The sequence below is a fragment of the Rhodobacter sp. JA431 genome (assembly GCF_900217725.1).
Taxonomy (GTDB): domain Bacteria; phylum Pseudomonadota; class Alphaproteobacteria; order Rhodobacterales; family Rhodobacteraceae; genus Rhodobacter; species Rhodobacter aestuarii.
Genome location: NZ_OBMP01000005.1, coordinates 1 through 54,234, shown reverse-complemented (window position 1 = coordinate 54,234; position 54,234 = coordinate 1). Strand labels below are relative to the sequence as shown.

Annotated in this window: 61 protein-coding genes (1 of these 61 only partly in view); 41 read left to right on the top strand and 20 right to left on the bottom strand. The window is 60.6% G+C overall.

The window, feature by feature from the left end:
* The 4 genes from CRO18_RS11445 to sucC all read right to left on the bottom strand — a co-directional run.
* Positions 1-59, bottom strand: the 5' portion of a protein-coding gene (locus CRO18_RS11445) for a hypothetical protein (RefSeq protein WP_139327788.1). It extends 307 nt beyond the left edge of the window; only the first 59 of its 366 coding nucleotides appear in the window; its start codon is at positions 57-59; the stop codon falls past the left edge of the window.
* Between the two features lie 137 nt (positions 60-196).
* Entirely contained in the window at positions 197-1,084 is an 888-nt protein-coding gene (gene sucD / locus CRO18_RS11440; protein WP_076483672.1) for a succinate--CoA ligase subunit alpha, read from the bottom strand.
* Between the two features lie 75 nt (positions 1,085-1,159).
* Positions 1,160-1,675, bottom strand: coding sequence for a hypothetical protein (locus CRO18_RS11435; protein ID WP_097082217.1), 516 nt, complete (start codon positions 1,673-1,675; stop codon positions 1,160-1,162).
* Between the two features lie 13 nt (positions 1,676-1,688).
* Positions 1,689-2,882 carry an ADP-forming succinate--CoA ligase subunit beta gene (gene sucC, locus CRO18_RS11430; protein ID WP_076483670.1) on the bottom strand — a complete coding sequence of 398 codons (1,194 nt, stop codon included), beginning with the start codon at positions 2,880-2,882 and terminating at the stop codon, positions 1,689-1,691.
* 214 nt (positions 2,883-3,096) lie between these two features.
* Between sucC and CRO18_RS11425 the strand changes: the two genes are divergently transcribed.
* Positions 3,097-4,152 (top strand): glycosyltransferase family 2 protein, encoded by a 1,056-nt coding sequence (locus tag CRO18_RS11425; RefSeq protein ID WP_097082216.1) that lies wholly within the window; start codon positions 3,097-3,099, stop codon positions 4,150-4,152.
* Between the two features lie 49 nt (positions 4,153-4,201).
* On the opposite strand, the gene mdh is transcribed toward CRO18_RS11425, so the two are convergent.
* On the bottom strand, positions 4,202-5,164 hold the full coding sequence (mdh, locus tag CRO18_RS11420) for a malate dehydrogenase (protein ID WP_076483668.1): 963 nt from the start codon (positions 5,162-5,164) through the stop codon (positions 4,202-4,204).
* 239 nt (positions 5,165-5,403) lie between these two features.
* On the opposite strand from mdh, the gene CRO18_RS11415 reads away from it, so the two are divergent.
* From CRO18_RS11415 to CRO18_RS11365, 12 genes are all read left to right on the top strand, one after another.
* Positions 5,404-6,144 (top strand): sulfite exporter TauE/SafE family protein, encoded by a 741-nt coding sequence (locus CRO18_RS11415; protein ID WP_097082215.1) that lies wholly within the window; start codon positions 5,404-5,406, stop codon positions 6,142-6,144.
* Between the two features lie 97 nt (positions 6,145-6,241).
* Positions 6,242-7,114 (top strand): CoA ester lyase, encoded by an 873-nt coding sequence (locus tag CRO18_RS11410; protein ID WP_076483666.1) that lies wholly within the window; start codon positions 6,242-6,244, stop codon positions 7,112-7,114.
* Between the two features lie 10 nt (positions 7,115-7,124).
* On the top strand, positions 7,125-7,676 hold the full coding sequence (locus tag CRO18_RS11405; protein WP_097082214.1) for an NnrU family protein: 552 nt from the start codon (positions 7,125-7,127) through the stop codon (positions 7,674-7,676).
* Entirely contained in the window at positions 7,676-7,879 is a 204-nt protein-coding gene (locus tag CRO18_RS11400) for a DUF1737 domain-containing protein (protein ID WP_170952646.1), read from the top strand. Before CRO18_RS11405 ends, CRO18_RS11400 begins: the two co-directional genes overlap by 1 nt.
* A gap of 2 nt (positions 7,880-7,881) precedes the next feature.
* Positions 7,882-8,919, top strand: a complete 1,038-nt coding sequence (locus CRO18_RS11395) for a MaoC family dehydratase (RefSeq protein ID WP_097082213.1) — start codon at positions 7,882-7,884, stop codon at positions 8,917-8,919.
* 313 nt (positions 8,920-9,232) lie between these two features.
* Positions 9,233-9,631 carry a succinate dehydrogenase, cytochrome b556 subunit gene (gene sdhC / locus CRO18_RS11390; protein WP_076483663.1) on the top strand — a complete coding sequence of 133 codons (399 nt, stop codon included), beginning with the start codon at positions 9,233-9,235 and terminating at the stop codon, positions 9,629-9,631.
* Between the two features lie 10 nt (positions 9,632-9,641).
* Positions 9,642-10,043, top strand: a complete 402-nt coding sequence (sdhD, locus tag CRO18_RS11385; protein WP_076483662.1) for a succinate dehydrogenase, hydrophobic membrane anchor protein — start codon at positions 9,642-9,644, stop codon at positions 10,041-10,043.
* Positions 10,044-10,055: 12 nt separating this feature from the next.
* Positions 10,056-11,861, top strand: a complete 1,806-nt coding sequence (gene sdhA / locus CRO18_RS11380) for a succinate dehydrogenase flavoprotein subunit (RefSeq protein ID WP_097082212.1) — start codon at positions 10,056-10,058, stop codon at positions 11,859-11,861.
* Entirely contained in the window at positions 11,861-12,163 is a 303-nt protein-coding gene (locus CRO18_RS11375; RefSeq protein ID WP_076483660.1) for a hypothetical protein, read from the top strand. The genes sdhA and CRO18_RS11375 overlap by 1 nt, the downstream gene beginning before the upstream one ends.
* Before the next feature lie 3 nt (positions 12,164-12,166).
* Positions 12,167-12,946, top strand: coding sequence for a succinate dehydrogenase iron-sulfur subunit (locus CRO18_RS11370; protein ID WP_097082211.1), 780 nt, complete (start codon positions 12,167-12,169; stop codon positions 12,944-12,946).
* A 188-nt stretch (positions 12,947-13,134) separates the two neighbouring features.
* The gene (locus CRO18_RS18830; protein WP_170952645.1) at positions 13,135-13,299 is read left to right on the top strand and encodes a hypothetical protein; all 165 of its coding nucleotides are present in this window, start codon (positions 13,135-13,137) and stop codon (positions 13,297-13,299) included.
* Positions 13,300-13,358: 59 nt separating this feature from the next.
* Positions 13,359-14,225 (top strand): DUF1989 domain-containing protein, encoded by an 867-nt coding sequence (locus CRO18_RS11365; protein ID WP_097082210.1) that lies wholly within the window; start codon positions 13,359-13,361, stop codon positions 14,223-14,225.
* On the opposite strand, the gene CRO18_RS11360 is transcribed toward CRO18_RS11365, so the two are convergent.
* A complete protein-coding gene (locus CRO18_RS11360) occupies positions 14,210-14,587 on the bottom strand; it encodes a helix-turn-helix transcriptional regulator (protein ID WP_097082209.1) in 378 nt (125 codons plus the stop codon). The two genes, CRO18_RS11365 and CRO18_RS11360, sit on opposite strands and share 16 nt — an antisense overlap.
* Before the next feature lie 213 nt (positions 14,588-14,800).
* On the opposite strand from CRO18_RS11360, the gene CRO18_RS11355 reads away from it, so the two are divergent.
* The 5 genes from CRO18_RS11355 (at position 14,801) to CRO18_RS11335 (ending at position 17,412) form a co-directional block, all read left to right on the top strand.
* Complete coding sequence (locus CRO18_RS11355; protein WP_097082208.1) at positions 14,801-15,145, top strand: AtpZ/AtpI family protein; 345 nt, start codon at positions 14,801-14,803, stop codon at positions 15,143-15,145.
* Positions 15,146-15,147: 2 nt separating this feature from the next.
* Positions 15,148-15,912 carry a F0F1 ATP synthase subunit A gene (locus CRO18_RS11350; protein WP_170952644.1) on the top strand — a complete coding sequence of 255 codons (765 nt, stop codon included), beginning with the start codon at positions 15,148-15,150 and terminating at the stop codon, positions 15,910-15,912.
* A 66-nt stretch (positions 15,913-15,978) separates the two neighbouring features.
* The gene (locus CRO18_RS11345; RefSeq protein WP_013066486.1) at positions 15,979-16,215 is read left to right on the top strand and encodes a F0F1 ATP synthase subunit C; all 237 of its coding nucleotides are present in this window, start codon (positions 15,979-15,981) and stop codon (positions 16,213-16,215) included.
* Between the two features lie 74 nt (positions 16,216-16,289).
* Positions 16,290-16,850: a F0F1 ATP synthase subunit B' gene (locus CRO18_RS11340; RefSeq protein WP_076483655.1), complete on the top strand. Its 561-nt coding sequence runs from the start codon at positions 16,290-16,292 to the stop codon at positions 16,848-16,850.
* A gap of 4 nt (positions 16,851-16,854) precedes the next feature.
* On the top strand, positions 16,855-17,412 hold the full coding sequence (locus CRO18_RS11335) for a F0F1 ATP synthase subunit B (RefSeq protein WP_076483654.1): 558 nt from the start codon (positions 16,855-16,857) through the stop codon (positions 17,410-17,412).
* Positions 17,413-17,481: 69 nt separating this feature from the next.
* Here the strand turns inward: CRO18_RS11335 and CRO18_RS11330 are convergent, their stop codons facing one another.
* The 4 genes from CRO18_RS11330 to CRO18_RS11315 all read right to left on the bottom strand — a co-directional run bounded on the left by CRO18_RS11330 (position 17,482) and on the right by CRO18_RS11315 (position 21,072).
* Positions 17,482-18,267: a FadR/GntR family transcriptional regulator gene (locus tag CRO18_RS11330; RefSeq protein ID WP_097082207.1), complete on the bottom strand. Its 786-nt coding sequence runs from the start codon at positions 18,265-18,267 to the stop codon at positions 17,482-17,484.
* A gap of 108 nt (positions 18,268-18,375) precedes the next feature.
* Positions 18,376-19,044: an OmpA family protein gene (locus tag CRO18_RS11325; RefSeq protein ID WP_097082206.1), complete on the bottom strand. Its 669-nt coding sequence runs from the start codon at positions 19,042-19,044 to the stop codon at positions 18,376-18,378.
* Between the two features lie 104 nt (positions 19,045-19,148).
* Complete coding sequence (locus CRO18_RS11320) at positions 19,149-20,063, bottom strand: methylated-DNA--[protein]-cysteine S-methyltransferase (RefSeq protein ID WP_076483651.1); 915 nt, start codon at positions 20,061-20,063, stop codon at positions 19,149-19,151.
* 73 nt (positions 20,064-20,136) lie between these two features.
* Positions 20,137-21,072 (bottom strand): Hint domain-containing protein, encoded by a 936-nt coding sequence (locus tag CRO18_RS11315; protein ID WP_097082205.1) that lies wholly within the window; start codon positions 21,070-21,072, stop codon positions 20,137-20,139.
* A gap of 162 nt (positions 21,073-21,234) precedes the next feature.
* Between CRO18_RS11315 and nth the strand changes: the two genes are divergently transcribed.
* Positions 21,235-21,879, top strand: a complete 645-nt coding sequence (gene nth / locus CRO18_RS11310) for an endonuclease III (protein ID WP_097082204.1) — start codon at positions 21,235-21,237, stop codon at positions 21,877-21,879.
* Positions 21,876-22,862 (top strand): adenosine kinase, encoded by a 987-nt coding sequence (locus CRO18_RS11305; RefSeq protein WP_097082203.1) that lies wholly within the window; start codon positions 21,876-21,878, stop codon positions 22,860-22,862. Before nth ends, CRO18_RS11305 begins: the two co-directional genes overlap by 4 nt.
* 164 nt (positions 22,863-23,026) lie before the next feature.
* Here CRO18_RS11305 and CRO18_RS11300 read toward each other — a convergent pair whose 3' ends face one another.
* Together CRO18_RS11300 and CRO18_RS11295 are read right to left on the bottom strand one after the other, a co-directional pair.
* On the bottom strand, positions 23,027-23,725 hold the full coding sequence (locus tag CRO18_RS11300) for a hypothetical protein (RefSeq protein WP_143128630.1): 699 nt from the start codon (positions 23,723-23,725) through the stop codon (positions 23,027-23,029).
* Between the two features lie 96 nt (positions 23,726-23,821).
* Entirely contained in the window at positions 23,822-24,640 is an 819-nt protein-coding gene (locus tag CRO18_RS11295; protein WP_097082201.1) for a sulfotransferase family protein, read from the bottom strand.
* Between the two features lie 148 nt (positions 24,641-24,788).
* On the opposite strand from CRO18_RS11295, the gene CRO18_RS11290 reads away from it, so the two are divergent.
* From CRO18_RS11290 to CRO18_RS11280, 3 genes are all read left to right on the top strand, one after another.
* Positions 24,789-26,363 carry a DUF5928 domain-containing protein gene (locus CRO18_RS11290; protein ID WP_097082200.1) on the top strand — a complete coding sequence of 525 codons (1,575 nt, stop codon included), beginning with the start codon at positions 24,789-24,791 and terminating at the stop codon, positions 26,361-26,363.
* Between the two features lie 12 nt (positions 26,364-26,375).
* Positions 26,376-26,759, top strand: a complete 384-nt coding sequence (locus CRO18_RS11285) for an HIT domain-containing protein (protein WP_076483644.1) — start codon at positions 26,376-26,378, stop codon at positions 26,757-26,759.
* Between the two features lie 91 nt (positions 26,760-26,850).
* Positions 26,851-27,027 carry a zinc-finger domain-containing protein gene (locus CRO18_RS11280; RefSeq protein ID WP_076483643.1) on the top strand — a complete coding sequence of 59 codons (177 nt, stop codon included), beginning with the start codon at positions 26,851-26,853 and terminating at the stop codon, positions 27,025-27,027.
* A gap of 29 nt (positions 27,028-27,056) precedes the next feature.
* Here CRO18_RS11280 and CRO18_RS11275 read toward each other — a convergent pair whose 3' ends face one another.
* Positions 27,057-27,575 (bottom strand): hypothetical protein, encoded by a 519-nt coding sequence (locus CRO18_RS11275; protein ID WP_097082199.1) that lies wholly within the window; start codon positions 27,573-27,575, stop codon positions 27,057-27,059.
* Positions 27,576-27,615: 40 nt separating this feature from the next.
* On the opposite strand from CRO18_RS11275, the gene polA reads away from it, so the two are divergent.
* The 4 genes from polA to cydX all read left to right on the top strand — a co-directional run bounded on the left by polA (position 27,616) and on the right by cydX (position 33,727).
* Positions 27,616-30,474, top strand: a complete 2,859-nt coding sequence (gene polA, locus CRO18_RS11270; protein WP_097082198.1) for a DNA polymerase I — start codon at positions 27,616-27,618, stop codon at positions 30,472-30,474.
* Between the two features lie 387 nt (positions 30,475-30,861).
* Positions 30,862-32,445: a cytochrome ubiquinol oxidase subunit I gene (locus CRO18_RS11265; RefSeq protein ID WP_076483640.1), complete on the top strand. Its 1,584-nt coding sequence runs from the start codon at positions 30,862-30,864 to the stop codon at positions 32,443-32,445.
* 4 nt (positions 32,446-32,449) lie between these two features.
* The gene (cydB, locus tag CRO18_RS11260; RefSeq protein ID WP_097082197.1) at positions 32,450-33,607 is read left to right on the top strand and encodes a cytochrome d ubiquinol oxidase subunit II; all 1,158 of its coding nucleotides are present in this window, start codon (positions 32,450-32,452) and stop codon (positions 33,605-33,607) included.
* A 12-nt stretch (positions 33,608-33,619) separates the two neighbouring features.
* On the top strand, positions 33,620-33,727 hold the full coding sequence (gene cydX, locus CRO18_RS11255) for a cytochrome bd-I oxidase subunit CydX (RefSeq protein ID WP_076483638.1): 108 nt from the start codon (positions 33,620-33,622) through the stop codon (positions 33,725-33,727).
* Between the two features lie 379 nt (positions 33,728-34,106).
* Here the strand turns inward: cydX and CRO18_RS11250 are convergent, their stop codons facing one another.
* Positions 34,107-34,457, bottom strand: a complete 351-nt coding sequence (locus CRO18_RS11250) for a DUF6404 family protein (protein WP_249276052.1) — start codon at positions 34,455-34,457, stop codon at positions 34,107-34,109.
* Between the two features lie 439 nt (positions 34,458-34,896).
* Between CRO18_RS11250 and CRO18_RS11245 the strand changes: the two genes are divergently transcribed.
* From CRO18_RS11245 to CRO18_RS11215, 7 genes are all read left to right on the top strand, one after another.
* Complete coding sequence (locus tag CRO18_RS11245; RefSeq protein ID WP_097082195.1) at positions 34,897-35,922, top strand: substrate-binding domain-containing protein; 1,026 nt, start codon at positions 34,897-34,899, stop codon at positions 35,920-35,922.
* A gap of 64 nt (positions 35,923-35,986) precedes the next feature.
* The gene (locus CRO18_RS11240; RefSeq protein WP_097082194.1) at positions 35,987-37,480 is read left to right on the top strand and encodes a sugar ABC transporter ATP-binding protein; all 1,494 of its coding nucleotides are present in this window, start codon (positions 35,987-35,989) and stop codon (positions 37,478-37,480) included.
* Positions 37,481-37,497: 17 nt separating this feature from the next.
* Positions 37,498-38,424, top strand: a complete 927-nt coding sequence (locus CRO18_RS11235; protein ID WP_249276051.1) for an ABC transporter permease — start codon at positions 37,498-37,500, stop codon at positions 38,422-38,424.
* 12 nt (positions 38,425-38,436) lie between these two features.
* Positions 38,437-39,435, top strand: coding sequence for an ABC transporter permease (locus CRO18_RS11230; protein WP_097082192.1), 999 nt, complete (start codon positions 38,437-38,439; stop codon positions 39,433-39,435).
* Position 39,436: 1 nt separating this feature from the next.
* Positions 39,437-40,462 (top strand): LacI family DNA-binding transcriptional regulator, encoded by a 1,026-nt coding sequence (locus tag CRO18_RS11225; protein ID WP_097082191.1) that lies wholly within the window; start codon positions 39,437-39,439, stop codon positions 40,460-40,462.
* Between the two features lie 12 nt (positions 40,463-40,474).
* Entirely contained in the window at positions 40,475-41,527 is a 1,053-nt protein-coding gene (locus CRO18_RS11220) for a sugar phosphate isomerase/epimerase (protein ID WP_097082190.1), read from the top strand.
* Positions 41,528-41,537: 10 nt separating this feature from the next.
* Positions 41,538-42,671 (top strand): Gfo/Idh/MocA family protein, encoded by a 1,134-nt coding sequence (locus CRO18_RS11215; protein ID WP_097082189.1) that lies wholly within the window; start codon positions 41,538-41,540, stop codon positions 42,669-42,671.
* Between the two features lie 41 nt (positions 42,672-42,712).
* Here the strand turns inward: CRO18_RS11215 and CRO18_RS11210 are convergent, their stop codons facing one another.
* On the bottom strand, positions 42,713-43,486 hold the full coding sequence (locus CRO18_RS11210; RefSeq protein WP_097082188.1) for a LuxR family transcriptional regulator: 774 nt from the start codon (positions 43,484-43,486) through the stop codon (positions 42,713-42,715).
* Between the two features lie 184 nt (positions 43,487-43,670).
* On the opposite strand from CRO18_RS11210, the gene CRO18_RS11205 reads away from it, so the two are divergent.
* The gene (locus CRO18_RS11205; protein ID WP_097082187.1) at positions 43,671-44,765 is read left to right on the top strand and encodes a hypothetical protein; all 1,095 of its coding nucleotides are present in this window, start codon (positions 43,671-43,673) and stop codon (positions 44,763-44,765) included.
* Positions 44,766-44,779: 14 nt separating this feature from the next.
* Here CRO18_RS11205 and CRO18_RS11200 read toward each other — a convergent pair whose 3' ends face one another.
* The 4 genes from CRO18_RS11200 to CRO18_RS11185 form a co-directional block, all read right to left on the bottom strand.
* Positions 44,780-45,565, bottom strand: coding sequence for an energy transducer TonB (locus tag CRO18_RS11200; protein ID WP_097082186.1), 786 nt, complete (start codon positions 45,563-45,565; stop codon positions 44,780-44,782).
* Entirely contained in the window at positions 45,562-45,981 is a 420-nt protein-coding gene (exbD, locus tag CRO18_RS11195) for a TonB system transport protein ExbD (RefSeq protein ID WP_076483626.1), read from the bottom strand. Before exbD ends, CRO18_RS11200 begins: the two co-directional genes overlap by 4 nt.
* Positions 45,981-46,751, bottom strand: a complete 771-nt coding sequence (exbB, locus tag CRO18_RS11190; protein WP_097082185.1) for a tonB-system energizer ExbB — start codon at positions 46,749-46,751, stop codon at positions 45,981-45,983. The genes exbD and exbB overlap by 1 nt, the downstream gene beginning before the upstream one ends.
* A 97-nt stretch (positions 46,752-46,848) precedes the next feature.
* Positions 46,849-47,172 carry an antibiotic biosynthesis monooxygenase gene (locus tag CRO18_RS11185; protein ID WP_097082184.1) on the bottom strand — a complete coding sequence of 108 codons (324 nt, stop codon included), beginning with the start codon at positions 47,170-47,172 and terminating at the stop codon, positions 46,849-46,851.
* Positions 47,173-47,330: 158 nt separating this feature from the next.
* Between CRO18_RS11185 and CRO18_RS11180 the strand changes: the two genes are divergently transcribed.
* Genes CRO18_RS11180 through CRO18_RS11160 form a run of 5 tightly spaced genes read left to right on the top strand, consistent with a single transcriptional unit; the run spans position 47,331 to position 53,027 of the window.
* Positions 47,331-49,322 (top strand): TonB-dependent receptor domain-containing protein, encoded by a 1,992-nt coding sequence (locus tag CRO18_RS11180; RefSeq protein ID WP_097082183.1) that lies wholly within the window; start codon positions 47,331-47,333, stop codon positions 49,320-49,322.
* 17 nt (positions 49,323-49,339) lie between these two features.
* Positions 49,340-50,386, top strand: coding sequence for a hemin-degrading factor (locus tag CRO18_RS11175; protein ID WP_097082182.1), 1,047 nt, complete (start codon positions 49,340-49,342; stop codon positions 50,384-50,386).
* Positions 50,383-51,222, top strand: a complete 840-nt coding sequence (locus CRO18_RS11170) for a hemin ABC transporter substrate-binding protein (RefSeq protein WP_097082181.1) — start codon at positions 50,383-50,385, stop codon at positions 51,220-51,222. The genes CRO18_RS11175 and CRO18_RS11170 overlap by 4 nt, the downstream gene beginning before the upstream one ends.
* Position 51,223: 1 nt before the next feature.
* Entirely contained in the window at positions 51,224-52,246 is a 1,023-nt protein-coding gene (locus CRO18_RS11165) for an iron ABC transporter permease (protein ID WP_249276064.1), read from the top strand.
* 1 nt (position 52,247) lies between these two features.
* The gene (locus CRO18_RS11160) at positions 52,248-53,027 is read left to right on the top strand and encodes a heme ABC transporter ATP-binding protein (protein WP_097082179.1); all 780 of its coding nucleotides are present in this window, start codon (positions 52,248-52,250) and stop codon (positions 53,025-53,027) included.
* Here the strand turns inward: CRO18_RS11160 and CRO18_RS11155 are convergent.
* A complete protein-coding gene (locus tag CRO18_RS11155; RefSeq protein ID WP_170952642.1) occupies positions 53,024-53,929 on the bottom strand; it encodes a hydrogen peroxide-inducible genes activator in 906 nt (301 codons plus the stop codon). The genes CRO18_RS11160 and CRO18_RS11155 overlap by 4 nt on opposite strands.
* A gap of 99 nt (positions 53,930-54,028) precedes the next feature.
* On the opposite strand from CRO18_RS11155, the gene CRO18_RS11150 reads away from it, so the two are divergent.
* A partial coding sequence (locus tag CRO18_RS11150; RefSeq protein WP_143128629.1) for a redoxin domain-containing protein occupies positions 54,029-54,234 on the top strand: 206 nt, incomplete at its 3' end.

Below are 54,234 nucleotides of genomic sequence, written 5' to 3'. Positions count from 1 at the left end.
CATCCGGCGAGCGACAGGCTGATCAGAAGGGCGGTGCCCATCATCTTGTGCGATCTCATTCGAACCTCCCGTTTCTGACCGCGTCCGGCCTTTGATCCTCGGTGAACCGAGGCACTCGATACGGCGAAACGGCCTAAGGTCGCTTGGCGGTAACGAGCGGGGTCGCGGTTCCTTGGCAACCGCGACCCCGTGGGCCTTAGCCCTTCTTGATCGCTTCCAGCACCGCTTCGCCCAGCGTTGCGGGGCTATCGGCCACCACGATCCCGGCCTTTTTCATGGCTTCGATCTTGCTTTCCGCATCGCCTTTGCCGCCCGAAACGATGGCGCCGGCATGGCCCATACGGCGGCCCGGAGGGGCGGTGCGCCCGGCAATGAAGCCCGCGGTCGGTTTCCAGCGGCCTTTTTTCTTTTGTTCGATCAGGAATTCGGCGGCTTCTTCTTCCGCCGAGCCACCAATTTCGCCGATCATGATGATCGAGGTGGTTTCCGGGTCATTGAGGAACATCTCAAGCACGTCGATATGCTCGGTGCCTTTGATCGGGTCGCCGCCGATGCCCACCGCCGAGGATTGGCCAAGGCCCACGTCGGTGGTTTGCTTCACGGCTTCATAGGTGAGCGTGCCCGAACGCGACACCACGCCGACCGAGCCACGCTTGAAGATCGAACCGGGCATGATGCCGATCTTGCAGGCGTCGGGCGTCATCACACCGGGGCAGTTCGGGCCGATGAGGCGCGATTTGCTGTCCACCAGCGCGCGTTTCACCCGCATCATGTCGAGCACCGGAATGCCCTCGGTGATGCAAACGATCAGTTCCATCTCGGCGTCGATCGCTTCAAGGATGCTGTCCGCCGCATAGGGCGGGGGCACGTAGATCGCGGTCGCATCGGCGCCGGTGACGTGTTTGGCTTCGTGGACTGAGTTGAAGACCGGCAGGCCGAGGTGCTCAGAGCCGCCTTTGCCCGGCGTCACGCCGCCGACCATTTTGGTGCCATAGGCGATGGCTTGTTCCGAGTGGAAGGTGCCTTGGCTGCCGGTGAACCCTTGGCAGATGACCTTGGTGTTTTCGTTTACGAGGACTGCCATGTGGCGTTCTCCCTATGAAATCGGCGACACATGCGCCTTGATCCTAATTCTCTCGGGCCAGATGTAGCCCGCGGTTTATCTCGTTTGGCCAAGCGCTTGAGACGCGTAGGCATGAAGCTCGTGGGCGAAGTCGTCGACGGTGCCTTCAACGCTGCGGCCTGAGTAGCCCAGACCTTTGTCTTTGTTGTAGGCCGCCAACCAAGCCGAGATGCGGATGCCAGCTTGCGAAAAGGCGGGATGATCAACCTTCAGAAACACGATGCGCCCCATTTTGGCGTGGGTGTCGAAACGTATTTCCTTCAACGCGCTCCACGGAACTTCCCGCTTGGTAACCTGGCGGTCGTGGAAACCCGTCGCGCTCAGGAGCATGCCTGCCGGACGTAGCTTTTGACGCAGTCCCAAAAGCAAAGGGGGCATGGAAATCGCCATGAACACCAAACCGATCACGGTCATGATCTCTGCATCCGAGCGGCTTGCGCCGCGCAGTGCGATGATGTTCAGGGCGAGAAGAAGACCCAAGACAAAGATGGTGAGGCCAAACATCAGTTCGGCTGTCCCCAGTTTCTTTGTCGGTAGAATTTTCGTTTCCATGCGCGCTTTCGCCTTAGCCTTTCACCGCTGCCACGATCTTCTTGGCACCGTCGGCCAGATCATCGGCCGCAATCACGTTAAGGCCGGATTTCGCGATGATCTCTTTGCCAAGTTCGACGTTCGTGCCTTCAAGGCGCACGACCAGCGGCACTTTGAGGCCCACTTCGGTCACCGCCGCAAGCACGCCTTCGGCGATGATGTCACAGCGCATGATGCCGCCAAAGATGTTGACGAGGATGCCTTTCACCTTCGGGTCGGAGGTGATGATTTTGAAGGCCTCGGTCACTTTCTCTTTCGTGGCGCCGCCGCCGACATCAAGGAAGTTGGCCGGTTCCGAGCCATAAAGCTTGATGATGTCCATCGTGGCCATCGCAAGGCCCGCGCCGTTCACCATGCAACCGATCTCGCCATCGAGCGCGATGTAGTTTAGATCGAACCGCGAGGCTTCCAGCTCTTTCGGGTCTTCTTCGGTCACGTCGCGCAGATCGAGAATATCGGGCTGGCGATACAGGGCGTTGTTGTCAAAGCCCAGTTTTGCGTCGAGCACCTTGATGTGATGGTCGGTGGTGACGATCAGCGGGTTGATCTCCAGCATCTCCATGTCCTTCTCAAGGAAGGCTTTGTAGAGCTTTTTGATCAGCGCGACGCAATGTTTGATCAGCACGCCTTCCAGCCCGAGCGCAAAGGCGATGCGGCGGCCGTGGAAATCGCTCAGGCCGGTGGCCGGATCAACGGAGAAGGAGAGGATTTTCTCAGGGGTCGAGGCCGCCACTTCCTCGATGTCCATGCCGCCCTCGGTCGAGCAGACAAAAGACACGCGCGAGGTTTTGCGGTCGATCAGAAGGGCGAGGTAAAGCTCGCGCTCAATGTCCGAGCCTTCTTCGATGTAGACGCGGTTGACTTGTTTGCCTGCCGGGCCGGTTTGGTGCGTGACCAGCGTGCGGCCCAGCATCTTGCGGGCTTCGGTTTCGGCCTCGGCCACCGAACGCGCCAAGCGCACGCCGCCTTTTTCGCCGGCTTCGGGCTCAACGAAATGGCCTTTGCCGCGACCGCCCGCATGGATTTGGGCCTTCACCACCCAAAGCGGGCCGTCCAACTCCCCTGCCGCCGATTTCGCTTCGTCGGCCTTGAGTACGACCCGCCCTTCCGAGACCGGGCAGCCGTAGCTCTTGAGGAGCTGCTTGGCCTGATATTCGTGAATATTCATGGCTTGGTTCCCACGCTGTTTTCTTTGAACTTGGTGTGGCACATTCACCGCATGTAACAAAATGATAAATGCGCAAAAGCTAGGCGAAGTGCGAAGAAATTCGGTTTTGTGATCACGCTTTTTAGAACTGTGATCACAAAAAGCAAAATGCGGTTCGTCTTGCTTGCGGTAACGGAATCGGCTCACATTTCAGTAAGGCATTTCGGGGGTGAAGATGGTGTCTTGGGCGGTTGTCGCGATGGCCGATGAACCGGCGTCGCTTTTGGCGGCTTGGGCCGGGCATCATTTGGAGATGGGTGCGGCAGAGGTGCATCTGTGCCTTGATCGCCCCAATCCAGAAGCGGTGGCGCTTTTATCAGGTGGCAAAGGCGTGCATCTGCATGAGGATGGCGAGGACGCTTGGGCCTTTCGTAGCGTCGGGCGGCGGCCCAAAACCCAAAACGGGCGGCAGAAGTACCATGCGAGCCGCATCTTGGCGAAGACGCGGGCCGATTGGCTGTTGCATTGTGATGCTGATGAATTCCTGTTCCCGACCCCGGTGGGCGAAACGGTTGAGAGGATTCTTGCGCGTATCGAACCCGATAAGACATGGGTGCAGGCCTTGGTGGCGGAGCGGGTGCGGGTGCGCGGTCGCCCGGTGCAAGATATCTTCTCGGGCGTGTTTCGGCTGCCGTGGGAGCGGTTTGAGACGGAGGGCGCGGCGCTCTACGGCGCCGAGGCGGGGGAATTGCTGCATCATGGCCTGAGCGGGCATCATATGGGCAAGGCGATGGTGCGGGCGGGGCGGGGCCTTTTTGTCGGCGTGCATCATGCGCTGACGCGCTATGATCCCCCGGAGCGCGATCCAAATCTTGTGCCCGCAGCGGGGTTGCGGGTGCTGCATTTCGATGGGCTGACCGAATTGCATTATCTGCTGAAGATGCTGCGTTACGGGCTCGATCCGCATTTCGGCAAACCCGACCCGCATGCGGGGCCGCGCTGGCGGCAGATTTCTGCGGTTTTGGACGATGTGCAAGCGCCTGAACGGCTGGAGTTGATCCATATGGCGGCCAAAACCATCACGCCCGCGCAGGCGCAGGGCTTGGCCGAGCGTATCTTGCTGCGCCGCTGGGCGCCCGAGATTGGCGCGCGGGCTGCGACCGTGATCCCCAACCTGCCGGATTTGACGCCTGCAGCCTTTGATGCAGATTTAATGGCGCGGGAGGCGGCGCTCTTGGAGGCTTTGCGGCTTAAGCTGGGCTTCGATCCCGTCCCGCATCTCGGCCAATAAAAAGGGCGGGGAAATCCCCGCCCCTTCAAAACTTTGACAATGGCGCGTCTTAGGCCAGCGTCGGGTCGATGCCTTTGCAGGCGGTGACGAGGCCTTTGACCGCATCAACCGACTTGTCGAACATCGCTTGCTCGTCGGCGTTCAGCTTGATGTCGACGACTTTTTCGATGCCGCCAGCACCGATGATCGTCGGCACGCCGACATACATGCCATCAAGGCCAAAGGCGCCATCCACCCAAGCTGCGCAGGGCAGCAGGCGTTTTTGGTCTTTCAAATAGGCTTCCGCCATTTCGATGGCCGAGGTGGCCGGGGCATAGAAGGCCGAGCCGGTTTTCAACAGGCCAACGATCTCAGCGCCGCCGTCACGGGTGCGCTGGATGATGCCGTCGAGTTTTTCTTGCGTGGTCCAGCCCATCGCCACCAGATCCGGCAGCGGGATGCCCGCAACGGTCGAGTAACGCGCGAGCGGCACCATCGTGTCGCCGTGGCCGCCGAGCACGAAGGCGGTGACATCTTTCATCGACACACCGAATTCAACCGACAGGAAGTGACGGAAACGCGCCGAGTCGAGCACGCCAGCCATGCCCACAACTTTTTCGGCCGGCAGGCCGGAGAATTGTTGCAGCGCCCAAACCATCGCGTCGAGCGGGTTGGTGATGCAGATCACGAAAGCGTTCGGCGCGTGGGCGGCAATGCCTTCGCCAACCGATTTCATGACTTTGAGGTTGATGCCCAGAAGGTCATCACGCGACATGCCCGGCTTGCGCGGCACGCCGGCGGTCACGATGCACACATCGGCACCCGCGATATCGGCATAGTCATTGGTGCCTTTGAAGCAGCCGTCAAAGCCTTCCGACGGGCCGGATTCGGCGATGTCGAGCGCTTTGCCCTGCGGCGTGCCCTCGGCGATGTCGAAAAGGACGACGTCGCCCAGTTCTTTGATCGCGGCGAGATGGGCAAGCGTGCCACCGATTTGACCTGCGCCGATAAGGGCGATCTTGGGTCGGGCCATGGGTTCCTCCAAAGGTCGTTCTGTTATGATGGTTGGCCGAAGGGTTAGCGTTTTGGGGCGCGTCTGTCCATAGTGCTGCGCCGCCGCATCGGCTCTACAGATAAATTGTATGCAACGGCATGCCGAATTTGGGGGATGTTTGCGCTAAACAATTCCTTGCAGCCGAGAAGGCGATGGTCCATCCGAGGTGCTCGCAAGGCGGGGCGCAGCCGGGCCGCCCCTGATTCTCGGAGCGGCGCATGGAACTTGATGCCTTTGGCTGGGCAATGGCAATCGCGGCAGCGATCAGTGTGGGGATTGCCAAGGGCGGTTTGCCGATGGCGTCGTCGCTTTCGGTGCCGCTTCTGGCGGGGGTGATGAACCCTGTTGCGGCAGCGGGCTTGCTGCTGCCTGTCTATATTATTTCTGATGTGTTCGGGCTGATTGCCTATCGACGCGAGTTTGATGCGCGCGTGCTCAAGATCATGGTGCCTGCGACGGCGATTGGTGTCGGCGTGGGCTGGGCGACGGCGAGCGTGGTGCCCGAAGTCGCGGTCACGGCGCTTGTGGGGATCATCGGCGTGGTCTTTGCGCTCAATGCGCTGATCCGCCCACATTTGGGCATGTCGCAGCGGGCACGTGTGGCACCGGGGATCTTTTGGGGCACGCTGACCGGGTTCACGAGCTTTGTGAGCCATTCGGGCGGGCCGCCCTATCAGGCCTACACGATCCCGCTCGGGATGCCGCGCACGGTTTTTGCGGGGACCTCGACGATCTTGTTTGCTTGGGTCAATGCGATCAAGCTCGTGCCCTATGCGGCGCTGGGGCAGTTGAACTTTTCCAGCATTGGCTTGGCGTTGAAGCTCGCGCCTTTTGCGGCGCTGGCCGTTTGGGGCGGGGTGAAACTGGTGCGGATTATTCCGCATGACACCTTCTATAAAATCGTCACTTGGGCGTTGTTGCTGATTTCGCTCAAGCTGCTTTGGGACGTGTTCCTGTAGCGGTTGCCCTTCTAAATTCTGCGCTGCGGCAAATCTCTGCTTGCTGAAAGTGTCTGCGATGTGTTTGTTGGCGCAAGATTGTTGCGAGGAGAGAATCATGACGGACGCCGCTGCCCGCCCCTATCGCTCGGTGCTTTACATCCCCGGCTCGAAAGAGCGCGCGTTGGAAAAAGCCACCACGCTGGCCTGCGACGCGATCATTTTCGACCTCGAAGACGCGGTGGCTGTGGATGAAAAAGTCAACGCCCGCGCCACGCTGATTAAGGCGCTGACCGAGGCAGATTATGGCGCGCGCGCGCGGATTGTGCGGATCAACGGCCTTGACACCGAATGGGGCCGCGATGACGTGCTGGCGATGGCCGAAGCCGTGCACAATGGCGCCAAAATCGACGCGATCTTGATCCCGAAAGTGTCGATGAAAGGGGATCTCGACGCCGTCGCAAACCTGATCAACGGCATGCCGCTTTGGGCGATGATGGAAACCGCGATGGGGATGCTCAACGCCGCCGAGATTGCCGCGCATCCGCGCCTTGAGGGCATGGTGATGGGCACGAATGACTTGGCGAAGGAATTGCAAAGCCGGTTCCGCGCCGATCGTCTGCCGTTGGTGACGGGGTTGGGCCTGTGCCTTTTGGCTGCCAAGACCTATGGCCGGATCATTGTCGATGGCGTCTATAACGCCTTCAAAGACGATGAGGGGCTGAAGGTCGAATGCGATCAGGGGCGCGATATGGGCTTTGATGGCAAGACGCTGATCCACCCGGCGCAGCTTGATGTGGCCAATGCCGCCTTCGCGCCCTCGGAAGCCGAAACGGACCTTGCCCGCCGCCAGATCGCCGCTTTTGACGCGGCGCAAGCCGAGGGGCTTGGCGTTGCGGTTGTGGATGGAAAGATTGTCGAAAACCTGCATATCGTGACCGCGCGGCAGGTCCTTGCGAAAGCGGAGGCGATTGCCGCGCTCGCCAACTAGGGGACCGGCTATGTCAATTCTTATCCTCGGCATCCTGCTTTGGGTGCTGCCGCATCTGTTCAAACGCCTCGCTCCGCGCCGCCATCTGATGATGATGCCGCAGATCAAGGCGATGGTCGCGGGCTTCGTGCTTGTGGGCGTTGTGCTGATGGTGATCGGCTATCGCATGGCGGATGTTGTGCCGATTTACAGCCCGTTGCCGGGTATGGGGCACGCCAATAACACGCTGATGTTGATCTCGATCTACCTGTTTGGCGTCAGCGGCGCGCGCTCGGTTCTGATTGATAAGATCCGCCATCCGATGCTTTGGGGAATGGTGATTTGGTCGGTGTCGCATCTGTTGGTGAACGGCGATCTGTCCTCGATCTTGCTCTTTGGCGCGCTCGGCCTTTGGGCCGTGGGGGAGATGGTGCTGATCAACCGCGCTGGCCCGTGGAAACGCCCGAAACCGGGCAAGCTTTTGGGCGATCTGAAAAACCTGATCGGCACGGCGCTGGTCTATGGTGTGATCACTTGGATCCACAGCCTCTTGGGCCACAATCCGTTCTTGGGAAGCTACTGATGCAACTTTATCGCCTGCTGACCGAGGATGATACTTCCGCCTTTTGCCACAAGGTCTCGCTTGCGCTGTCAAAGGGGTGGTCGCTTTACGGCGACCCGACCTATGCCTTTGATGCGGCGCGTGGGGTGATGCGCTGTGCGCAGGCGGTCGTGAAGGAGGTAGAGGGAGACTACCACCCCGATCTGAAACTGGGAGAGCAGTAAACATGGCGACGAAGACGAATCCGGGCCGTTTTTTTGAAGATTACAAGGTGGGGCAGGTCATTGCCCATGCCGTGCCGCGTACCGTGGCCGAGGGGGAGCGCGCGCTCTATCATGCGCTTTATCCCGCGCGGCATGCGCTTTATTCGAGCGACGCCTTCGCGGCAGACTGCGGGCTGGATGGTTCGCCGCTTGATGATCTGATCGCCTTCCATGTGGTCTTTGGCAAAACGGTCCCGGATGTGTCTTTGAACGCCGTGGCGAACCTTGGCTATGGCGAGGGGCGCTGGCTCTTGCCGGTCTATCCCGGCGACACGTTGCGCTCGGTCTCCGAAGTGATCGGGCTCAAGCAAAACTCCAACGGCAAATCGGGGGTGGTTTATGTCCGTACCCGCGGGCTGAACCAAAACGACGAGGTCGTGCTGGAATATGTGCGCTGGGTGATGGTGCGCAAACGCGATCTGGATGCCCCCGCGCCCGAAACCGTTCTGCCCGAATTGCGCAAAGTGGTGCCCGCCGAGGATCTGGTGATCCCCGAGGGGCTCAGCTTTGAGGACTATGATTTCACGCAAGCGGGCGAGCCGCACCGCTGGGGCGATTACGAGATTGGCGAGAAGATCGACCACGTCGATGGCGTGACGATCGAGGAGGCCGAGCATATGCTGGCCACGCGTTTGTGGCAAAACACCGCCAAAGTGCATTTCGACGCCACCTTCCGCGAAGATGGCAAGCGCCTGATCTACGGTGGCCACGTCATCAGCATGGCGCGCGCGCTTTCCTTCAATGGGTTGGCGAATGCGCAAATGATTGTCGCGCTGAATGGTGGGGCGCATGCGAACCCCTGTTTTGCGGGGGATACCGTCAAGGCATGGTCTGAAGTGCTGGATAAGGCCGAAACCGATGCGCCGGGCATCGGCGCAATCCGGTTGCGGTTGGTTGCCGTGAAGCAAGGGGCCGCGCCTTTCGCGCTCAAGGGCGAAGATGGCAAATATGCCCCCGAAGTGCTGCTTGATCTCGACTATTGGGCGCTGATGCCGCTTTGATCCGACTCAGGCGCCGCTTCAAACCGCTTCGACCCACGATCCTGCCACCCGCCCATGCTTTGGGCGGGTGTCGTCTTGCTAAGGCAAAAGGTCGCGTTTGAATGTTTGCGCGTAACATTGTGTCGCGCCTCTGATTTTGTGATCACAAAGCCGCCTTTCACCGATTTTTTTGCACTTGCGAAAGGATTATTTGATCTGGATGCGTGACTTGAGCGCCGGATCGTCTTAAGGAAAACACATAATTCCGGCCAACCCGCCCGCGCTTCCACTCCCAAGGCTCCGCGCTGGCGGCCCAGCACAGAGGGTTTCTCCAATGGCTGAAACGAAACGGGTCGAGCGACCCCTTTCCCCCTTCATGATCGGCCCCTATTACCGCCCGCAGATGACCTCGATGAGCTCCATCCTGACGCGGATCACGGGCAATGCGCTTATTGCGGGCTTTTTCCTCGGCGCGTGGTGGCTGATTGCCGCCGTGTCGAGCCCTTCCTATTTCGCTGTCGTCGATTGGATCGTGACCTCGTGGATCGGCTGGCTGTTCTTCACCGCCATGCTGTGGTCGATGTGGTACCACTACCTGACCGGCCTGCGGCACCTGCTGTGGGATACGGGCAAAGGCCTCGACATCGAGATCGCCGAGAAACTTGGCTGGGGCGCGCTGATTGGCGCCACCGGGCTGACGTTTGTCTCGCTCATCATTCTTTGGATCATCTAAGGGGATTCCCATGCGCTATCTGACCGATCGCAAACGCGCCGTGGGCAAAGGGGCCTCGGGCTCCGGGACTGAGCATTTCTGGTGGATGACGATGTCCTCGGTTGCGCTCGCCTTCCTCGTGCCGACCTTTATCTTCACCTTCGGTTCCGCCATTGGCGGCACGCAAGAAGAAGTCGTTGCCCATTTTGCGCGCCCGTTCCCGGCTATCTTGACCGCGCTTGTGACGCTGGTGGGGATGCGACACTTCGCCAAAGGCGCGCAGGTGATGCTGGAAGATTACACCGCTGGCAGCCTGCGCAAAGGGCTCGTCATCTTCGTCTATTCGCTGTCCTATCTGTTGACTGCGATTGTGCTCTATGCGCTGGGGAAAATGGTGTTCATGGACACCGCCGCGCAGATGCTGAACCAATAAGAGGCAGGACAGATGGCTTCCTACACTTACGAAACCCACAACTATGACGTGGTGGTGGTCGGTGCCGGTGGCGCGGGCCTGCGCGCCACGCTGGGCATGGCCGAACAAGGTCTGCGCACCGCTTGCGTGACCAAGGTGTTCCCGACCCGCTCGCACACCGTTGCCGCCCAAGGCGGTATCGCCGCTTCGCTTGGCAACATGGGCCCCGATAGTTGGCAGTGGCATATGTATGACACCGTCAAAGGCTCTGACTGGCTCGGCGACACGGATGCGATGGAATATCTGGCCCGTTCCGCCCCGGCGGCGGTCTATGAGCTGGAACATTACGGTGTGCCGTTCTCGCGCACCGAAGAAGGCAAAATCTACCAGCGCCCGTTCGGTGGCCACACCACCGAATTCGGCGAAGGCCCGCCGGTGCAACGCACCTGTGCTGCCGCCGACCGTACCGGCCACGCGATCTTGCACACGCTTTACGGTCAATCGCTCAAGAACAACGCGGAATTCTTCATCGAATATTTCGCGCTTGATCTGATCATGTCCGATGATGGCGTTTGCCAAGGCGTGGTCTGCTGGAAGCTTGATGACGGCACGATGCATGTCTTCAACGCGAAAATGGTCGTGTTGGCGACGGGCGGCTATGGCCGGGCCTATTTCTCGGCGACCTCGGCGCATACCTGCACCGGCGACGGTGGCGGGATGGTGGCGCGCGCAGGCCTGCCGCTGCAAGACATGGAATTCGTGCAGTTCCACCCGACCGGGATCTACGGCTCGGGCTGTCTGATCACCGAAGGCGTGCGCGGCGAGGGTGGTTACCTTACCAACGCCGAAGGCGAGCGCTTCATGGAACGCTACGCCCCGCACTACAAAGACCTTGCGCCGCGCGATTATGTCTCGCGCTGCATGACGCTGGAAATCCGCGAAGGCCGTGGTGTGGGCGAACACAAAGACCACATCTTCCTCAACCTCTCGCACCTTCCCAAAGAAGCGCTGGCCGAACGTCTGCCGGGCATCTCTGAATCGGCAAAAATCTTTGCCGGCGTCGATGTGACCAAGGAACCGATCCCGGTGCTGCCGACCGTGCACTACAACATGGGCGGTATTCCGACGAACTACTGGGGCGAAGCGCTCAACCCGACCGCCGAGAACCCGACCGCGATCGTGCCGGGCCTGATGGCCGTTGGCGAAGCGGGCTGTGCTTCGGTGCACGGGGCGAACCGTTTGGGCTCCAACTCGCTGATTGACCTTGTGGTGTTTGGCCGTGCCGCCGCTATTCGGGCCGGTGAAGTGGTCGACCCGAAAGCGCGTCCGGCGGAATACAACAAAGCCTCGGTCGACAAGTGCTTTGATCGCTTCGACGGGCTGCGTAACGCCAAGGGCGGTATCCCGACGGCGGAACTGCGTCTTGAGATGCAGCGCACCATGCAGGCCGATGCGGCGGTGTTCCGCACCGACAAAACGCTGGCCGAAGGCGTCGAGAACATGACCAAGATCGCAGGCAAGATGGGCGATCTCAAAGTCACCGACCGCTCGCTTGTGTGGAACAGCGACCTGATGGAAACGCTCGAGCTCACCAACCTGATGCCGAACGCGCTTGCCACCATCGTTGCCGCAGAAGCGCGTAAGGAAAGCCGTGGCGCCCATGCCTCGGAAGACCATACCACGCGTGACGATGAAAACTGGCGCAAACACTCGGTTGCCCGGGTCGAAGGGAACAAGGTCGATCTGAGCTATCGCCCTGTGATCACCGATCCGCTGACCACCGAGGCCGAGGGCGGGATCGCGCTTTCCACGATCGCGCCGAAGGCCCGCACGTTCTAATGGCGCGCGGCTGGGCATATGGGTTCACGGTGGCCGGGGTGACCCTTGCCGCCTGTGGCCCCGTGCCCGTCGAGGTGGCCGAACGGCAATGCCTGAACGAGGTGCGCCCCGTTGCCCCGGTTTCGGGGGAAGGGGCGATGGGGGTGACGTCTGAGGGCTTCCGCTCGAAGATGGAACTCACCTTCACCCTCGGCTCGGGCGGCCAAGGTGACCCCTCGGCCCGCTATAACGCCTGTGTCAAACGCAAATCCGGCCGCATGCCGACGCGGCCGCTCTACGCCCGAACCGACTGGAAGGGATAAACCATGGTTCAGTTCACGCTTCCCAAGAATTCGAAGATCCGCGTCGGCAAGACCTGGCCGCGGCCCGAGGGCGCGAAGAACGTCCGCAAGTTCATGATCTACCGCTGGGATCCGGACACCGGGGAAAACCCGCGGGTGGATACCTATTTCCTCGATATGGACCGCTGCGGCCCGATGGTTCTTGATGCGCTTTTGAAGATCAAGAACGAGATCGACCCGACGCTGACCTTCCGCCGCTCTTGCCGCGAAGGGATTTGCGGCTCCTGCGCGATGAACATCGACGGGATCAATACGCTCGCCTGTATCTACGGCTTGGATGAGGTGAAGGGCGATGTGAAGATTTACCCGCTGCCGCACATGCCGGTGGTGAAGGACCTTGTGCCCGATCTGACGCATTTCTACGCCCAGCACGCCTCGATCATGCCGTTCTTGCAAACCGCGACGAACGAGCCCGAGAAAGAATGGCGTCAGACGATTGAAGACCGCAAGAAGCTTGACGGTCTTTATGAATGCGTGATGTGCGCCTCCTGCTCGACCTCGTGCCCGAGCTACTGGTGGAACTCGGATCGTTACCTTGGCCCGGCGGCGCTGTTGCACGCTTATCGCTGGATCGTGGACAGCCGCGATGAAGCCACGGCGGAGCGTCTGGATGCGCTTGAAGACCCGTTCAAGCTTTATCGTTGCCACACGATCATGAACTGCACCAAAACCTGCCCGAAAGGGCTGAACCCGGCGAAAGCGATTGCCGAGATCAAAAAGCTCATGGTCAGCCGCCACGTCTAAGGCTGCTTACATTCCCGAAAGGCCTCGGTTTGCCGGGGCCTTTTGTTTTGGCGCTTAAAGAAGTTATGATATCGATAACGCCGCAGTGCAGAAAATGCATGTCCCAGTTGCAACATTAGCATGACATCTGCGGCGGGTTGTCGCGTATAAGCGCGGCAGGGAGGAACTCGAGTCTATAGGAGAGTTCCATGTCGAAGATCGTCACCTTCCGGAAGAATTCCGAAAGCGAAGCCGCCGCCGAAGCGCTGCGCATCCTCGAAGCCGCTTGGGCCTATTACACTCCCGAGCGTGGCGAGGCCGAAGAGGTCCACGAGACCGAACTCGAACAAATGTTCGATTACTACGCGGCCTGATAAGGCTTTTGTTTGCTAAGGGGCCAAGCCAAAGTGGCGCGACACATAGGAGCCGCGCCATGAAACTTGATCTGCCCGAACACACTGCGCCCGCCGATGCCGAGGCGCGCAAGGCGCTGGCGCCGGTGATCTGCTATCCGGTCGAAACCCTGCCGCGCCCCGATCTTGCCGCCTATCGCGCTGCGCGGGCAGGGTGGGAAACGATCGACGAGGTGATTGTGCCGCCGCGCGAGGCAGGGGCCTTCACCGTGCCTGCCGGATGCTTTTTTCGTATCGTGTCGGTTGAGGGCCCACAGGTGGGCGACCTGAACCTTTGGGCGCAAGGCAATCTGCAAGAGCGGTTCTTTTCAGGCAAAACCCGCGCGCTGCATGGCACGCATGTGAGCACGGGAGACCGGCTTTGGTCTTGCCTACCCTATCTGCGCCCGCTGGCGACGATCACCGACGACACGCTGGACTGGTATGGCTTCGATGCCTTTGGCGGCTCGGTTCATGATGTGATCGGCACGCGTTGCGACCCTTACACCCACAATTTGCTCTCTGGCGGCGATCATTATCACCACTGCTGCCACTCCAATCTGACCCGCGCGGTGATGCAGGCGACGGGGCGCACAAAGCTTGAGGCAGAGATGCAGGTGCATGATGTGCTCAATGTCTTCATGTGCACCGGCTTTACCCGCGACACCGGGCAGTATTTCATGAAGGCAAGCCCGGTGCGCCCCGGCGACTACCTTGAGTTCTTTGCCGAGATTGACCTTTTGGGCGCGCTTTCGGCCTGCCCCGGTGGGGATTGTTCCTCTGAACATAGCTCAGACACGGCCGCCTGTTATCCGCTCAAGGTCGAAATCTACCGCCCGCAAGCCACGCCAGATGGCTGGGTTTCGCCCGCGCCAAATAGTTATGACAGGACTCACGGCTGCGGGTGAAGGGCAGGGGGCTCGTCCCCCTCCAAATCATCGCGCAACTCAACTTCCAAGAACCGCTCGAATGCATCAAGGTCGAGCGGTTCAAATTGGCCGAAGCTTTGGATCCAGGTGATCGCCCCTTCCATCGAAAGCGGCTCCAGCTTACACCATTTCACCCGGCCGCGTTTCTCTTGGCTGATAAGCCCCGCGTCTGCCAAGATCGTCAGATGCTTTGAAATCGCGGCCAGCGACATTTGAAACGGCTCGGCGACATCGGTCACGGCCATATCGTCTTCCAGTAGCATTGTAAGAATGGCGCGCCGGGTCGGGTCGGCAAGCGCGGCAAAAATAGCATCAAGCGAGGCGGTCGGGGCTGTGGTCATGGCGCGACTTTGGAAGCCGCGCGGGAAAACGTCAACCGATCGGTTGAATATCGCGCAGGGGTGGGGCTTGCGCTAACAGTGCCGCCAGTGTGCTCGCTGAAAAAGTGAATGTAAGTAAGAGCAATGGCTTATGGTGTGCCAAGCGCTGCGCCAACAGCGTTGACTCATTGTCTCCGCATGGTTAGACAAACCTCAACCTGCGGGGGGCGTCTCATGTCGGATCCATCATTGGAAGAACCCGATCCCGAGCGTCTCGCGGCGCTCGAAAAACGACTTGCGAAACTGCGCAAGGAGGAAGTGGCGCCCAAACCTGCGGTGGATGGCAATTTGCGTATGGCCGATATGGCGTGGCGCATGGTCATCGAATTGGTTGCGGGGCTGGGGATCGGCTTCGGTATCGGCTACGGACTAGACGCCCTTCTGGGCACGAAGCCTTGGTTGATGCTGATCTTCGTTTTCTTCGGTCTGGCGGCGGGCGTGAAAGTCATGCTCCGGTCCGCCAATGACATGGCAAAGGCACAGGCGGCTGCGCAGGCAGCCGGCAAAGAGGGGAAATAGTCGTGGCAGAAGAAGCTGGCACCGGCCTTGTGTTCCACCCGATGGAACCGTTCAAAATTCACTCGCTGTTTGGCGGCGAAATTCACTGGTACACCCCCACCAACGCGACGCTGTGGATGTTCATTGGCATCCTTGCGATCTCGCTTCTGTTCATCGTCGGCACCCGTGGCCGCGCGATCGTTCCGAGCCGCGTGCAGTCGGTGGCGGAACTCGCCTATGGCTTCGTGCACAAGATGGTGGAAGATGTGGCTGGCAAAGACGGCCTGAAATACTTCCCCTACATCTTCACGCTGTTCCTCTTCATCGTGTTCGCCAACTTCCTTGGTCTGATCCCGATGGCCTTCACGCCCACCTCGCATATCGCGGTGACAGGCCTGATGGCGATGGCGGTGTTTATCTCTGTGACCGTGCTGGGCTTCATGAAGAACGGCGCTGGTTTCTTGGGGCTTTTCTGGGTCTCGTCGGCGCCGCTCGCGCTGCGCCCGCTTCTGGCTGTGATCGAAGTGATTTCCTACTTCGTGCGCCCGGTGAGCCACTCCATCCGGCTTGCGGGCAACATGATGGCTGGTCACGCGGTTATGGAAGTGTTCGCGGCCTTCGCGCCCCTGATCCTCGTGTCGGCGATCGGCGTTGCCGTGACCCCGCTCTCTGTTCTGGCAATCGTTGCGATGTATGCGCTCGAAATGCTGGTGGCCTTCGTTCAGGCCTACGTTTTCACCATCCTGACCTGCGTTTACCTCAAAGACGCGCTGCATCCGGGCCACTAAGGCCCGCAGCGTAAAACGCAAGTCTTCAACTTATCTAGCCAATTCCAACCTCAAGGAGTGTCGATCATGGAAGGCGATATCGTTCAAATGGGTGCCTACATCGGTGCTGGCCTCGCGTGCACCGGCATGGGCGGCGCTGCCGTCGGTGTGGGCCACGTTGTGGGCAACTTCATCTCGGGCGCGCTGCGCAACCCCTCGGCGGCTGCTTCGCAAACCGCCACCATGTTCATCGGTATCGCGTTCGCCGAAGCGCTGGGGATCTTCTCGTTCCTCGTCGCGCTTCTGCTGATGTTCGCCGTCTGATCCCACTACCTCATCCTTGCGGTCGGGTGGGCGCGACGTGCCCACCCGGTAACTGAGGGGTCCAGGGGGACGACATGGCAAACGAAACACACGCGGTCGACGCCGCTGCCGCTGTCGCCGGTCATGCCGCCGAAGCCGCAGAAAAAGGCGGAATGCCGCAGCTCGACTTTTCGACCTTCCCGAACCAGATCTTCTGGTTGCTGGTGACCCTGGTCGTGATCTACTGGCTTCTGACGCGCATTGCGCTTCCGCGCATCGCTTCGGTACTGGCAGATCGTCAAGGCACGATCTCGGGCGATATCGCTGCAGCTGAAGAATACAAGCTGAAGGCGAAAGAAGCCGAGGCCGCCTATGACAAGGCGCTCGCCGATGCTCGCGCGCAAGCGCAAAAGATCATCGCCGAGACCCGGGCCGAGATTCAAAAAGAACTCGACGCCGCGACGGCCAAAGCCGATGCGGAAATCGCCGGGCGTCTGGCGCAATCGGAAGCCGCGATCGGGGAGATCCGGGCCGGTGCTCTGGAAGCCGTGCAAACGGTGGCTTCTGAGACCGCAGCCGAAATCGTTGCGGCGCTGGGTGGCAAAGCCGATGCGGCCGCGCTCTCGGCGGCTGTGGATGCGCGGGTGAAAGGGTAACACGATGAAGAAACTTATGTTCCTGCTCGTGACGCTCTCTGCCTCTCCGGCGTTCGCGTCGGAAGGCCCGTTCTTCTCGCTGCGCAACGCGCATTTCGTGATCTTGGTCGCGTTCTTGATCTTCATCGGCGTGCTGCTGAAGTTCAAGGTTCCGTCGATGCTGATGGGTATGCTTGATAAGCGTGCCGAAGGCATCAAGGCCGAGTTGGAAGAAGCCCGGGCGCTGCGTGAAGAAGCGCAGACGATCCTTGCGTCTTACGAGCGCAAAGCGCGCGAAGTGACGAGCCAGGCCGAAGAGATTGTTGTGGCTGCCAAGCGCGATGCGCAACTGGCTGCTGAGCAAGCGAAAGAAGACCTGAAGGTGGCGATTGAGCGCCGTCTGAAGGCGGCCGAAGATCGCATCACCTCGGCGGAAGCTGCGGCGGTGAAAGAAGTCAAAGACCGTGCCGTGCAAGTGGCTGTTGCCGCTGCGGGCGAGGTTCTGGCGAAGCAAATGTCGGCGGCCGACAAAGCGGGGCTTATCGACTCGGCGATTGCCGAAGTGGAAACCCGTCTTCACTGAGCCAAACGACGGCAGACTTGAAAAACCCGGCCCTTGGCCGGGTTTTTTGTGTTTCGGGGATGGGTTCGCTCACCCCTCGGGCTTCGCGCTTTTCTCGTTTTGGTGTTGCAGGCGTAGACGCGCCAGCGCCTCATGCCGCTCGGTCTTGCGCTGCTCGGCCAAGGCCTTTTCCACGAATTCCATATGCGCGGCCACAGCGGCGCGGGCGGCGGCGCCATCGCGTGCCTGAATGGCGGCGTTGATGCCACGATGCTGTTCCAAAAGCGCGTCGCGGGTGGAGCGATTGCGGAACATGATCTGCCGATTGTAGAAAACGCCCTCCGCCAGCAGGTCGAACATCGAGCGCATCATATGCAGCATGATGATGTTATGCCCGGCCTCCACAATCGCCATATGAAACTGCGCATCAAGGCTGGCTTCATCGGCGGGATTGCGTTTGCTATGCGCGGCTTCCATGCGGGCGAAAAGCGTGTCGATCACCTTCAAATCGGTGTCGGAGCCCAGCTTTGCGGCGCGCTCCGCGGCCATGCCCTCGAGGTCGCGTCGGAAAGTGAGATAGTCGAACACCGCCTGATCGTTGCGGGCAAAAAGCCGGATCAGCGCAGGTGAGAACGCATGGCCGAGCACTTCGGCAACGAAGATGCCCGAACCTGCGCGGGTGGTCAAAAGCCCCGCTTCTTGCAGTTCGGCTACCGCCTCGCGCAGGCTGGGGCGCGATACGGCCAAGCGCTCAGACAATTCGCGCTCTGAGGGCAGGCGTTCGCCGGGGCGCAGCACGCCTTGCAAGATCAGATTTTCTATCTGACGCACAACGGCCGAAGCCAGCTTTTCGGATTCAATCTTCTGAAATGGCATGCTCTCCCCCTCGCGGTCAGAAACTATGACCAATCCAAAGGGCGGGCAAGAAAAGAAAGCCGGGCCAGCGGGGTAGCAGGCCCGGCTTTTGAGTGAAGGTATACGCCCTTATTGGTTCGGGCGGATGATAAATTCGACGCGGCGGTTTTGCGCTTTGCCCTCGGGGGTGTAGTTCGAGGCCACAGGCTGATCTTCGCCCCGGCCATAGGCCACCACGCGCTGACGCGGCACGCCAGCACCCACAAGAATATCGGCAACCGAGCGCGCGCGCGCCTCAGACAGGCGCTGGTTATACGAGGCATCGCCATCGGCATCGGTATGGCCGATCACCTCGACCGTGGTGTCGTGGTAGCGGTTCAGGCTGCCTGCGAGCGTGTAGAGATCGCGTTGCAGGTCAGGCCGCACGCTGGAACTATCGGTTGCGAAAAGCACGTCTTGCGGCATCGTCACAACAAGCTGGTTGCCGGTGTTGACGACAGAGACGCCGTTGGTGTCCAGATCGCGGCGCAGCTCTTGCGCTTGCCGGTCGAGTTGGTTGCCGATGGCGCCACCAATCAGCCCGCCAACAATGGCGCCCGCAGCCGCTTTCGTCAGCCGCTCGTCTCCGCCGCTGCTGGCCCCAATCGCGCCGCCAATCAAGGCTCCGGTGATGGCGCCTCCGCGCGTATTGGCATTCGGGTCGGCGTTCCCATTATAGCCTTGGCTATAAGGATCGGTGCAGGCGCCAAGCGCCAGAAGAGCCACGGCGGAGCCGAGGAGAAGCGGTGATTTCGTCATGATCTGCCCTGTCTTTGCGCAGCCTTTCGGCCATTGCTTTTACCATACGCCAGAAAGCGGATTATGTTCCATGCCTGTGCAGATTTCGGGCAGGTTTCCGCGCATCACTTCTGGGCGAGCGTTTGTGATAGAGGGGCTTGAGCGTCACGCCGCGCCGCCTCACGCGCCAAGATCGCGCGTTTGACCGGTAAGCCCCAATGGTAGCCGCCAAGGCCTCCCGATTGCCGCAAAACCCGGTGGCAGGGGATCAAAAGCGCAATCGGATTGCGGCCAACGGCCGTGCCAACAGCCCGCGCCGCTTTCGGCGCGTTGATTTGGCTTGCCAGCGCCGAATAGGTGGTGACGGCGCCGGGCGGCAGCGCCAAGAGGGCCTCCCAGACCTTGAGTTGGAAAGGCGCGCCAATCAGGGAAAGCGCGACCTCCCCTTGCCCCCCGAGGGCTGCCGTGGCCAAGGGGGCGAGCGTTACAGGGTCTTCGCGCAATTCAGCCCCGGGCCACCGGCGGATCATGTCGATGAAGGCCGCGTCAAAGCCAAGTTCCGCGGTGAAGGCCAACCCGCAAATGCCGCGCTCTGTTGCAAAGATCAGCGCTTCGCCAAATGGGGAGGCAAAACGCCCCCAGCGGATCACTTGCCCCGCCGCCCCAGCGGCAAATTCCCCCGGTGTCATCGCTTCCCATCGCAGGATCAGATCATGCAGCCGCGAGGCGGTGGAAAGCCCTGCAGCGGCGGCCACCTGCTCAAGCGGCAACTGCCCAGCCAAGAGGTCGCGTGCAAGCGAAAGCGACAAATATTGTGTGTAGCGCTTGGGGGAGACGCCTGCCCAAGCGGTGAAGAGCTTTTGGAAATGCGCCGCCGAAAAGCCAAGTCGCGCGGCCAGATCGGTGAGGGAGATTTGTGCCGGCAGCCCTGCCGCCAAAGCCTCGGCCTGTGCGGCATCGATTTCGGCAATCGCGCGGGCTATCACCCGGTAGTGATAGCTGTCTTCAAGCGAGGTGTTGGTGGGGGCTGGCGCGGGCATGGGGGTCTCCTTGCCTGAAGACTAGCCCGCGTGGGACAGCATAGCGACCCGAAAGCTGTGATTTCGAGGCGCTTTAAGCGGCCAAACGGCGCGCCCGCGCAATGCGCTCGCGGCGGAACATGGCCACTTCCCAATCTTCAAGCCAAGCGCGCGCAGCATCTTTATGCCCAGCCACCACACGGGCCGAAAGCGCGCCGCGCATCCGGTCAGGCAGAAGGGATAGGTAGGGCGCATCGGCATGCACGGTCGAGACCCACATCCCATCTGCGAGCACCACCTCCGGCGTTGGGAACAGCATGGAGTAAAGCTGTTGGCGCCCCGGCCCGGCTTCGGCTTTGGGCAGCGCATGTTTGGCCTTTGCGAACATCTCGCTTTCACCAAACCAGAGTTCCAATTCGTGACCTGCCAGCAAAACCCCGGTGCCCGGAGAGAGCAGCACGTCGCGTTCAGGTAGTGCTTCGCCAAAGCAATTGGCGGCCAGAACCAGCGGGCGGGTTTCTTCGGGGGCGCGGCGCGGCATCGTATGCACACCGACCCAAAGAAGCGATTGATAGCCATTGTCGCGCGTTAGCACGCGGTCTCCCGGGCGCAGCCAATCAATGGGGGTGGGGCCTTCGGCGGTCGCAATCATCGCGCCGGTGCCAAGCGAGGGGATCACGGCAATTTCTTCGGGGCTGGCGGCGCGCGCGGGCAGGGCGAAGGGCTCCGCCTCGGGGTATTCGGTGCCCGGCGTCAGATGATCAGAGGGCATGAAAAGGCACAATACGCCATCAATCTCGATCCGGTCGAGCCGCAGTGTGCCACCCTCGGGCTTTTCAAGGATCAGCGGCACATCGGCTGTCATCGTGCCCTGCATCACCGTGGCGCCCAGGGCATCATGCAACTGGGCACCTTCTTCGGTGTGCAAGACGGTCCACATCATCGTGGCGGCATCAAAGTCATAGGCAAGCGACCACAGCTTGCGTTCGGCATCAAAATTGAGAACCGAAACCGGATAGCCGTATTCCATAACACCTCCTGCCGTGCTGCACCCCGACTCGACGTCCAGTTTTCCCCGATCACGGCAAATGAAGCGTTAACAGCAGTGACGAAACGTCTCCATTTCACCAAATCTGGTTAAGAGGCGGCACGCCCTCTTGCCCGTTTTCGATCTGCCGGGCAGAAGAGGTCTATGGTCGCGCAGCTTGATTACACCCGCATGCAAGAGGTTTTCCGTCGATTTTCGGCGGCGGAACCGCATCCCAAAGGCGAATTGGAGCATACCAACGCCTTTACGCTTTTGGTGGCGGTGGCGCTTTCTGCCCAAGCGACCGATGTGGGCGTGAACAAAGCGACCCGCGCGCTGTGGCCGGTGGCCGATACCCCGCAAAAGATGCTGGATTTGGGCGAAGACGGGTTGATCGAGCATATCAAGTCTATCGGGCTTTACCGCAACAAGGCCAAGAATGTGATCAAGCTCAGCCGGATTTTGGTCGAGCAATATGGTGGCGAGGTGCCCTCGTCGCGTGCGGCGCTGATCAGCTTGCCCGGGGTGGGGCGCAAAACCGCCAATGTCGTGCTCAATATGTGGTGGGGGCATCCGGCACAGGCGGTCGATACCCATATTTTCCGCGTCGGCAACCGCAGCGGCATTTGCCCCGGCAAAGATGTCGATGTGGTGGAGCGCGCGATTGAAGACAATGTGCCGGTGGAGTGGCAGCGCCATGCGCATCACTGGCTGATTTTGCATGGGCGCTACATTTGCACCGCCCGCAAACCCCGCTGCGCCGATTGCCTGATCCGCGATCTGTGCGGCTTTGAGGAGAAAACCGAATGAAGAAATATCAGGTTGTCGGGATCGGCAACGCGATTGTCGATGTGATTGCCCAATGTGAAGACGCGTTTTTGGATGTGAACGGCATCGACAAGGGCGTGATGCAACTGATCGAGCAGGATCGGGCCGAAACGCTTTATGATGCAATGTCAGAGCGGACCGAGGCGCCCGGCGGTTCTGTCGGCAACACCATCGCGGGGCTGGGCAACCTTGGTTTGAAAACCGCCTTCATTGGCCGGGTGGCAGACGATGGGCTTGGTCACTTTTATGAGGCCGCACTGAAAGCGGAAGGCACCGATTTTCCGAATCCGCCGGTGAAAGGGGCCGATCTGCCCTCCTCGCGGTCGATGATCTTCGTGACCCCGGATGGCGAGCGCTCGATGAATACCTACTTGGGCATTTCGGCAGAGCTCTCCACCGAGGACGTGCCGCTTGAGGTGGTGGAAAGCACCGAGATCCTGTTCCTCGAGGGGTATCTTTTTGACAAAGACCACGGCAAGGCCGGGTTCCTCAAGGCGGCGCAGGGCTGCCATCGGGGCGGCGGGCGTGCGGGCATTTCGCTTTCCGACCCGTTCTGTGTCGATCGCCACCGCGACAGCTTCCGTCGCTTGGTGAAAGAGGAGATGGATTTCGCGCTCGGGAACGAGCACGAATGGGCCTCGCTCTACCAGACCGATCTCGAGAGCGCGTTGAAACAAGCGGCGACGGAATGCGGCTTGGTGGTTTGCACCCGTTCGGGCGCCGATGTGGTGTTGATCCGTGGTGAAGAGCGGGTCGAAGTGCCGGTGCACCGCGTGGTGCCGGTAGATGCGACCGGTGCGGGCGACCAATTCGCGGCGGGCTTCCTTTATGGCTATGCCACCGGCAAGCCGCTTGACGTTGCGGGCCGTATGGGCTGCGTCGCGGCCGCCGAAGTCATCAGCCATTACGGCGCGCGCCCTGAAGCGGATATCTTGGACATGTTCCGCGCTGAAGGTCTCGTGTAACGGTCCCCCGTGAAAAGTGATCCATGAGAAAGGGCGCCGTTGTGGCGCCCTTCGTCTTTATGCCAAGCGATCATTTGAGCGCAGGGCGAAAAATGGACCGGTGCGATTTTGCGCGGGGCCGCCGGGTAAGCGATCACGGTGAGATGTGCTGTCGGCGTGAAATGTTAGGGTTTGGGCGTGGAGACATTGGAGAAAAGCGCTCCGGCCTTCAGCCACAGTCGCTTTGCCGGGGCCAGCAGGAACTGACGAAGGTCATCTCGAACAACGCTCATGGAACGACAGTAAGCTGTTCTGAGCGGTCGGTCCCATCCCGCATCCGCTTCACCATCGGACAGGCCAACATAAGTCCCGCTAAGTGCGTCAGGCACGTCGGAGCGGGTGATTTCGTGCATCTGCGGTTTTCGCCGGTTCCCGTTGAACAGAATTTGGTATGGGATCGCTCGGCTCTCCAGAATGTCGAAGAGCGTTTGGTACATCGCGTGAATGTTGACGACCTCCAAGATCGGCAACCAAGTGTCTTTTGGATACGCGCCCGTTCGGGGCAAGCTCTTCTCGATCCTCCTGCGCCGTTTCGCCCGAGACAGAAGGTCGCCAATTGGCGCGACGATCACGGTCGCTTCATGGGTAAAGCCATAGCTGAGGCATCTGTCTAAGAAGGGATCCTCAAGAAGATCCCATGACTCAAGCGAAAGCCTGTTCTTTTGCCGGGCGAGCGCAAGAAACAGCAGGTTGTAGTGAAGCACCGAGTCTTGGCTTGGGAAGCCACCATAAACGAATTGAAATGCGTAACACACGTTCGTGGGCGCGGTGCGTTCAATCCAAGTCGATTTTCCGGCGTTCGAAGGGCCGATCAAGAGACGCAATCAGCCCTCGCAAAAATAGTTAGGTTTCATTTTTCGTGTGTGTCGCTTTGGGGTTTCCGCTCAAAGTTGTAACGGGCGCCCTAGGGCGCCCGTTACTTAATCTCCAAGCTTCGCGTGAACCTCGGCGAGATCAACCTCGCCGATTGGCATCTTATTGTCTGGGTCGTCGAAGTCATATTTGAACAGCTGGAAATCCTTCTTGTAGATTTCCCACACCAGATGGCGCGACAGGTCGTCGAAATAGTCGCTCACCTTATGCGCGCGTTTCGGCCCGTGGCCTTCGCTTTCGTTGAAGCGCGGGATCGTGGCGAGGTCGATCGGATGCGCGGTCTCGATATTGTCGAGCACGACTTGCATCCCCTCGTTGAACTTCTCGGTGAAGAAGATGTGGTCGTATTGGCCACCGTTGACGATGAAGGTCGAGATATGCCCCGACATGGCGGACCAGTGGATGTCGGGTTCCATCGGGCGACGCCAGCGGATGGTATCGCGCGCGAATAGCAAGAAGCGGCGGAACGACTTCACCTGATCGAAATCGAAATTGTCTTCCGGGCTGCCGACCTCGATGCCGTATTTCTGGATCAGTTGCGGCACAAGGTTGCCCCGGTAGCGTTTGCCGTTCCTTTGAATGCCCGCGATCTTGTCAAAGAACGAGCTCAGAATCCGCGCATAGGGGTTGCGCACGCAGGTGAAGGCGTAGCTTTGGTGCCCCTTCACATTGCGCTCAATCGCCTTTTGGCTCTCGTCTTGGCTCCATTTATGCAGCCCCGAGGTGCTGTCGTGGATGTCGCCATCAAAGAAGCGGCCATGGTCGGAGTAGAACATGATCTGCCCGATCGACGAGCAGGCGCATTTGGGAACGACGCGATAGACGACGCTTTCGCTTTCGGTCATCCAGGTTCCGGGAAACCCCATAAACTCAGCCTCCAACTTCGATGCGATGACCTTTCGCACCGATCTTTTGAGAATTCCTTCCCATGAAGCAAAGAAGCTCTGTTTTTTCAATGCCCTTTGGCGCTATTACCACAGATAAACCCAAAACCGCGGACGAGCTGTTTCCCAAATGGCAAAAATCGCCTTCATCCTGCTCACTCACAAAGATCCCGAAGGGATCATTGCTCAGGCCGAGCGGCTGACCTCGGCGGGTGACTATGTCTCCATCCACTTTGATGCACGCGCCAAGCCAGAAGACTTTGAGCGCATCAAATCGGCGCTGGAAACCAACCCGTCGGTGACTTTCGCGCGCAAGCGGCGCAAATGCGGTTGGGGCGAATGGAGCCTTGTGGGGGCAACGCTTGAAGCGGTGCGGGCAGCGGTTGAAGCCTTCCCCAAAGCCACGCATTTCTACATGCTTTCAGGCGATTGCATGCAGATCAAAAGTGCGGAATTCGCGCATCGTTTCCTGGATGCCGAGGATGTGGATTATATCGAGAGCTTCGATTTCTTCGCCTCAGACTGGATCAAGACCGGCTTCAAGGAAGAGCGGCTAGTCTATCGGCACTGGTTCAATGAACGCACCCAGCCGAAGCGGTTCTATGCTGCGTTTGATCTGCAAAAGAAGTTCAATCTGACCCGCAAGATCCCCGATGACATCCAGATGATGATCGGCTCGCAATGGTGGTGCCTGCGGCGGCGCACGATTGAATGGGTGCTCGATTTCTGCCGCGAACGCCCCGATGTGATGCGGTTTTTCCGCACCACATGGATCCCGGACGAGACCTTTTTCCAGACCATCGTGCGCCATGTCGTGCCGGAAAAGGAAATCCGCAATCGGACGCTCACCTTCTTGATGTTCACCGATTACGGTATGCCGGTGACGTTTTACAACGACCACTACGATCTTCTTTTGGGGCAAGACTATCTGTTTGCCCGCAAAATCAGCCCCGATGCGGTTGAACTGAAGGAACGGCTTGGCGCGTTGTGGCAGGCCGAAGGGGTGAGTTTCGACATTTCAAACGAAGGCCGGGCGCTTTTTGCCTTTCTAACCGGTCGCGGGCGGATCGGGCGGCGGTTTGCGCCGCGCTTTTGGGAGCGCGAATCCACCCTTGGGCGTGAACGCACGCTGATGATGGTCGTGTGCAAGAAGTGGCATGTCGCCAAACGGCTCGTAGAGCAGGTGCACCATCATGCCGGGCTTCCGGTGATCGAATATCTGTTCAACGAAGAGGGCGGTCTGCCTGATTTGGGCGGGATCGAGCGCACGGTCGATAAGCGCAACCGACACCGCCGCGCGTTGCTGCGGATGTTGTTTGACTATTATGAAAGCGACCGGCTGGTGATTTGCCTCGATCCGGCGGGGCTCGAACTGATGCAGGATTTCACCTCGGACAAATGCACCACGCGGGTGCTAGAGGTCGAATGCTACTTCTCGGATGAGTATCTCATTGGTCACGCCCGGCGGGTGGGCTTGGCCGGGGAACATACCTCACGCGAGGTGCTGGATCGGCTCTTGCCGACGATCCGCTATGACCTTCAGCACGAAAGCGATCAGATGCGCGACGCGCAATTCCCGAACTTTTCGCGCATGCGCGAGGCGGCTAGCCCCGAGGAAAACGCCCATGCCTTGGCGCAATTCCTTGGCATCAAGACAGAGCTTGCGCAGCAGATCGCGGCCACCGATTATCTGTTCGTCGATTAAGGAGACACGACTTTGGCCTATGTCTATGACGATACGAATATCTTTGCCCGCATCCTGCGCGGCGAGATCCCCAATAAAACGGTCTATGAAACCGAGCATACGCTGGCCTTCGCCGATATCGCGCCCAAAGCACCCGCGCATGTGCTGGTGATCCCGAAGGGGCCCTATGTCACCTATGACCACTTCTGTGCCGCAGCGAGCGCGGAAGAGATCGTCGATTTCTCGCGTGCTGTGGCTGAGGTGGTGAAACTGGTGGGTGCCGAGGCACATTCGGGCGGCAAAGGCTTCCGCGCGATCACCAATGCGGGGGAGCATGGCGTGCAAGAAGTGCCGCATTTCCACCTGCACATTCTGGCCGGGCGCAACATTGGCCCGATGATCCTTTCCGAAGACTGAGGCAGAGCGCCGCAGGAGTGCTTGCTCGGCGGCGGTCTTTTCGCGTAAATCACGGACAACCAATTTCGGCCCAGCATGCAGGGAGCTTGCCATGACCAACACCCCCGAGACCCAGACCGTGACCAGCTGGAAAGTGGCCTGTGATGGGGGCGAAGGTGGGCACCCGCGCGTTTGGCTGACGATCCCGCAAGACGAAGGCCAAACGGTTTGCCCCTATTGCGGCAAAACCTTCGTGATTGACCGCGAACACGCGCACGACGACCACTGAGATCAAGCGGCCATCCCGTCCACATGGCCTTAGCTGATCGGGATGGCGGCCTCTCCGCAGGGAAGGGCTGGTTGGCCGGTGGTGTTTTGCAGGAATTCTGGAACGCGATTGCCCGACCAGATTTCAATCCGGTTTCCCCCGCTCATGCTACCATTGCCCGTTGCGGTCCCGGTCCAGCGATCTTGATAGGTAAAATAGACGCGCCCGGTTTCGCCGTTTGAACAGGTGACATCGGCTTGTCCCGCACCAAACCAATTGCTTTCGGTCCAAGTTCCGCCGCAGGTCACCCCATTTGATAAGGCGCCGCGCAACACGCCTGTGCCGCGCCCGATCGCGCGCCCAGCAAACCACAGGCCGCTTTCTCCAACGCAAGCCAGAACGCGGGAGCAGCTTTCGCTATCCTCGGTCATTTCGCAGGGGGCGTGGAGTTCTGTGGCGGCCGTGCGATCATCGGCGGGTTTGGGCTGGACCGGGCGCAACTCTTGCGCGGGAACCGAGGTTGCGAACAGGCCAAGGGCGGCGAGCGCTGGAATGAGGGGCCGTAACATGGCAATACCTGCTATAAATGGACTGAGGGGAGATAAGCATATGGGCGGCGGTTTCGGCAAGGGATGCCATCTGCATTTGATCGACGGCTCGGCTTTCATCTTCCGTGCCTATCACGCGCTGCCGCCGCTGACGCGCAAGTCTGACGGGCTGCCGGTGGGGGCCGTCGCGGGCTTCACCAATATGATCTACCGCTACATTGAGGAAGCGAAGGGCGATGATGCGCCCACCCATGCGGCGGTGATCTTTGACTATAGCTCCAAGACCTTCCGCAACGAGATTTACCCCGCCTACAAAGAAAACCGCCCGCCCGCGCCCGAGGATTTGCGCCCGCAATTTCCGCTCACGCGGGAGGCCACGAGGGCGTTCAACCTCGCCTGCCTTGAGATCGAAGGGTTCGAGGCCGATGACATCATTGCCACTTTGGCGCGCCAAGCGCGCGAGGCGGGGGGGCGTGTGACCATCATCTCGTCTGACAAAGACCTGATGCAATTGGTCGGCAATGGCGTTGGCATGCTCGACGCGATGAAAAACCTTGTGATCGGCCCCGATGAGGTGGAGGCCAAATTCGGCGTTCGACCTGAGAAGGTGGTGGATGTGCAGGCATTGGCGGGGGATTCGGTCGATAACGTGCCCGGCGCGCCGGGGATCGGCATCAAAACTGCCGCGCAACTGATTGCGGATTATGGCGACCTTGAAACGCTTTTGGAGCGCGCAAGCGAGATCAAACAGCCCAAGCGCCGCGAAACGCTGATCAACTTCGCCGATCAAATTCGCATCTCGAAGCAGTTGGTGACTTTATGCGATACCGTGCCGCTTGAGTTTGGACTTGATACGCTGGAGGTCAAAGATCCCGACCCGGATAAGCTGCTGAGCTTCCTCAATGAGATGGAATTCCGCACGCTGACGAAGCGGGTGGCGGATAAGTTCGGGCGCGAAGCACCTGTTCCCGCCCCAAGCTCCAGTGATAAAGCCGCCTCCGTTTGGGCCGATGGCGCGGCCCCGCAACCGCGGCTTGACCCGCAAGCCGTGCCCGATGCGCCGATTGATCCGGCCAGCTACGTGATGATCAGCGATGCCGAAACGCTGGAGGCTTGGCTTGCCGAGGCGCGCGCGACGGGCGTTGTGGCGGTAGATACGGAAACGACCGGCCTTGATGAAATGCAGGCAGATTTGGTGGGCGTGTCGCTGGCCACCGCGCCGGGCAAGGCCTGCTATATTCCGCTGGCCCATAGTTCGGGGGGAGATGATCTTTTTGGCGGAGCCGAAAAGGTCGCCGGGCAGATGGACTTTGACACGGCGCTCGCGCTCCTAAAGCCCGTGCTCGAAGATGATGCGATCCTGAAAATCGGCCAGAACATGAAATATGACTGGAAGATTTTTGCCCGCTACGGCATCCGCGTCGCGCCTTTTGATGACACGATGCTGATGTCTTACGCGATGTTTTCGGGCCTGCATGGCCACGGGATGGATGCGCTGTCGGAGGAATATCTTGGCCATCGCCCGATCCCGATCAAAGATCTGATCGGCTCTGGCAAATCGCAAATCACCTTTGACAAGGTCGCGCTCGATAAAGCCACGCCTTACGCTGCCGAAGATGCCGATATCACCTTGCGGCTTTGGCGCGCCTTCAAGCCGCAACTGTCGCGCGCGCAGGTGACCACGGTTTACGAAACGCTGGAACGCCCGCTGGTGCCGGTTTTGGCGGAAATGGAAATGGCGGGCGTGAAGGTCGATACTTCAGTTCTGTCGCGCATGTCGAACGTGTTTGCGCAGCGCATGGTGGGGCTGGAGGAAGAGATTCACAGCCTCGCGGGTCAGCCTTTTAACGTGGGGTCCCCCAAGCAATTGGGGGAGGTGCTCTTTGATGTGCTCGGCGTGCCAGGCGGCAAAAAGGGCAAAACCGGCGCCTATGCCACCGGGGCGGATGTGCTGGAAGACATCACCACGATGGAAGATCACAAGCAGGCGGCGGAACTGGCGTCTAAGGTTTTGGATTGGCGGCAAATTTCGAAGCTGAAATCGACCTATACCGACGCCTTGCAAACCCATGTGAACCCCGATACGGGCCGCGTGCATACCTCTTATAGCATTGCGGGGGCCAACACCGGGCGGCTTGCCTCCACCGATCCGAACTTGCAAAACATTCCCGTCCGGTCGGATGAAGGCCGTCGTATCCGCGAAGCGTTCATCGCGCCCGAGGGGCAAAAGATCGTGTCGCTCGATTATAGTCAGATCGAGTTGCGCATCTTGGCGCATGTGGCCGACCTGCCCGAGATGAAGGAAGCCTTCCGCCAAGGGATCGACATTCACGCGATGACGGCGTCGGAAATGTTTGGCGTGCCGGTGGAGGGGATGGACCCGATGATCCGCCGCCAAGCCAAGGCGATCAACTTTGGCGTCATCTACGGCATTTCCGGCTTTGGGCTTGCGCGCAATCTGCGCATTCCGCGCGCCGAGGCGCAGGGCTTCATTGACCGCTACTTTGAGCGTTTCCCCGGCATTCGCACTTATATGGATGAGACGGTTGCCTTCGCGAAAGAGCATGGCTTTGTGCAAACGCTCTTTGGCCGCAAAATCCACACACCCGAGATCAATGCCAAAGGCCCCGGCGCGGGCTTTGCCAAACGCGCCGCGATCAACGCACCAATCCAAGGGGCGGCGGCCGATATCATTCGCCGCGCGATGATCCGTATGCCGCAAGCGATTGCGGATCTGCCCGCGCGGATGCTGCTGCAGGTGCATGACGAATTGATCTTTGAGGTCGAAGAGGGCGCCGTTGAGACGCTGATCGGGGCCGCCCGTAGCGTGATGGAGGGCGCGGCAGAGCCCGCCGTGAAGCTCTCGCTGCCGCTGGTCGTGGATGCCGGACAGGGCGCAAGCTGGGCCGAGGCGCACTAATCAAGCACCCAAAACGAGAGACTCACCTCGCCTAGCGCCGCGGCCCCGTGCCGCGGCGCAGTCGTTTGACGCGCGAGAAACCGCGCAGGCGCCTGCGACAAATTTGCGGAGTTAAAAAATATTTTTTGGCGCGATGGTGCGGTTTTGGCGCGAAACGCATGCGAAAACCCGAATAAAATAACTACCTTTCAGGGGGTTCGTCCGCCAAAGTGACACAGTCACATGCGTGAGTCGCAAACTAAGCAATTGATCTGCGTCACTTTTTGAAGTGGGACACTTTGCCCAAGTGCGACAGCCCGCGCAGGCGCGACAGCCCGCCGCAGGGTCCATAGGTCAAAAGACCGCCTGTACGGGACAGGGCGGACGAACCAGTTGGAGAGGACGACAATGGAGTTCGGACTTGTGGAGCTGTCGCGGCTCCAGTTTGCAGCGACAGCAATGTATCACTTCTTATTCGTGCCCCTAACGCTTGGGCTTTCGATCATGCTCGCGACGATGGAGACGGTCTATGTCATGACCCGTCGTCCGATCTGGCGGCAAATGACGAAGTTCTGGGGCACGCTTTTTGGCATTAACTTTGTGCTGGGCGTGTCGACGGGGATCACGATGGAATTCCAGTTCGGCATGAACTGGAGCTATTACAGCAACTACGTGGGCGACATTTTCGGGGCGCCGCTCGCGATTGAGGGCCTGATGGCCTTCTTCTTGGAAGCCACCTTCGTGGGGCTTTGGTTCTTTGGCTGGGAAAAGCTGCGCCCGCGCGCGCATATGTTTGTCGGCTGGTGTGTGGCTATCGGCTCGAACTTCTCCGCGCTGTGGATTTTGATCGCCAATGGCTGGATGCAGAACCCGGTGGGGGCTGAGTTCAATCCGATGACCATGCGCATGGAACTCGTTGATTTCTATGCGGTGCTCTTCAATCCGGTGGCGCAGGCCAAATTTGTGCACACCGTGTCGGCGGGCTATGTGACGGCGGCGATCTTCGTGGTTGGTGTGTCGTCTTGGTATTTGCTGCGTGGCCGCCATATCGAGCTTGCGCGCCGCTCCATCGCCGTGGCTTCGGCCTTTGGTCTGGCCGCCTCTCTCTCGGTGATCGTGCTGGGCGACGAGTCGGGCTATGAAGCGACCCACAACCAAAAAATGAAGCTCGCCGCGATCGAGGGCATGTGGGAAACCGAAGAGGCTCCGGCTTCCTTCAACCTGTTCGGCATCCCCGATCAAGAAGCGCGTGAAACCAAATATGCGATCAAGATCCCTTACGTGATGGGTCTGATCGGCACGCGTTCGTTGACCGAAGAAATGCCCGGCATCAAAGAGTTGGTCGAAGGTGCCGAGGTGCGCATTCGTGATGGTCTCATTGCCTATGACGCGCTGATGCAGATCCGCGCCAATAAAGGCGATGTCGCCCCCGAGGTGACGGCAGCCTTTGAAGCGCATTCGGATGACCTTGGCTATGCGATGCTTCTGTCGTCGATGGTCGAAGATCCGATGACTGCCACCGATGAACAAATCGAGGCGGCGGCGTGGAAAACGGTGCCCGGCGTGGCGCCGATGTTCTGGACCTTCCGTTTGATGGTGGGCTTTGGCTTCTTCATGTTGGCGCTGCTGACCTACATGTTCTACGTCACCAACTTCCGGGGCGGGAACTATCCGCAGCTTGCGCTGAAAACGGCGGTCTTCATCATTCCGATGCCGTGGCTGGCCGCTGAAATGGGCTGGTTTGTGGCCGAGTTCGGTCGCCAACCTTGGACCGTGGACGGGCTTTTGCCCACCGCGCTGTCGGCCTCGCATCTTTCGGTGTGGGATCTGGCGGTGACGCTTGGTGGTTTCGTGGCGCTTTATACCACGCTTTTAATCATCGAGATGAAGCTGATGCTGGCCGCGATCCGCAAGGGCCCGGTGCAAGACGTCGAGGTCGTTGCGGCCTGGAACGCCAAGCACGCCCCTGTAGCCGCCCAACCTGCGGAGTAAGACCATGATCTTGCATGAACTTCTAAACTACGAAATCCTGCGCGTGATCTGGTGGGGCTTGCTGGGCGTGTTGCTCATTGGCCTTGCCGCCACCGATGGCTTTGACATGGGCGTGGCGGCGCTTTTGCCCTTCGTCGGCACCAGCGACGCCGAGCGCCGGGTGGTGATCAACACCGTTGGCCCTGTGTGGGAAGGTAACCAAGTCTGGCTGATTTTGGGCGGTGGGGCGATCTTCGCCGCTTGGCCGCCGCTTTATGCGGTCAGCTTCTCGGGCTTTTACCTTGCCATGTTCTTGGTGCTGGCAGCGCTGATCTTGCGGCCCGTGGGCTTCAAGTATCGCAACAAGCGCGACAGCTTCACGTGGCGCACGCGCTGGGACTGGGCGCTCTTTATCGGTGGGGCTGTGCCTGCGCTGATCTTTGGTGTCGCGGTCGGCAACGTGTTGCAAGGTGTGCCTTTCACGCTCGAAGATAACCTGCTTTCGGTCTATCCGGGCAACTTTATCATGAAGCTTCTGGGCCTTCTGAACCCGTTCGCGCTGTTTGTGGGTGTGGTGTCTTTGACGATGCACCTCAGCCATGGCGCATCTTGGCTCGTGCTCAAGACCGAGGGCGCTGTGCAAGCGCGGGCGCGTCGCTTTGGGACCTTTGCAGGCCTTGCCGCGATCGTGACCTTTGCGCTGGCTGGCGTGTGGTTGGCCTTCGGGGTCGAGGGCTATCGCTTCGTAAGCGAGCCCGATCACTTCGGCCCGTCGAACCCGCTTCTGTCGGAAGTGGTGCGCGGTGGTTCGTGGCTTGACGCCTACACCACCCGCCCGTGGATCATCATTGCCCCGATCATGGGCTTTGTGGGCATGGCGGCGCAGGTGATCTTGATGCGGCTGTGGAGTGGTTGGTCGGTCGTTGCGGGCAAAGTGGGTATCTTCGGCATCATCTCGACGGTGGGTCTGACGATGTTCCCCTTTATCCTGCCCTCGTCGCTGAACCCGACCGCTTCGCTTACGGTCTGGGATAGCTCGTCGTCGCATATGACGCTGTTCATCATGCTGATCTGCGCGCTGATCTTTATGCCGCTGATCCTTGCTTACACTTCGTGGGTCTACAAAGTGCTCTGGGGCAAGGTCACGCAAGAAGACATCACCTCCAACCCCAACGCTTACTAAGAGGTCTGAAACATGTGGTATTTTGCCTGGCTTCTGGGTCTGCCGGTCGCGGTGATGTTCGGTGTGATCAACGCGATGTGGTTTGAACTGCAAGAGGACCGCCGCGCGCGCGGCGAGTGATGCAAGCTTCCGGCGGCGTGTATCGCGCCGCTGGGCCCCGGCATCGCGTCCCTGCGTCTGTTCGGGTTACTTGTCGCCCGGGTCCACTGGCCCGGGCGGCTTTTTTATGGCCGACTGCCGCGCAACGTCGGGCCGTAGAAGGCCCGTGCTCAAAGTTGTTGGCGGAGGGGGAGGGGTGACGGAAACCGCAGCGACCGTGGGGGCGAAATTTCCCGAGAGCCTGACGAGTCAGGTGGGCGCCAGGTACCAAGGCCAGGGCCATGGAAGAGCCAGCTCCCTCAGGAATGGTTATCGGCCACTGGAAAAAGGCCCCGTTTACGCGAAGAGCAGTAACCGTCACGGGCAGAGATAGGATGCACGCCCCGCTTCGGCAAGGGGGTCAGAGTTCTTCCCAGCGGCTCAGTCCCTTACGGCACCAGCGCATCCGCTCCAGAAAGCCCATCAGCAACGTGAAAAGTGGAATCGCAATCAGCGACATCGCCAAAATAATGGTTGGGTCTTGCCGGAATGAGGCCCAGTGCCACAGCACATTGACCACGAAATTGATCAAGGCGAAGGGAATGCCATAGGCCAAAAGCCGCAGATGCAGCGGCAGATAGGGCCAAGGGCGCGGCGACTCGCCCAACATGCGCAGCAAAAATGGCATCCCCGGAATCATGCGGGGTGCCTTCAGGCCGACTGAGTCTAATTCGGCCTTTGCTGCAGCAAGACGGCGCTCGTATTCCGACATTCCGGACACCTTAGTTCAATTGAATTTATAAAATTGCGCGTTGGCCGCGCAGGGTCAAAACGGCGCGATGCCGCATGCGACATGCGGTGGTTTAGGGGCGGGTTAAGCCGATCTGTGGTGGGCGCAGCGATCTGCGCTTTGACGCGGCCTGATGTGAGGCCGCTTCGGAGACGTTTTTCCCTGTTTTTCCATGGCAACGCGCAGTTTTGCGGCGTGTTGGCTATGCGCATCTGTTGACGGCGCGGAACCCCTTCTTCGTCTGCAATTGACAAATGTAACCGATTACATCACGCTGTCGTCAATGAATCAGGGTGCTAAACACTGAGTCTGGACGCAGAGGGCGGGAGATCGTTCTTGTACCGTTGGGGGGACGGGTCCGGCGCAGCAGCATCTGACGATTTCGTCAAAGGTCCGGCTGTTCCGGGCAAAAGGAGGAAAAATGCAATCCAAATGGTTCATCGCCGCGGTGACGGCAACGGCACTGGGCACAGTGGCGACGGGCGCCAACGCCGATACGTTCAAGATTGGCCTTTCGAATGGCTGGGTCGGGAGCGAATGGCGCACCCAGATGATCGAAGAGGCGCAAGCCGCCGCCGCCGCTTGGGCGGATGAAGGGACCACTGTCGAGGTGGTGGTGCAAAGCGCCAACGTCGATGCGCAGGGCCAAATTGGTCAGGTGCGCAACTTCATCAACCAAGGCGTGGATGCGATCATCATCAACGCCAACAGCCCGACCGCCTTTAGCCCGATCTTCGCACAAGCTGCGGCGCGCGGGATTTTGGTGATTGCCACCGATGCGGAAGTGTCTTCGCAAGACGCGATCTATGTTGGCATCGACCATAAAGAATGGGCGATGCAATCGGCGAAATGGCTCGCCGAGACGCTCGAAGGCAAAGGCAATATCGTTGCGATCAACGGTGTTGCGGGGCACCCGGCAAACGAAATGCGCGTTGCGGGCTATCGTGAGGTGTTTGCGGAATACCCCGATATCCACGTTCTGAATGAAGCCAATGCCAACTGGGATCAGGCGCAGGGCCAACAGGTGATGCAAAACCTGCTCGCCACCTACCCGGATCTGCAAGGCGTTTGGGTGCAAGACGGGATGGCCGCAGGCGCGTGGCGCGCGATCATGGCCGCCGAGAAAAAAGACGATATCGCCGCCACCGGGGAAATCCGTAAGGACTTCATGACCGTGTGGAACGAAGAAAACCTGACCTCTGGCGCGTCGGTGAACCCGCCCGGCGTTATGGCAAGCGCGCTCAACGTGGCGGTGCTGAAGCTGCAAGGCCGCGAGTTCAAAGACGATATCTTCACCGGCACCTATGGCAATGCGATCTATCTGCCGATCCCGTTCGTCTCGAACGAGAACCTGGCGGAGAAACTCTCTGAAGCCGAAGGCAAACCCGGCTATTGGTCGGTGACCGCCGCGATTTCGCCGGAAGAAGCGGCCGCTTTCTTCAAATAATCCATGCTCTTGGGGTGCCCGCGCTTCGATGCGCGGGTATCCGACCAGCAAAATGGGGTCCGCCATGAATATGGCCATCGAGGCGAAAAGCCTAACCAAGACATTTGGCTCGGTGCGTGCCCTGACAGAGGGGCGGCTACGGGTCGCCGAAGGGGAAATCCACGCGCTTTTAGGGGCGAATGGATGCGGCAAGAGCACCTTGTCAAAGATTATCGCGGGCACCCATGCACCAAGCTCGGGCAGCCTGCGGATCAATGGGCAAGAGGTGAGTTTTGCCTCGCCCCGTGCCGCAGAAGACGCGGGCGTCGCGCTCTTTTATCAAGAGCTGAGCCTGATCCCGCAGCTTTCTGTGGAAGCGAATATCTTCTTGGGCCGGGAGCCGCGCACCGCAGTGGGTGCGATTGACCGCAAGGCGATGCGCGCCATGGCGCAAAAGCTGATTGACCGATTTGGGGAAGCCGTCGGGCCGGGGTTGCGCCCCGAAGCACGGGTGAGCGATCTGCAACCGGGAGAACGGCAGATCGTCGAAATTCTCAAAGTCTATGCCAAGAACCCACGCATCGTGATCATGGATGAGGCGACGGCAGCACTGGATAGCCGTCAGGTAGCCGTGTTCTTCGATTTCTTGCGTGAAAAGCGTGGCGAGGGGGTCTCGACCGTTTTCATCTCGCACCGGCTGGCCGAAGTATTCGCGATTTGCGACCGGATCACGGTGATGCGCAATGGCGAAACCGTGGCGGAAATGACGGTCGCCGACACGACGCAAGAAGAGGTCGTGCGGATGATGGTGGGCGATATTCACCGCCCGCAAAAACGTGCGGCGAAAACCGGCACGGCGACGCCGATCTTTGAGGTGCGGAACGTAACGGGCGCACGCTTCCATGATGTTTCGCTGAGCCTTTCGCCCGGTGAAATCCTTGGCCTTGGCGGCTTGCAAGGGCAGGGGCAATCGGCGCTGTTGCGCGGTCTCTTTGGGATCACGCCGCTCACTGCGGGCACATTGCATCTTGAGGGGCGTGCCTGCCGCATGCGCCGCCCCGCGCAAGCGATGGCCGAGGGGCTGGCCTATGTTTCGGGCGACCGGGTCTCGGATTCCGTTCTGCAGGGGCGCTCGATCTATGAAAACCTGCTGGCGGCATTGGTGATGCGCGAAGGCAAGCTTTGGCTCTCGCCGCGTCAGATGGCGCCGCGTCTAAGCGCTGAGGCGGCAAGCCTGAAAACCAAATATGCCCAGCTGTCTGATGCGATCAACACGCTCTCAGGCGGCAACCAGCAAAAGGTGTTTATCGCGCGTTGGCTGGCCATGCAGCCGCGTATCTTGTTGCTAGATGACCCGACCAAAGGCATCGACCTTGGCGCGAAAGCGGATCTTTTTGCCTTGATTCGCGATTTGGCAGACAAGGGCGTGGGCATCATTCTCTATTCGTCAGAGGAATCCGAACTTCTGGACAATTGTGACCGGATCGCTGTCTTCAATGGCGGCGCGGTGGTCACCGAATTGTCTGGCGCGACGCTCGATTCCTTCCATCTGACCCGTGCCGCTTTTGGAGAGTCATGATGCGCGCTCTTTTGAAAATGGAACGTCCTGCATGGCTTTTGGCCGCTGCCGCGCTTGTCGTTTTGGTGGTGATCAACGGGCTGGTGCAGAAGGGCTTCTTTGCGCCCATGGTGCTGCAATCAAACCTCACCACCTTCTTGCCGCTGGTGCTGGTGGCGATTGGCCAGACCTATGTGATCTTGGCGGGAGACATTGATCTTTCGGTAGGGGCGGTTGCGGCGCTTGTGAATGTGATCACCGTCAGCGTCATGGCCGCCCTGGGCGGAAGTGCTGGTGCGATTGCTGCGGGCATGGGCGCGGGAATTTTGGTCGCGGTTGCTTGCGGGCTGCTCAACGGGTTGCTGATCGCGGTGCTGCGGCTTCAACCGATGGTGACCACCTTTGGCACCGGGATCATCTTTTCGGCGCTTGCGCTTTGGGTGTTGCCGCAAGCGGGGCTCGTGGTACCAGATGCCTATTGGAGCACTTATGGTGGTGCGATCCTTGGCCTGCCAACGGTCCTATGGATTTTGCTGCTCGCCGCGCTGTTCGTCTTTGTGCTGGCGCGGTTGCCGTTTCAAAGCTGGCTCAAAGCCGTGGGCGGAAACCGCTCTGGCGCGTTTCAAAGCGGCCTGCCGCTTACGGGGATCCGCATTAAGGCGTTTGTGCTGAGTGCGATCTTCGCCGGCTTGGCCGCTCTGTGCCTGACGGGGGAAACCGCGACCGGTGACCCGCTGATGGGGCAAAGCCTTGGTATGGGCTCGATCTCCGCTGTTGCGCTCGGCGGCACGCTTTTGTCGGGCGGCGTTGGCGGCGCGATGGGCTCTATCCTTGGGGCGCTGCTTTTGGGGATGATCGGCAATGTGATCTATTTCGCCGGGCTGCCCTATGAGTATCAAACGCTGGTGCAGGGTTTGATCGTTTTGGCGGCCCTCGCGGGCGGCGTGGTTCTGGCGCGTCGGTAAGGAGAGTTTGAGATGAGCAATGGCCTTACCTCTGATATCAACGCGCGCCCCTGGCAAACAAAAGCGCTCACATTGCTGCGTGATCCGCTGACACTGGCGCTGTTGGCCATCGTCGTGATGCTCGGCATTGGCGAGGCGCTGTCTCCGGGCTTTGCGCGCGGCGATCAAATCGTTCGGCTTTTGACAGTGGCTGCGCTTTTGGGCATCGCGGCGGCTGGGCAAAACCTTGTGATCTTGTCGGGCGGTGCGGGGATCGACCTTTCCGTCGGTGCGCTGATTTCCTTTGGCGCGGTGGTTGCGGGCAATGTGATGAACGGCGCGGATGCCGCGATCTTGCCTGCAATTCTGGCCGCAATCGCCGTGACCTTCCTGTTTGGCTGCGTGAACGGGATCGGGGTAACGGTGATCCGTATCCCGCCCATCGTGATGACGCTTGGCATGATGGCGGTGGTTCAAGGCGGTCTGGTGGTCTTTTCGCAGGGCATCCCCTCGGGCAATGCCGCGCCCGCGCTGATGAACTTCATCAACAAGCCGATGCTGTTTGGCCTGCCGGGGATTTTGTTTGCCTGGCTTGCGCTCAGCATCGCCATGGTGATTTTGCTGCGCCGCACTTCGCTTGGTTTTGCGATCTATGCGATCGGCGCGAATGAGCAAGCGGCGCGCTTGGTCGGGCTTCCGGTCAAAACGGTGCGCGTGTTGGTCTTTGGGCTTTCGGGTGCGCTTGCGGGCCTGACTGGGGTGATGGTGATCGGCTATACCGGCAACTCTTTCATCTCGGTGGGCGATCAATACATGCTTCCCACGATCATCGCCGTGGTCATCGGCGGCACTTCGCTTGCGGGGGGCAGCGGTGGTTATGTGGGCACGGTCGCGGGGGCGATTGCCTTGGTGCTGCTGCAAAGCCTGCTGACCACGCTGCATCTGGAGGTTTGGGGGCGGCAATTGATCTTTGGCGCCACGCTCCTTGTCTTGCTGGGCATGTACGGACGCCAGCAAGCCCCTCGGGTTTAAAATGGTCGGCGCGTCACCAAATATCCGCGATGTTGCGCGCCGGGCGGGCGTGTCAACGGCGACGGTGTCGCGCACCTTGGCGCAACCCGATAAGGTGCGCGAAGATACCCGCCAAAAGGTGATGGAAGCGGTTGAGGCGCTGGGGTTCGTGCCAAATGACCGGGCGCGGGTGTTGCGTCGCCAAACCAGCAAAACCGTCATTTTGCTGGTGCGCGATATCTCCAACCCGTTCTACCTCGATATTTACAAAGGCGTTGAAGAGGCTGCCTTTGCCGCGGGGTATAAGGTGCTGATGGGCGATGCGCGCGATGATGATGAGCGTATCAGCCATTACATTGATGCGGTGCGCGAGCGCCATGCCGATGGGGTGATTTTGATGATCGGGCGGCTTCCCGCCCGTTTTCTGGAAGACCCGGCCCGCCTGCCGCCGGTTGTGGTGGCCTCTGAGGCGATCCAAGAAATGGACCTGCCTACGGTTAAGGTGGACAACGTTGCCGCCGCGCAGGGCGCGGTGGAATACCTTATTGCTGGCGGGCATCACCGGATCATTCATCTTGCGGGGCCGGTGGATGATTATCTGGGCACCGCCCGGCTTGAGGGGTATCGCGCCGCATTAGAAGCCGCCGGGATCGCCTATGATCCGGGCCTTGTTCTCTCGGGTGATTTCTCTTTGGTGGCGGGGCGTGATCTGGTTGAAGGGCTGCTTGTGCGCGGCGCAGAATTCAGTGCGATCTTTGCCGCGAGCGACCAGATGGCGATTGGGGCCATCACTGCGCTGCGCCAGCACGGCTTGCAGGTGCCCAAAGACGTTTCGGTGATTGGCTTTGACGATACGTTGATTGCCTCGATGGTCGATCCGGCGCTGACCACGGTGCACCAGCCGCGCCGCGATATTGGCTTTGCCGCCATGCAGATGATGATCGCGCGGCTGAACGGCACCACGACCCCACCCGATCAAATTTTCCCGACAGAGCTTGTGGTGCGGGGGTCTACCCGCGCGCGGCCTGTCGATACACCCTCGCCATGAAAGGGGATCCAGATGAAAACGCTCAAGGGACCGGGCCTGTTTTTGGCTCAATTCGTGGGGACGACCGCGCCGTTTGACAACCTTGATGGGTTGGCAAGCTGGGCGGCTGATCTTGGCTATAAGGGGCTACAACTGCCCACCACGGCGGGCCTTTTTGATCTGGAAAAGGCCGCGACCTCGCAAACCTATGCCGATGAGCTGACAGGGCGTTTGGCCGAAAAAGGCGTGGTGATCACGGAACTTTCCACCCACCTGCAAGGCCAACTCGTTGCCGTGCATCCGGCCTATGACGCGCTGTTTGACGGCTTTGCGCCTGCTGAGGTCCGGGGCAACCCGAGCGCGCGCACCGCTTGGGCGACCGAGCAACTGAAACTTGCCGCGCAAGCCTCGCGCAATTTGGGGCTCAAGGCGCATGCCAGCTTCTCGGGCGCTTTGGCTTGGCCCTATGTCTATCCATGGCCGCAACGCCCCGCGGGGTTGGTGGAGGCTGCATTTGAAGAATTGGCGAAACGCTGGACACCGATTTTGGATGCCTATGAAGAGGCTGGCGTTGATCTTTGCTTTGAGCTTCACCCCGGTGAAGATCTGCATGATGGCGTGACCTTTGAGCGGTTCTTGGAGGCCACGGGCAACCATCCCCGCGCCAATATCCTTTATGACCCGTCGCATTTTGTGTTGCAGGCGCTCGACTATCTGCAATTCATCGACATCTATCACGATCGTATTCGCGCCTTCCATGTGAAGGATGCAGAGTTGCAGGTCTCGGGCCGCTCGGGTGTTTACGGCGGTTATCAAGGCTGGGTCGATCGCCCCGGTCGGTTCCGCTCGCTGGGCGATGGCACGGTCGATTTCAAAGGCATCTTCTCGAAACTCGCGCAATACGATTTCGATGGCTGGGCCGTGCTTGAATGGGAATGTGCGCTGAAGCACCCAGAGCAAGGCGCGGCCGAAGGGGCTGCCTTCATCCGCGACCATATCATTCGCGTGACCGAACATGCCTTTGATGATTTTGCCCAAAGCGGTGTGGATCACGCGGCCAATCTGAAACTTCTTGGCCTGAACTAAGGATAAGACCATGAGCAAATCTCGTATCCGTATTGGCATGGTCGGCGGGGGCGAAACCGCCTTTATCGGCGGGGTGCACCGTATTGCGATGCGCATCGACGACCAGTTCGACTTGGTGGCCGGCGCGCTGGATGCCGATGCCGCGCGTGGGCGGGCCTTTGCCGCGACGCTTGGGATTGCCGCAGACCGCGCCTATGACAGCTATCTGGATATGTTCGCGGCAGAGGCGGCGCGTCCGGATGGGATTGAGGCCGTTTCCATCGTTACGCCGAACTTCTTGCATTTTCCGGTGGCGAAAGCGGCGCTTGAAGCCGGGATCCATGTGATCTGTGAAAAGCCGATGACGGTCACGCTTGAAGAGGCCGAAGAACTGGCGGCGCTGGTGGCGTCGAGCGGCAAGCAATTCTTCCTGACCCATACTTACACCGGTTACCCGATGGTGCGGCAGATGCGCGAGATGATCGCCGCTGGCGAAATTGGCACGTTGCGCAGGGTCGAGGCGGAATATCTGCAAGATTGGCTTGCCGATGCCGTGGAAGACACGGGCGCAGAAGGGGCCGTTTGGCGCACCGATCCGAAAAAGGCGGGCGCGGGCGGGGCGATTGGCGATGTGGGAACCCATGCCTACAACCTCGCCGCTTTTGTGACGGGGCAGGAGCCGGTCGAGCTTTTGGCGGAGCTTAGTTCCTTCGTGAAGGGTCGCCGGGTCGATGATGATGCGGCGATCTTGCTGCGCTACCAAGACGGTGCGAAGGGCTCGATTTTGGCGAGCCAAGTCCTTCCGGGCAATGGCAACAACCTGTCGCTGCGGGTCTATGGCGATAAGGCCGGGCTCGAATGGCGCCAAGAGGCCCCCGAGGAGTTGTATTTCACCCGCCTTGGTGCGCCGCGCCAACTGCTGCGTCGGAATGGTGCCGGGGCCACGCCCGCCGCCGTTTCAGGCAGCCGTGTGCCTGCGGCCCATCCAGAAGGCTATCTGGAGGCATTCGCCAATCTTTACCGGGATGCCGCCAAGGCGATTATCGGTGAAACTGGTCCGAGCACCGTTCCCGGTGCGCCTGATGGCGTGGCGGGGCTGTCGTTTGTGGAGGCTTGCTTGAAGTCTGCGCAGGCTGGCTCGGTTTGGGTGCGTCTGGCGGACTAAGTGAACACGCGGGGCCTATGCGGCCCCGCCCAGTTCTTGCCTTACATCGGCAGCAGGTTGAGCATCATCGCTTTCGCCAGCGCTTGATCGCGGGTCCGCGCCTTGAGTTTTGTCTTGGCACTGCTGATGTGTTTTTCAAACGTGCGCTCTGACAGGTTCAACTGCCAACAAATCTCGCCCGAGCGGTGCCCAGTCATAAGGCCTGCGAGGCAATCGATTTCGCGGGGCGTCAACCCGATCAAAGCATTGGGCCGCTGGTCACGGAGCACATGATCCAAAAGCCACGCCGCCTGCGCGAGCATGGGGCCGACACCCTGCCAATAGGTCGCGAAACTCTCCGCGTTTGGCTGTGGCGCGCACCATAGGCCAAGACCCGCCGCTCCATCGCGTCCCTCATGCAGGTGCAAAGAGATTCCTGACACAAGCCCGAGCTCATGCGCTTGTTCACGATAGGCCGCCGCTTCCGGGGTTGTTGTGATCCGCGATTGCCAAACGATGGCACGCTCTCCACGGCGCAACAGCGTGACGGTTGGGTCGTAGGTGAAAGCAGCCGTTTCCGCGATCTGCGATGACCAGTCCGCACAATAGCTGTGGCGCTGAAAAAGCGCGCTTGCGGGCGGTGCTTCCTTCAATTCACCGGGGCGCCAAAGCCGCAGATAATGGAACCCCAAAACCTCATGGCTGTGCAAAAACTTACCAAAGGCGGCAAAAGGATCGCGCGCCTTAATCAGCGATTCGCGTAGATCGGCAAGCTTGGGGGGCAGGGCCACTTCCCGTTTGAATGCCGTCAAATAGCTATGTTCAAGCGCCGTCATAGTCGTTGTACCCACCTTCTAAGCAAAAGGCTTAGGCGGGCCGAATTCTTCGCTCAACGGACTCGACTCCGGTCTTGTGTTCAGTCGCTATCGTGTTAGAGGCGTCGCTTGGGTGAATGACGGTCCTTTGGCTTTCGTTAGGGTGTGGTGCGCCGATTGTCGGCGAAGTGTATGAGAGCGTGACATGGACGAGAAACTGGTCCTCCTTGCGATGGAGGCGATCAACGATTCGCAAAAATGGTCGCAAGTGTTGGCCCATATGATGATGGCAACCGGCGCAAAGGCGGCGATCATCACCTTGCGCGACGGTAAAACCTGCCAGATCGTTGATGATGAAGCCTTGCTGACCGAGTATCACTCGCCCTTGGTTTGCGGCTTTTCGATCCAAGCGATCGCCCATTACATGCAAAATCTTCGCACGCGCGACACTTGGGCAGATGTGCAATGCACGCATTATCCAGAGCGCCCGATGTTGATGTCGCGCGTGTTCGACCCCGCCTCCGCGCCGGATCAGAGCTTCTTTGATTGGGTAAATGCCGCAGGTGTCACGGATACGGCGGTCTTCGAGCTTGAGCGGATGCCGGGCTATTGGACGGCGTGCAATTTGTTCCTTGGGCCGCAATCGGCTGCGGAAAAACAAGCCGCTCTAGACTATGCCGCTGACAATTATTGCTTTTTGCGCAAGGCATGGCAGACAGCGCAGAATATGGTGCATGTTGAACAGGCGCGCCACGCCGCCTTCGATCAATTGGCGCGTATGTCGATTGCCGCCTGTATCACCGGCCCAAATGGCGAGGTGGAGCGCAGCAACGCACTTTTTGATGTGCTGTTGTCCGAGGGGCAAGTGGGCACATGTGGGCCGAAGCGGCGGCTTCTTGTGCCGCGTGCCGCGCAACAGCACGGTGCCGCCAGTTGGCTGGCGTCGGCGGCGAGTGACACAATCGAGGCCAAAGAACCGCTTGATGTCTGGGCGACGCCTTTCTCACCTGATCCGCTTTACCGGGACCAGCGTGCCCCGAGTTGGATCGTGACCTTTGGCAAGAAACGTGATGGCGTCCCTTGCCCGTTGCCGCTGCATGAAGTCGCCCTGACCGCGCAAGAGCGGCGCCTTTTCGATGCAGTGCGGGCCGGGGCGACGGTGGCGCAGGCGGGTGAGGTGATTGGGGTTAAACGGTCGCGCGCCTTCGATATTTGGGCCGAGATCAAGCAAAAGCTCGGGATCCGCAATGCGCACCAGATCCGCGAGCAAAGCACTGTTTCGGTTGCCAAAGCCAGCTAGACGCGAAGGCTTGATCAGCGCCGGAATTGCAGCGCGAGGGCAAAGGTGTGCGAGGGGGTATTGAGCCCCTTTGGCGCGGCGGAGAAGCGCCCGGCTTTGCGCACGGCCGCCAGCGCGGCGTTGTCCAGCGCCCCATGCCCCGATGAACGCGCGACCGTGGCTGCCAACAACTGGCCCGTTTGGCTGACGGTCAGGTTGACGATGGCTGTGCCAGAGGCGCGGCCCGCACTTGCTGGGTAGCGTTTGCTACGCTCGATCCGGCTGCGGATTTGCGCGCCCCAACGGTTCAACAGGTTTTGCGTTTGGCCGGGCGAGAGGGCAGGGAGCGCGGCTTGGCCCGCGGCCCCAGCAAGCTCGGCCCCCCCAGCACCAGAAGCCCGCGTTGCCGCGCGGCTTTCGCTTGGTGTTGGCGCGGGCTCACGTCGCGCGGCCTTCGGTTCTGGTTTCGGCTGCGGGCGTGTTTTCGGGGCTGGGGGATCGGGGCGTATTTCCGGCGGCAGCAAGATCGGATCGGGCAGGGCGACCTGCGGAATATCTATTTTCGGTGCGCTGAGCGGCAGCGTCATTTCCGGGGCGGGCAAGGTTATGGCGGGGGGCGCAAGCTCGATAAACTGCGCCTCAATGGCGGCAAGCGTTTCCAACTCTTGCCCGCCATCGCCCGCAGAAACCTCTGGCCCGCCGCCGTCTTCGCGTGTGATCAGGGCCAACGCCGCGCCATGCAACGCAAGCGAAACCACGAGCCCCGCAGCAAGGGCCCGCGCAGGGAACGGCAAGGGCGCACGCTCAAAAGCAAGGCTCATGGCGCAGCCTTTTCTGCGCCAACAAGGCCGATTTTCAGATAGCCCGCTGCGCGCATCTGATCAAAGAGCGCCATGATCTCCCCATAGGCCACGGCTTGATCGGCGGAGAGGAAAATCCGCGCCGAGCGGTCGCCTTCGGTCGCGCTTTCAAGCGCGGGGCCAAGCGCTTCTGCGGTGAGCGTGTCACGACCCAAAAGGAGCACCCCATCGGCCTGAAGTGTCACGATCACCGGGTCTTTGGGGCGGGCTTCAGGCGCGGCAGAGGCTACGGGCAAATCGACCGGCACATCCACGGTCGAAAGCGGTGCCGCCACCATGAAGATGATCAAAAGCACCAGCATCACATCAATAAAGGGGGTGATGTTGATCGCGGCCTCGGGGGCGAGGTCGTCTTCTGCAAAAAGCCGCCCCGCCATTATTCGGCCACCAGATGCAAAGCCTGTGGGGGCGCATGGCGCGCGCGGTCAAGGTCGCGCGAAAGCGTGCGCTCGACAAGCGCGGCGGCATCGGCCAAAGCGGTGCGATAGCCACCCAACGCACGCGTCAGATGGTTGTAAAGCAGTACCGCCGGGATCGCGGCAACCAAGCCGAGCGCCGTGGCCATCAAGGCTTCGGCAATCCCCGGAGCGACCACGGCAAGGCTCGACGATCCACTTTGCGCAATGCCAACAAAGGCGTTCATAATGCCCCAAACGGTGCCAAACAGCCCAATGAACGGTGCCGTCGCGCCAATTGAGCCAATCACCGTGACCCCAGCTTGCATGATCCGGGCGGCGCCCGCCTCGATCCGTGCCAGCTCAATCGCGACGCGTTCTTTTACCCCGGCATCCGGCAGGCCCACAGAGGCGCGGATTTCCGCGCGGGCGGCTTGTGTCATGCGTGCGATCAGCCCCGGCGCGTCTTCCTCTGGGCCAAGTTGCCCTCGTGCGGCAAGCTGGCGATAGTCCCGCCGCAAGCGGTGTTGTGCGCGCGACAGCTGCCACAGCTTGCCCGCCCAGATCGCCCAAGCCAGAATCGAGGCGGCCACCAATCCAAGCATCACCGCTTTCACCACCCAATCGGCGGCCATGAACATGGCAAGCGGTGTCAGCGCCTCTGAGGCGGCAGCGTCGCGCAACGCTTGCGCAAGCTCTGTCGCCCCAAGGCGGTCAAGAAGCAGGATCAAGGGATCGTCGCCGGTCGTCATGGCAAACCTCGCAGGCTGGGGCTGGGAAAGGCGCTGGCGACGGGCTGGCGATCAAGGCGTGTTTCGGATTAAAGTGAAAGAGTCAAGTATAGGCCGCTCAGCCCGCAGGGGTCTTGCGCTGGATCGAGGTGAAAGCCTCAAATTGCGGGCTACCCGCGTGCAGTTTGCGCGTATCACCGGCACGGGCATGGGCCGCGCGGAATTGTTCCGATGTGGTCCAGTTGCGGAAATCGGCCTCACTCTCCCAAACCGTGTGGGAGGCATAGAGCCGCGTGCCATCCTCTGCCTCCGGCCCGCGTAGCATGTTGAATTCAACAAATCCGGGCAATTCATGCAGGCGAGAGTCGCGCCCCAGCCAAAGCGCTTCAAAGGCTTCGGCGTTTTCCAGCGGCACGGTGAAACGGTTCATGGCAAGGAACATGGGCATGCTTTCGAAAGGGACGATTCCGGATCATCCTGCGCCGAAAAAAGATGAATTTCAAATCTTGACTTTATTGGTCAGATTTTTAATTGAAAACAAAACCGCCATGCCAGCGCCGTGCCAGCAAAGCCAATTTCCGCTTTTCTCTGGAGACACCCATGCGCCATGCATCGCGGCATCTGGCCGCCCTTTTGCTTTGTTCCACGGCTCTTGCCGTGCCGGCTGCGGCACAAGACGCGAGCGATATCACCTATCTTGGGCAGATCGTGATTGGCTATGCCGAAGATGGCACGCCGATCTTTGCGGGGGAAAACGCGACCCATCTTGGGTCCGATGATCTGCGCGGCGCAGCCTCCACCACTGATCTGGATGGGCTTTTGCGGCAGCAAACGTCGGTCTTCACACAAAAAGATCCCGGCAATCCGGGCGTTTCTGTCAACATTCGCGGCTTTGAGGGCTCGGGCCGGGTGGCGATGTCGGTTGATGGCGTGCCGCAGACCTACAGGCTTACCGGGCACGCCGCGCAGGGCTATGTTTTTGTGGATGAAAACCTGCTGGCGGGGGTGGATGTGACACGCGGCCCGGTCACCGCGCTTGGCGGCTCCGGTTTTGCGGGCTCTGCGGATTTCCGCACGCTTGAGGCGGGCGATGTGCTCAAAGACGGGGCCACGCAAGGCGGTATGGTGCGGCTTGAGCAGACCGATAATGGCCATGCGACCTCTGGCATGGCGGCCGCGGCGCTGCAGGCGGGGCGGTTTGACATGCTTTTTGCTGCGTCGCGCCACACGGGCGATGATTATGCCGATGGCGCGGGGGCAACGGTTGCCAACACCTATCAGGATATTTCCTCGCAGCTTTTCAAGCTTGGCTATGACCTGTCGGACAGCACCCGGATCAGCTTTTCGCTGATGCATTATGAAAGCGATTTCTTCGCCACAGGCTATGGGCAGAGCCTGACGAATGACATTGCGAAATTGGGGCTGCGCTACACGCCCGGCTCCGCGCTCATTGATTTGCGGGCAAATGTCTACACTGGCAAAACCGAGACCGATTGGGTGTCTGGCTCCGGTGCTTACGTTGGCCGCACGCTTTCGACCCGCACCACCGGTTTTGATATGACCAATACCTCGGACATCGCGCTTGGCGCTTGGACGCTGACGAGCGCGAACGGGATCGAGGCTTCGCAAGACCGTTTGGGCGGCACGGCGGGCGGGGTGAACCCGACCACGGGCACCGCCAAACGCGCCGCGCTCTTTTCAGAAAATGTGTTTGCCAATGGCCCGTGGGAAGTGACGGCGGGATTGCGGGCGAATTACTACAGCCTGAAAGGCACGGCCTCCTTGGGCGATATCGACATCTCAGATCAGTCGCTCGACCCAAAGCTGACGGTTGCCTATCAACTGACCGAGTGGTTCCAGCCCTATGTGACACTGTCGAAGGGGATGCGCGCGCCGACGCTGCAAGAAACCATGCTTGGCGGCAGCCATCCGGGCGGCGGCGTTGGGATGGTGGCGAACCCGAACCTCGAACCCGAAACCGAGCAAGGCTATGAAATCGGGTTTAACCTCAACCGTGAGGGGGTGTTTGCCTCTGGCGACCGGCTGACCGGGCGGGTGAATTACTACCACATGGATGTGGAGAATTACGTGGTGGCCCGGTTCACCACCAATAGCTGGGGTCAAACAGGCTATGCCTTTGCCAATTTGCCGGGGACCTCGCGCACCGAAGGGGTAGAGGTCGAACTGATCTATGAACATCCCGGCTTTGATCTTGGGCTCAGCTACACCCACAACAGCGCGCATCTGCTGAGCCAGATGCCGGGCCTTGGCGCGGGGCAATATCTGCCTGATGACACGCTGTCTTTGCGGCTCTCGCGGGATTTGCTTGAGGATCGGCTGACACTTGGGGCGCAGTATAGCTATGTCTCGGGCGGGCTGTTCACCGATACCTACACCACCACCGCCTACCAAAAAGACGACAGCTACGAATTGGTCGATCTGTTTGCGAGCTACGCGCTGACAGACGATGCGGTGCTCTATGCCAAGGTCACCAACGTTTTTGACACGGTCTATGTGCCGTGGCTTTCGGCCTCGGCCACCGAAAACGGCCAAGGCCGCACCCTCCACATCGGCACCTCGCTGCGCTTTTGATCCAGAAAGGATATCCTATGACGCTTTCCATTGAAGAGATCCGCGCCGCGAAACTGGCCGCCCCCAAAGCGCGCCCGCGGGAGTTGGCGCGCGATCTGGGTATTCCTGAAGCGGCGCTTTGTGCGGCCCGGATCGGGCAGGGGGCGGCCCGCATCAATGTCACGCCCGATGCGCTGATCCCGCGCCTCACCGCGCTTGGCCCGGTGATGGCGCTGACCCGCAACGAAAGCTGCGTGATCGAGAAGGTCGGGGTCTATGACGATTACCGCTCGGGGGCGCATGCCGCGTTGGTGGTGAACGAAGAGATTGATCTGCGGCTCTTCCCCGCGCATTGGGTGCATGGCTTCGCGCTCGAAGAAGAAACCGAGCGCGGCGTGAAACGTTCGCTGCAAATCTTCGATGCGGCGGGCGATGCGATCCACAAGATCCATTTGCGCGAAGAAAGCGATGTATCGCAGTGGGCGGGGCTGGTGGATGCGCTGCGCCTGCCCGATCAAGACTCCGTCTTGTCTTTTGCGCCTCGTAAACCGATCGAGGCGGCGAAGCTCAACCCCGAGAAACTGGCCGATTTGGTTGCGGGTTGGGAGGCGCTTGAGGATACGCATCAATTCCTGCGGCTGTGTTCCAAGCTGAAAATGAACCGGCTGGGGGCCTATCGGCTTGCGGGGGCGCCTTTCGTGCGGCCCTTGGCCAATGAGGCGGTGGAACAGTTGCTGCACCAAGCTGCAGAGCAAGCGGTGCCGATCATGGTTTTTGTCGGGAACGCGGGCTGCATCGAAATTCACACCGGGCCTATTCAGCGCGTGGTGGAAACCGGGCCGTGGATCAATGTGCTTGATCCGGGCTTTGATCTGCATTTGCGGCGCGACCACATTGCCGAAACCTATGCGGTGGTCAAAAACACTGCCCGCGGCCCGGCCCATTCGGTGGAGTTTTTTGACGCCGAGGGGGGGCTGATCGCGCAAATCTTTGGCGTGCTGCGTGCGGGTGAAGCGGCGGTCACGGGCTGGAACAGCCTTGTGGCCGATTTGCCGGGCGCGCGGCAGGTGGAGGCGGCGCAATGACCCGCCTTTTCCTTGCGCTTTTGCTCGCATTCGCGCCGCTTGCGGTTGCGGCTCAGGAGCGAGTGCTTTCAATCGGCGGAAGCCTGACCGAAGTCGTTGTCGCGCTTGGGCAAGAGGCGCGGCTTGTTGGGCGCGACACCACCTCAACCTATCCCGAAACGGTCACAGACCTGCCCGATGTGGGCTATATGCGCCAGCTTTCGCCCGAGGGCGTGCTGTCGGTGCGCCCCGATCTGATCTTGCTCACCGAAGGGGCGGGGCCGCCTGAAACGCTTGCCACCTTGCGCAGTGCGGGCGTGGATCTCGTCACCGTGGCAGAAGGGCATAGCCCCGAGGCGGTGAACGAGAAAATCCGCGCGGTTGCGCAGGCGCTGGGCGTGGCACAGGACGGGGAGGTCTTGGCCGCCCGCGTGGCAGATGAGATCGCTGCGGCGCGGGCTGCTGCGGTCCAAGCGTCGGGGCGAAAACCGCGTGTGCTGTTTCTTCTAAGCAATTCTGGGGGTCGGCTCACCGGTGCAGGCACCGACACCGCCGCCCAAGCGATGATCGCGCTGGCGGGCGGTGAAAACGCGTTGACGGGCTTTGCTGGCTACAAGGCGCTGACAGATGAGGCGATTGCGAGCGCTGCCCCCGATGTTTTGTTGGTGATGGAACGTGGTGCCGCAGGGCCACAGGCCAAGACCGATTATCTGAGCCATCCGGCGATTACGGCGACTCCGGCGGGGCAGGCGGGTCGCGTGGTGCAGATGGAGGGGATGTTCCTTTTGGGCTTTGGCCCGCGCACTGGGCAAGCGATTGCGGCGCTTCATGGCGCGCTTTATCCGGAGCCGCGTTAAAATGGCGGCGCATCGTCTGCCCGTTCCGTTGGTTGGCGGTGCCCTTGGGGTGTTGCTTGGTGCGGCAACGGTGGCCAGCCTGAGCCTTGGGGCCTCGGGGCTTTTGCCTTGGGAGCCGCTTTGGCGCGAGATTTCACCAGCGGAGCGGGCGATCTTGTTCGACATCCGGCTTCCGCGCCTGCTTTTGGGGGCGCTGGTGGGGGCGGGGCTCGCGGTTTCCGGGGCTTTGATGCAGGGGCTCTTTCGCAACCCTTTGGCCGATCCGGGCCTTGTCGGTGTGGGCGCTGGCGCGGGGCTTGGCGCGGTGATTGCCATCGTCTTGGGGGGCGCGCTGCCCGCCGCGCTGCACGCGGCGACGGGCATTTATCTGGTGCCGATCTTCGCTTTTGCGGGCGGCTGGGCCGCGACGCTGATCCTTTACCGTGTTGCCAGTGCGCGCGGCCAAACCTCGATTGCCACCATGCTTTTGGCGGGCATCGTGCTGGGGGCCCTTGCGGGGGCCGTCACGGGGCTTTTGATCTTTGCTGCCGATGATGCGCAATTGCGCGATCTGACATTCTGGGGGCTTGGCTCGCTGGCAGGGGCGAATTGGCCCAAGCTTGCTGCCGCCGCCCCGATCTTGATTTTGGGTCTTTTAAGCACCCCGCTTTTGGCGCGCGGGCTTGATGCGATGGCTTTGGGGGAGCCCGTCGCGCGGCACATGGGGGTGCCGGTCGAGCGGGTCAAACGCGGCGCGATCCTTGCCGTGGCGGCGATGACGGGCGCCTCGGTTGCGGTTTCGGGGGGTATCGGCTTTCTGGGCATTGTTGTGCCGCATATCCTGCGCTTGGCGATTGGGCCGGGGCATCGGTTGCTTTTGCCGCTTTCGGCGCTTTTTGGGGCCGCGCTGCTCATCGCGGCCGATACGGCCGCACGGCTTTTGGTGGCCCCCGCCGAACTGCCCATCGGCATTTTGATGGCGCTGATCGGCGCGCCGGTGTTTTTGTGGATATTGCTTGCGCGCCGCGCGCATCTGGAGATTTGAGATGCTGGAGGCCGAACAGCTTGGGGCAACTTTGGGCGGGCGTGCGGTGCTGCAGGCGGTGCATCTGCGGGCGCGACCCGGGGAAATCACCGCGATCGTCGGGCCAAACGGCTCTGGCAAGACCACGCTTTTGCGCCGCCTTACGGGGGATTTGGTGGGCACGGGGGAGGTGAGGCTCGAAGATGTGTCTCTGACCACGCTTTCTGGGCGCGATCTCGCGCGCCGCCGCGCTGTGCTGCCGCAATCGGTTTCGGTCGGCTTTCCTTTCACGCTGCGCGAAGTGGTGGCGATGGGCCATGCGTCTGGCAATGCCGCGCATCTGCCCGGTGTGGTCGAAGCCGCGCTTGAAGAGGTTGGTCTTGCAGATAAAATCGACGGTTTCTTCCATGATATGTCCGGCGGTGAGCAGGCACGTGGGCATCTGGCACGGGTCCGCGCACAGGTCTGGGCCCCCGTGTATGAAGGGCGCCCCGCTTGGCTTTTCGTCGATGAGCCGGTGGCCGCGCTCGACATTGGCCACCAACTACAGGTGATGGCCGTGCTGCGCCGCTTTGCCGATGCGGGCGGCGGGGTGATTGCCGTGATGCATGATCTCAACCTCACAGCCATGCATGCCGAACAGATGGTGTTGATGGAGGCGGGCAAGATTTCAGCCGCCGGTTCGCCCGCCGAGGTGATGACCGCGCCACTTCTGTCGCGCGCCTATCGCTGCCAGCTTTGCATGAACACGGCCCCCAAAGACGGGGTTTGGCTTTTGCCCCAGGTTGCCAAGATGCTTTAAGGCATTTCGCTCATGATCTGACGCACCGCGATCAGTTCTGCGCCGATGCGGCGGTAAAGCGGCGCTTTCGCCGAAGTCTTCCGCCAGCCCAGAACCACCCGGCGCGGGCAAGCCTCCGGTAGCGCCGCGGTGTCGATCTCGGCCCCCGCCACCCCCCCGGCCGCGATCGCAAGATCGGGCAGAAGCGTGATCCCGAGCCCCTCGCCGACCATCGCGATCAGGGTCGGCAGCGAGGTTGCCGCGAAACTGTCGTCTTGCGCGATGTTGCGGTCGGGAAAGGCCGAAAGCGCATGGCGTTGCAGGCAGTGGCCGCGCTCGAGCAGCATCAGCCGCGCCCCCTCCAGCGCCTCGGCCCGCACTGCGCCCGCGCCCAAAGTGCCGGGCGGCGCGGCAAGGTGATAGCCGTCGTCGAACAGGTCCATCACCTCGATCCCCTCCGCCTCGAAGGGCAGCGCGAACAAGATCAGATCGAGCCGCCCCGCCGTCAGCCCGGCAATCAGGCTTTCGGTCATTTCCTCGCGCAGGAACAGCCGCAGATCGGGAAAGCGCGCGCGCAGGCCGGGCAGCGCGCGCGGGATCAGATAGGGGCCGATGGTGGGAATGGCGCCAAGCCGCAGATCGCCGCCCTCGGGCGCGGCCTGCGCGCGGGCAAGGTCTTCGATCTCCTGCGCCGCCAGCAACAGACCTCGCGCCCGCGCCGCGATCTCGCTGCCCAGCGGGGTCAGGATCACGCTGCGCCGGGTGCGCTCGGCTAGGGCCACGCCAAGCCGCGCCTCAAGCTCTGCCAAAGCGGTCGAAAGCGTCGGCTGCGTCACCGCGCAGATCTCGGCGGCGCGCGAGAAACTGAGCGTATCGGCCAGGGCAACCAGAAAGCGCAACTGGCGCAGAGTGAGATGCGGCATATACATTGGCTTTATCTATCACAGATCGCCGCACAATCAATTTCAACTATGAAACGCCCAAGGCTAGATCTTCCGCAACGCAACCAAGGAGGATCTCCGATGACGACCGACACCCCCGCCGCCCTGCCGATGCCGCAACTCAACGCGCCGGCGCCCGCCTTTGACGCGCCCACCACGCATGGCCAGCGCAAGCTTTCCGATTACGCCGGCAAATGGCTGATCCTGTTCTCGCATCCGGCCGATTTCACCCCGGTCTGCACCACCGAATTCATCGCTTTCGCGAAGCTTCAGCCCGAATTCGAGGC

Excerpts from the sequence above, each read along its gene's own strand:
- sucD (WP_076483672.1), bottom strand. The coding sequence starts at position 1,084 with ATGGCAGTCCTCGTAAACGAAAACACCAAGGTCATCTGCCAAGGGTTC.
- CRO18_RS11435 (WP_097082217.1), bottom strand. The coding sequence starts at position 1,675 with ATGGAAACGAAAATTCTACCGACAAAGAAACTGGGGACAGCCGAACTG.
- sucC (WP_076483670.1), bottom strand. The coding sequence starts at position 2,882 with ATGAATATTCACGAATATCAGGCCAAGCAGCTCCTCAAGAGCTACGGC.
- CRO18_RS11425 (WP_097082216.1), top strand. The coding sequence starts at position 3,097 with ATGGTGTCTTGGGCGGTTGTCGCGATGGCCGATGAACCGGCGTCGCTT.
- mdh (WP_076483668.1), bottom strand. The coding sequence starts at position 5,164 with ATGGCCCGACCCAAGATCGCCCTTATCGGCGCAGGTCAAATCGGTGGC.
- CRO18_RS11415 (WP_097082215.1), top strand. The coding sequence starts at position 5,404 with ATGGAACTTGATGCCTTTGGCTGGGCAATGGCAATCGCGGCAGCGATC.
- CRO18_RS11410 (WP_076483666.1), top strand. The coding sequence starts at position 6,242 with ATGACGGACGCCGCTGCCCGCCCCTATCGCTCGGTGCTTTACATCCCC.
- CRO18_RS11405 (WP_097082214.1), top strand. The coding sequence starts at position 7,125 with ATGTCAATTCTTATCCTCGGCATCCTGCTTTGGGTGCTGCCGCATCTG.
- CRO18_RS11400 (WP_170952646.1), top strand. The coding sequence starts at position 7,676 with ATGCAACTTTATCGCCTGCTGACCGAGGATGATACTTCCGCCTTTTGC.
- CRO18_RS11395 (WP_097082213.1), top strand. The coding sequence starts at position 7,882 with ATGGCGACGAAGACGAATCCGGGCCGTTTTTTTGAAGATTACAAGGTG.
- sdhC (WP_076483663.1), top strand. The coding sequence starts at position 9,233 with ATGGCTGAAACGAAACGGGTCGAGCGACCCCTTTCCCCCTTCATGATC.
- sdhD (WP_076483662.1), top strand. The coding sequence starts at position 9,642 with ATGCGCTATCTGACCGATCGCAAACGCGCCGTGGGCAAAGGGGCCTCG.
- sdhA (WP_097082212.1), top strand. The coding sequence starts at position 10,056 with ATGGCTTCCTACACTTACGAAACCCACAACTATGACGTGGTGGTGGTC.
- CRO18_RS11375 (WP_076483660.1), top strand. The coding sequence starts at position 11,861 with ATGGCGCGCGGCTGGGCATATGGGTTCACGGTGGCCGGGGTGACCCTT.
- CRO18_RS11370 (WP_097082211.1), top strand. The coding sequence starts at position 12,167 with ATGGTTCAGTTCACGCTTCCCAAGAATTCGAAGATCCGCGTCGGCAAG.
- CRO18_RS18830 (WP_170952645.1), top strand. The coding sequence starts at position 13,135 with ATGTCGAAGATCGTCACCTTCCGGAAGAATTCCGAAAGCGAAGCCGCC.
- CRO18_RS11365 (WP_097082210.1), top strand. The coding sequence starts at position 13,359 with ATGAAACTTGATCTGCCCGAACACACTGCGCCCGCCGATGCCGAGGCG.
- CRO18_RS11360 (WP_097082209.1), bottom strand. The coding sequence starts at position 14,587 with ATGACCACAGCCCCGACCGCCTCGCTTGATGCTATTTTTGCCGCGCTT.
- CRO18_RS11355 (WP_097082208.1), top strand. The coding sequence starts at position 14,801 with ATGTCGGATCCATCATTGGAAGAACCCGATCCCGAGCGTCTCGCGGCG.
- CRO18_RS11345 (WP_013066486.1), top strand. The coding sequence starts at position 15,979 with ATGGAAGGCGATATCGTTCAAATGGGTGCCTACATCGGTGCTGGCCTC.
- CRO18_RS11340 (WP_076483655.1), top strand. The coding sequence starts at position 16,290 with ATGGCAAACGAAACACACGCGGTCGACGCCGCTGCCGCTGTCGCCGGT.
- CRO18_RS11335 (WP_076483654.1), top strand. The coding sequence starts at position 16,855 with ATGAAGAAACTTATGTTCCTGCTCGTGACGCTCTCTGCCTCTCCGGCG.
- CRO18_RS11330 (WP_097082207.1), bottom strand. The coding sequence starts at position 18,267 with ATGCCATTTCAGAAGATTGAATCCGAAAAGCTGGCTTCGGCCGTTGTG.
- CRO18_RS11325 (WP_097082206.1), bottom strand. The coding sequence starts at position 19,044 with ATGACGAAATCACCGCTTCTCCTCGGCTCCGCCGTGGCTCTTCTGGCG.
- CRO18_RS11320 (WP_076483651.1), bottom strand. The coding sequence starts at position 20,063 with ATGCCCGCGCCAGCCCCCACCAACACCTCGCTTGAAGACAGCTATCAC.
- CRO18_RS11315 (WP_097082205.1), bottom strand. The coding sequence starts at position 21,072 with ATGGAATACGGCTATCCGGTTTCGGTTCTCAATTTTGATGCCGAACGC.
- nth (WP_097082204.1), top strand. The coding sequence starts at position 21,235 with ATGGTCGCGCAGCTTGATTACACCCGCATGCAAGAGGTTTTCCGTCGA.
- CRO18_RS11305 (WP_097082203.1), top strand. The coding sequence starts at position 21,876 with ATGAAGAAATATCAGGTTGTCGGGATCGGCAACGCGATTGTCGATGTG.
- CRO18_RS11295 (WP_097082201.1), bottom strand. The coding sequence starts at position 24,640 with ATGGGGTTTCCCGGAACCTGGATGACCGAAAGCGAAAGCGTCGTCTAT.
- CRO18_RS11290 (WP_097082200.1), top strand. The coding sequence starts at position 24,789 with ATGGCAAAAATCGCCTTCATCCTGCTCACTCACAAAGATCCCGAAGGG.
- CRO18_RS11280 (WP_076483643.1), top strand. The coding sequence starts at position 26,851 with ATGACCAACACCCCCGAGACCCAGACCGTGACCAGCTGGAAAGTGGCC.
- CRO18_RS11275 (WP_097082199.1), bottom strand. The coding sequence starts at position 27,575 with ATGTTACGGCCCCTCATTCCAGCGCTCGCCGCCCTTGGCCTGTTCGCA.
- polA (WP_097082198.1), top strand. The coding sequence starts at position 27,616 with ATGGGCGGCGGTTTCGGCAAGGGATGCCATCTGCATTTGATCGACGGC.
- CRO18_RS11265 (WP_076483640.1), top strand. The coding sequence starts at position 30,862 with ATGGAGTTCGGACTTGTGGAGCTGTCGCGGCTCCAGTTTGCAGCGACA.
- cydB (WP_097082197.1), top strand. The coding sequence starts at position 32,450 with ATGATCTTGCATGAACTTCTAAACTACGAAATCCTGCGCGTGATCTGG.
- cydX (WP_076483638.1), top strand. The coding sequence starts at position 33,620 with ATGTGGTATTTTGCCTGGCTTCTGGGTCTGCCGGTCGCGGTGATGTTC.
- CRO18_RS11250 (WP_249276052.1), bottom strand. The coding sequence starts at position 34,457 with ATGTCGGAATACGAGCGCCGTCTTGCTGCAGCAAAGGCCGAATTAGAC.
- CRO18_RS11245 (WP_097082195.1), top strand. The coding sequence starts at position 34,897 with ATGCAATCCAAATGGTTCATCGCCGCGGTGACGGCAACGGCACTGGGC.
- CRO18_RS11240 (WP_097082194.1), top strand. The coding sequence starts at position 35,987 with ATGAATATGGCCATCGAGGCGAAAAGCCTAACCAAGACATTTGGCTCG.
- CRO18_RS11235 (WP_249276051.1), top strand. The coding sequence starts at position 37,498 with ATGGAACGTCCTGCATGGCTTTTGGCCGCTGCCGCGCTTGTCGTTTTG.
- CRO18_RS11230 (WP_097082192.1), top strand. The coding sequence starts at position 38,437 with ATGAGCAATGGCCTTACCTCTGATATCAACGCGCGCCCCTGGCAAACA.
- CRO18_RS11225 (WP_097082191.1), top strand. The coding sequence starts at position 39,437 with ATGGTCGGCGCGTCACCAAATATCCGCGATGTTGCGCGCCGGGCGGGC.
- CRO18_RS11220 (WP_097082190.1), top strand. The coding sequence starts at position 40,475 with ATGAAAACGCTCAAGGGACCGGGCCTGTTTTTGGCTCAATTCGTGGGG.
- CRO18_RS11215 (WP_097082189.1), top strand. The coding sequence starts at position 41,538 with ATGAGCAAATCTCGTATCCGTATTGGCATGGTCGGCGGGGGCGAAACC.
- CRO18_RS11210 (WP_097082188.1), bottom strand. The coding sequence starts at position 43,486 with ATGACGGCGCTTGAACATAGCTATTTGACGGCATTCAAACGGGAAGTG.
- CRO18_RS11205 (WP_097082187.1), top strand. The coding sequence starts at position 43,671 with ATGGACGAGAAACTGGTCCTCCTTGCGATGGAGGCGATCAACGATTCG.
- CRO18_RS11200 (WP_097082186.1), bottom strand. The coding sequence starts at position 45,565 with ATGAGCCTTGCTTTTGAGCGTGCGCCCTTGCCGTTCCCTGCGCGGGCC.
- exbD (WP_076483626.1), bottom strand. The coding sequence starts at position 45,981 with ATGGCGGGGCGGCTTTTTGCAGAAGACGACCTCGCCCCCGAGGCCGCG.
- exbB (WP_097082185.1), bottom strand. The coding sequence starts at position 46,751 with ATGACGACCGGCGACGATCCCTTGATCCTGCTTCTTGACCGCCTTGGG.
- CRO18_RS11185 (WP_097082184.1), bottom strand. The coding sequence starts at position 47,172 with ATGTTCCTTGCCATGAACCGTTTCACCGTGCCGCTGGAAAACGCCGAA.
- CRO18_RS11180 (WP_097082183.1), top strand. The coding sequence starts at position 47,331 with ATGCGCCATGCATCGCGGCATCTGGCCGCCCTTTTGCTTTGTTCCACG.
- CRO18_RS11175 (WP_097082182.1), top strand. The coding sequence starts at position 49,340 with ATGACGCTTTCCATTGAAGAGATCCGCGCCGCGAAACTGGCCGCCCCC.
- CRO18_RS11170 (WP_097082181.1), top strand. The coding sequence starts at position 50,383 with ATGACCCGCCTTTTCCTTGCGCTTTTGCTCGCATTCGCGCCGCTTGCG.
- CRO18_RS11165 (WP_249276064.1), top strand. The coding sequence starts at position 51,224 with ATGGCGGCGCATCGTCTGCCCGTTCCGTTGGTTGGCGGTGCCCTTGGG.
- CRO18_RS11160 (WP_097082179.1), top strand. The coding sequence starts at position 52,248 with ATGCTGGAGGCCGAACAGCTTGGGGCAACTTTGGGCGGGCGTGCGGTG.
- CRO18_RS11155 (WP_170952642.1), bottom strand. The coding sequence starts at position 53,929 with ATGCCGCATCTCACTCTGCGCCAGTTGCGCTTTCTGGTTGCCCTGGCC.